The 53,725-nt window shown below is 74.0% G+C and carries 61 protein-coding genes (2 of these 61 cut by a window edge); 20 read left to right on the top strand and 41 right to left on the bottom strand.

Annotation, left to right across the window (positions count from 1 at the left end; translation table 11 throughout):
- The 3 genes in view from JQC91_RS05500 to cobU are tightly spaced (at most 58 nt apart) and all read right to left on the bottom strand, a layout consistent with a single transcriptional unit that may run on beyond the window.
- Positions 1-494: the 5' portion of a glutathione S-transferase gene (locus tag JQC91_RS05500; protein ID WP_203285813.1), read on the bottom strand. Its footprint begins 193 nt before the window's first position; 494 of the gene's 687 nt are visible here — the first part of the coding sequence; the start codon lies at positions 492-494; its stop codon lies off the left edge, out of view.
- Between the two features lie 58 nt (positions 495-552).
- Positions 553-1,110: a histidine phosphatase family protein gene (locus tag JQC91_RS05495; protein WP_203285812.1), complete on the bottom strand. Its 558-nt coding sequence runs from the start codon at positions 1,108-1,110 to the stop codon at positions 553-555.
- Positions 1,107-1,607 (bottom strand): bifunctional adenosylcobinamide kinase/adenosylcobinamide-phosphate guanylyltransferase, encoded by a 501-nt coding sequence (cobU, locus tag JQC91_RS05490; RefSeq protein WP_343069909.1) that lies wholly within the window; start codon positions 1,605-1,607, stop codon positions 1,107-1,109. Before cobU ends, JQC91_RS05495 begins: the two co-directional genes overlap by 4 nt.
- A gap of 132 nt (positions 1,608-1,739) precedes the next feature.
- Between cobU and JQC91_RS05485 the strand changes: the two genes are divergently transcribed.
- From JQC91_RS05485 to moeB, 5 genes are all read left to right on the top strand, one after another.
- Complete coding sequence (locus JQC91_RS05485; RefSeq protein ID WP_203285810.1) at positions 1,740-2,618, top strand: RNA polymerase factor sigma-32; 879 nt, start codon at positions 1,740-1,742, stop codon at positions 2,616-2,618.
- Positions 2,615-3,385: a ChaN family lipoprotein gene (locus JQC91_RS05480; protein ID WP_203285809.1), complete on the top strand. Its 771-nt coding sequence runs from the start codon at positions 2,615-2,617 to the stop codon at positions 3,383-3,385. Before JQC91_RS05485 ends, JQC91_RS05480 begins: the two co-directional genes overlap by 4 nt.
- 93 nt (positions 3,386-3,478) lie before the next feature.
- On the top strand, positions 3,479-4,675 hold the full coding sequence (coaBC, locus tag JQC91_RS05475; protein ID WP_203285808.1) for a bifunctional phosphopantothenoylcysteine decarboxylase/phosphopantothenate--cysteine ligase CoaBC: 1,197 nt from the start codon (positions 3,479-3,481) through the stop codon (positions 4,673-4,675).
- Positions 4,672-5,106 (top strand): dUTP diphosphatase, encoded by a 435-nt coding sequence (gene dut / locus JQC91_RS05470; RefSeq protein WP_203285807.1) that lies wholly within the window; start codon positions 4,672-4,674, stop codon positions 5,104-5,106. The genes coaBC and dut overlap by 4 nt, the downstream gene beginning before the upstream one ends.
- Positions 5,103-6,179 carry a molybdopterin-synthase adenylyltransferase MoeB gene (moeB, locus tag JQC91_RS05465; RefSeq protein ID WP_203285806.1) on the top strand — a complete coding sequence of 359 codons (1,077 nt, stop codon included), beginning with the start codon at positions 5,103-5,105 and terminating at the stop codon, positions 6,177-6,179. Before dut ends, moeB begins: the two co-directional genes overlap by 4 nt.
- Here the strand turns inward: moeB and JQC91_RS05460 are convergent.
- Positions 6,070-6,741: a ferric reductase-like transmembrane domain-containing protein gene (locus tag JQC91_RS05460; RefSeq protein WP_203285805.1), complete on the bottom strand. Its 672-nt coding sequence runs from the start codon at positions 6,739-6,741 to the stop codon at positions 6,070-6,072. The genes moeB and JQC91_RS05460 overlap by 110 nt on opposite strands.
- Before the next feature lie 134 nt (positions 6,742-6,875).
- Here JQC91_RS05460 and JQC91_RS05455 point away from each other — a divergent pair, with 134 nt between their 5' ends.
- From JQC91_RS05455 to JQC91_RS05430, 6 genes are all read left to right on the top strand, one after another.
- Positions 6,876-7,664: a transporter substrate-binding domain-containing protein gene (locus tag JQC91_RS05455; protein ID WP_203285804.1), complete on the top strand. Its 789-nt coding sequence runs from the start codon at positions 6,876-6,878 to the stop codon at positions 7,662-7,664.
- Between the two features lie 37 nt (positions 7,665-7,701).
- Positions 7,702-8,475 carry an amino acid ABC transporter permease gene (locus JQC91_RS05450; RefSeq protein ID WP_203285803.1) on the top strand — a complete coding sequence of 258 codons (774 nt, stop codon included), beginning with the start codon at positions 7,702-7,704 and terminating at the stop codon, positions 8,473-8,475.
- 119 nt (positions 8,476-8,594) lie between these two features.
- On the top strand, positions 8,595-10,616 hold the full coding sequence (locus tag JQC91_RS05445; RefSeq protein ID WP_203285802.1) for a PhoX family phosphatase: 2,022 nt from the start codon (positions 8,595-8,597) through the stop codon (positions 10,614-10,616).
- A gap of 171 nt (positions 10,617-10,787) precedes the next feature.
- Positions 10,788-11,336, top strand: coding sequence for a GbsR/MarR family transcriptional regulator (locus JQC91_RS05440; RefSeq protein WP_238941348.1), 549 nt, complete (start codon positions 10,788-10,790; stop codon positions 11,334-11,336).
- A 1-nt stretch (position 11,337) separates the two neighbouring features.
- The gene (locus tag JQC91_RS05435) at positions 11,338-12,879 is read left to right on the top strand and encodes a cytochrome ubiquinol oxidase subunit I (RefSeq protein WP_238941347.1); all 1,542 of its coding nucleotides are present in this window, start codon (positions 11,338-11,340) and stop codon (positions 12,877-12,879) included.
- A 58-nt stretch (positions 12,880-12,937) separates the two neighbouring features.
- Positions 12,938-13,954, top strand: a complete 1,017-nt coding sequence (locus tag JQC91_RS05430) for a cytochrome d ubiquinol oxidase subunit II (protein ID WP_203285800.1) — start codon at positions 12,938-12,940, stop codon at positions 13,952-13,954.
- A gap of 25 nt (positions 13,955-13,979) precedes the next feature.
- On the opposite strand, the gene JQC91_RS05425 is transcribed toward JQC91_RS05430, so the two are convergent.
- Positions 13,980-14,789, bottom strand: coding sequence for a division plane positioning ATPase MipZ (locus JQC91_RS05425; protein WP_203285799.1), 810 nt, complete (start codon positions 14,787-14,789; stop codon positions 13,980-13,982).
- Between the two features lie 140 nt (positions 14,790-14,929).
- Positions 14,930-16,555 (bottom strand): hypothetical protein, encoded by a 1,626-nt coding sequence (locus JQC91_RS05420; protein ID WP_203285798.1) that lies wholly within the window; start codon positions 16,553-16,555, stop codon positions 14,930-14,932.
- Positions 16,556-16,719: 164 nt separating this feature from the next.
- Between JQC91_RS05420 and JQC91_RS05415 the strand changes: the two genes are divergently transcribed.
- The gene (locus tag JQC91_RS05415) at positions 16,720-16,956 is read left to right on the top strand and encodes a hypothetical protein (protein ID WP_203285797.1); all 237 of its coding nucleotides are present in this window, start codon (positions 16,720-16,722) and stop codon (positions 16,954-16,956) included.
- 58 nt (positions 16,957-17,014) lie between these two features.
- Here JQC91_RS05415 and rpmE read toward each other — a convergent pair whose 3' ends face one another.
- Both rpmE and rplS read right to left on the bottom strand, forming a co-directional pair.
- Positions 17,015-17,236, bottom strand: a complete 222-nt coding sequence (gene rpmE, locus JQC91_RS05410; protein WP_203285796.1) for a 50S ribosomal protein L31 — start codon at positions 17,234-17,236, stop codon at positions 17,015-17,017.
- Positions 17,237-17,239: 3 nt separating this feature from the next.
- Entirely contained in the window at positions 17,240-17,626 is a 387-nt protein-coding gene (gene rplS, locus JQC91_RS05405) for a 50S ribosomal protein L19 (protein ID WP_203285795.1), read from the bottom strand.
- A gap of 168 nt (positions 17,627-17,794) precedes the next feature.
- Between rplS and JQC91_RS05400 the strand changes: the two genes are divergently transcribed.
- A complete protein-coding gene (locus tag JQC91_RS05400; RefSeq protein ID WP_203285794.1) occupies positions 17,795-18,772 on the top strand; it encodes an SRPBCC family protein in 978 nt (325 codons plus the stop codon).
- Here JQC91_RS05400 and trmD read toward each other — a convergent pair.
- Entirely contained in the window at positions 18,769-19,539 is a 771-nt protein-coding gene (trmD, locus tag JQC91_RS05395) for a tRNA (guanosine(37)-N1)-methyltransferase TrmD (protein WP_203285793.1), read from the bottom strand. The two genes, JQC91_RS05400 and trmD, sit on opposite strands and share 4 nt — an antisense overlap.
- A gap of 31 nt (positions 19,540-19,570) precedes the next feature.
- The gene (locus JQC91_RS05390; protein WP_203285792.1) at positions 19,571-20,317 is read right to left on the bottom strand and encodes a hypothetical protein; all 747 of its coding nucleotides are present in this window, start codon (positions 20,315-20,317) and stop codon (positions 19,571-19,573) included.
- A 148-nt stretch (positions 20,318-20,465) separates the two neighbouring features.
- Between JQC91_RS05390 and JQC91_RS05385 the strand changes: the two genes are divergently transcribed.
- The gene (locus JQC91_RS05385; protein ID WP_203285791.1) at positions 20,466-21,407 is read left to right on the top strand and encodes a hypothetical protein; all 942 of its coding nucleotides are present in this window, start codon (positions 20,466-20,468) and stop codon (positions 21,405-21,407) included.
- Here JQC91_RS05385 and rimM read toward each other — a convergent pair.
- The 10 genes from rimM to JQC91_RS05335 form a co-directional block, all read right to left on the bottom strand.
- A complete protein-coding gene (rimM, locus tag JQC91_RS05380) occupies positions 21,404-21,916 on the bottom strand; it encodes a ribosome maturation factor RimM (protein WP_203285790.1) in 513 nt (170 codons plus the stop codon). The genes JQC91_RS05385 and rimM overlap by 4 nt on opposite strands.
- Before the next feature lie 82 nt (positions 21,917-21,998).
- On the bottom strand, positions 21,999-22,421 hold the full coding sequence (gene rpsP, locus JQC91_RS05375) for a 30S ribosomal protein S16 (RefSeq protein ID WP_203285789.1): 423 nt from the start codon (positions 22,419-22,421) through the stop codon (positions 21,999-22,001).
- A gap of 12 nt (positions 22,422-22,433) precedes the next feature.
- The gene (locus tag JQC91_RS05370; RefSeq protein ID WP_203285788.1) at positions 22,434-22,733 is read right to left on the bottom strand and encodes a chorismate mutase; all 300 of its coding nucleotides are present in this window, start codon (positions 22,731-22,733) and stop codon (positions 22,434-22,436) included.
- A 127-nt stretch (positions 22,734-22,860) separates the two neighbouring features.
- Positions 22,861-23,502, bottom strand: coding sequence for a GNAT family N-acetyltransferase (locus tag JQC91_RS05365; RefSeq protein ID WP_203285787.1), 642 nt, complete (start codon positions 23,500-23,502; stop codon positions 22,861-22,863).
- The gene (locus tag JQC91_RS05360; RefSeq protein WP_203285786.1) at positions 23,499-24,008 is read right to left on the bottom strand and encodes a GNAT family N-acetyltransferase; all 510 of its coding nucleotides are present in this window, start codon (positions 24,006-24,008) and stop codon (positions 23,499-23,501) included. The genes JQC91_RS05365 and JQC91_RS05360 overlap by 4 nt, the downstream gene beginning before the upstream one ends.
- A complete protein-coding gene (locus JQC91_RS05355) occupies positions 24,005-24,523 on the bottom strand; it encodes a GNAT family N-acetyltransferase (RefSeq protein WP_203285785.1) in 519 nt (172 codons plus the stop codon). Before JQC91_RS05355 ends, JQC91_RS05360 begins: the two co-directional genes overlap by 4 nt.
- Positions 24,520-24,852 (bottom strand): NIPSNAP family protein, encoded by a 333-nt coding sequence (locus JQC91_RS05350; protein WP_203285784.1) that lies wholly within the window; start codon positions 24,850-24,852, stop codon positions 24,520-24,522. Before JQC91_RS05350 ends, JQC91_RS05355 begins: the two co-directional genes overlap by 4 nt.
- Positions 24,849-25,265, bottom strand: coding sequence for a hypothetical protein (locus JQC91_RS05345; protein ID WP_203285783.1), 417 nt, complete (start codon positions 25,263-25,265; stop codon positions 24,849-24,851). The genes JQC91_RS05350 and JQC91_RS05345 overlap by 4 nt, the downstream gene beginning before the upstream one ends.
- Complete coding sequence (gene ffh, locus JQC91_RS05340; RefSeq protein WP_203285782.1) at positions 25,262-26,731, bottom strand: signal recognition particle protein; 1,470 nt, start codon at positions 26,729-26,731, stop codon at positions 25,262-25,264. Before ffh ends, JQC91_RS05345 begins: the two co-directional genes overlap by 4 nt.
- A 148-nt stretch (positions 26,732-26,879) precedes the next feature.
- On the bottom strand, positions 26,880-28,172 hold the full coding sequence (locus JQC91_RS05335) for a pyridoxal-dependent decarboxylase (RefSeq protein WP_203285781.1): 1,293 nt from the start codon (positions 28,170-28,172) through the stop codon (positions 26,880-26,882).
- A gap of 36 nt (positions 28,173-28,208) precedes the next feature.
- Between JQC91_RS05335 and JQC91_RS05330 the strand changes: the two genes are divergently transcribed.
- Both JQC91_RS05330 and JQC91_RS05325 read left to right on the top strand, forming a co-directional pair.
- Complete coding sequence (locus tag JQC91_RS05330; protein ID WP_343069908.1) at positions 28,209-28,538, top strand: metalloregulator ArsR/SmtB family transcription factor; 330 nt, start codon at positions 28,209-28,211, stop codon at positions 28,536-28,538.
- Positions 28,525-29,658 (top strand): DNA alkylation repair protein, encoded by a 1,134-nt coding sequence (locus JQC91_RS05325; protein ID WP_203285780.1) that lies wholly within the window; start codon positions 28,525-28,527, stop codon positions 29,656-29,658. Before JQC91_RS05330 ends, JQC91_RS05325 begins: the two co-directional genes overlap by 14 nt.
- A 34-nt stretch (positions 29,659-29,692) precedes the next feature.
- Here JQC91_RS05325 and JQC91_RS05320 read toward each other — a convergent pair whose 3' ends face one another.
- Both JQC91_RS05320 and JQC91_RS05315 read right to left on the bottom strand, forming a co-directional pair.
- Complete coding sequence (locus JQC91_RS05320) at positions 29,693-30,034, bottom strand: hypothetical protein (protein WP_203285779.1); 342 nt, start codon at positions 30,032-30,034, stop codon at positions 29,693-29,695.
- Between the two features lie 111 nt (positions 30,035-30,145).
- Positions 30,146-30,721 carry an NAD(P)H-dependent oxidoreductase gene (locus tag JQC91_RS05315; RefSeq protein WP_203285778.1) on the bottom strand — a complete coding sequence of 192 codons (576 nt, stop codon included), beginning with the start codon at positions 30,719-30,721 and terminating at the stop codon, positions 30,146-30,148.
- Positions 30,722-30,850: 129 nt separating this feature from the next.
- Between JQC91_RS05315 and JQC91_RS05310 the strand changes: the two genes are divergently transcribed.
- Both JQC91_RS05310 and JQC91_RS05305 read left to right on the top strand, forming a co-directional pair.
- Positions 30,851-31,741, top strand: coding sequence for a LysR family transcriptional regulator (locus JQC91_RS05310; protein ID WP_203285777.1), 891 nt, complete (start codon positions 30,851-30,853; stop codon positions 31,739-31,741).
- A gap of 164 nt (positions 31,742-31,905) precedes the next feature.
- Complete coding sequence (locus JQC91_RS05305) at positions 31,906-32,100, top strand: hypothetical protein (RefSeq protein WP_203285776.1); 195 nt, start codon at positions 31,906-31,908, stop codon at positions 32,098-32,100.
- Between the two features lie 154 nt (positions 32,101-32,254).
- Here the strand turns inward: JQC91_RS05305 and JQC91_RS18210 are convergent, their stop codons facing one another.
- The 10 genes from JQC91_RS18210 to JQC91_RS05255 form a co-directional block, all read right to left on the bottom strand.
- Positions 32,255-32,920, bottom strand: coding sequence for a glutathione S-transferase family protein (locus JQC91_RS18210; RefSeq protein ID WP_203285775.1), 666 nt, complete (start codon positions 32,918-32,920; stop codon positions 32,255-32,257).
- A gap of 91 nt (positions 32,921-33,011) precedes the next feature.
- Positions 33,012-33,455, bottom strand: a complete 444-nt coding sequence (locus JQC91_RS05295; RefSeq protein WP_203285774.1) for an Rrf2 family transcriptional regulator — start codon at positions 33,453-33,455, stop codon at positions 33,012-33,014.
- A gap of 224 nt (positions 33,456-33,679) precedes the next feature.
- Positions 33,680-34,555 carry a metal ABC transporter substrate-binding protein gene (locus tag JQC91_RS05290; protein ID WP_203285773.1) on the bottom strand — a complete coding sequence of 292 codons (876 nt, stop codon included), beginning with the start codon at positions 34,553-34,555 and terminating at the stop codon, positions 33,680-33,682.
- A complete protein-coding gene (locus JQC91_RS05285; RefSeq protein ID WP_203285772.1) occupies positions 34,552-34,902 on the bottom strand; it encodes a hypothetical protein in 351 nt (116 codons plus the stop codon). Before JQC91_RS05285 ends, JQC91_RS05290 begins: the two co-directional genes overlap by 4 nt.
- Positions 34,893-35,648 carry a DUF4198 domain-containing protein gene (locus tag JQC91_RS05280; protein ID WP_203285771.1) on the bottom strand — a complete coding sequence of 252 codons (756 nt, stop codon included), beginning with the start codon at positions 35,646-35,648 and terminating at the stop codon, positions 34,893-34,895. Before JQC91_RS05280 ends, JQC91_RS05285 begins: the two co-directional genes overlap by 10 nt.
- 10 nt (positions 35,649-35,658) lie before the next feature.
- Positions 35,659-36,816, bottom strand: a complete 1,158-nt coding sequence (locus JQC91_RS05275; RefSeq protein WP_203285770.1) for an ABC transporter permease — start codon at positions 36,814-36,816, stop codon at positions 35,659-35,661.
- Positions 36,813-37,472, bottom strand: coding sequence for an ABC transporter ATP-binding protein (locus JQC91_RS05270; protein WP_203285769.1), 660 nt, complete (start codon positions 37,470-37,472; stop codon positions 36,813-36,815). Before JQC91_RS05270 ends, JQC91_RS05275 begins: the two co-directional genes overlap by 4 nt.
- The gene (locus JQC91_RS05265; RefSeq protein ID WP_203285768.1) at positions 37,469-38,095 is read right to left on the bottom strand and encodes a hypothetical protein; all 627 of its coding nucleotides are present in this window, start codon (positions 38,093-38,095) and stop codon (positions 37,469-37,471) included. Before JQC91_RS05265 ends, JQC91_RS05270 begins: the two co-directional genes overlap by 4 nt.
- Before the next feature lie 58 nt (positions 38,096-38,153).
- Positions 38,154-39,650, bottom strand: coding sequence for a M81 family metallopeptidase (locus JQC91_RS18205; protein ID WP_203285767.1), 1,497 nt, complete (start codon positions 39,648-39,650; stop codon positions 38,154-38,156).
- A complete protein-coding gene (locus JQC91_RS05255; protein WP_203285766.1) occupies positions 39,647-41,623 on the bottom strand; it encodes a CocE/NonD family hydrolase in 1,977 nt (658 codons plus the stop codon). The genes JQC91_RS18205 and JQC91_RS05255 overlap by 4 nt, the downstream gene beginning before the upstream one ends.
- A 70-nt stretch (positions 41,624-41,693) precedes the next feature.
- Here JQC91_RS05255 and JQC91_RS05250 point away from each other — a divergent pair, with 70 nt between their 5' ends.
- Positions 41,694-42,869: a pyridoxal phosphate-dependent aminotransferase gene (locus JQC91_RS05250; protein WP_203285760.1), complete on the top strand. Its 1,176-nt coding sequence runs from the start codon at positions 41,694-41,696 to the stop codon at positions 42,867-42,869.
- Here the strand turns inward: JQC91_RS05250 and JQC91_RS05245 are convergent.
- The 7 genes from JQC91_RS05245 to JQC91_RS17930 all read right to left on the bottom strand — a co-directional run bounded on the left by JQC91_RS05245 (position 42,857) and on the right by JQC91_RS17930 (position 50,603).
- Positions 42,857-43,618, bottom strand: a complete 762-nt coding sequence (locus tag JQC91_RS05245; RefSeq protein ID WP_238941346.1) for a class II aldolase/adducin family protein — start codon at positions 43,616-43,618, stop codon at positions 42,857-42,859. The genes JQC91_RS05250 and JQC91_RS05245 overlap by 13 nt on opposite strands.
- A gap of 1 nt (position 43,619) precedes the next feature.
- Positions 43,620-44,396: an enoyl-CoA hydratase-related protein gene (locus JQC91_RS05240; protein WP_203285758.1), complete on the bottom strand. Its 777-nt coding sequence runs from the start codon at positions 44,394-44,396 to the stop codon at positions 43,620-43,622.
- A complete protein-coding gene (locus JQC91_RS05235) occupies positions 44,393-46,339 on the bottom strand; it encodes an acetate--CoA ligase family protein (RefSeq protein WP_275296983.1) in 1,947 nt (648 codons plus the stop codon). Before JQC91_RS05235 ends, JQC91_RS05240 begins: the two co-directional genes overlap by 4 nt.
- A 73-nt stretch (positions 46,340-46,412) precedes the next feature.
- A complete protein-coding gene (locus JQC91_RS05230; protein WP_203285757.1) occupies positions 46,413-47,573 on the bottom strand; it encodes an acyl-CoA dehydrogenase family protein in 1,161 nt (386 codons plus the stop codon).
- On the bottom strand, positions 47,570-48,958 hold the full coding sequence (locus tag JQC91_RS05225) for a carnitine 3-dehydrogenase (protein ID WP_203285755.1): 1,389 nt from the start codon (positions 48,956-48,958) through the stop codon (positions 47,570-47,572). Before JQC91_RS05225 ends, JQC91_RS05230 begins: the two co-directional genes overlap by 4 nt.
- Entirely contained in the window at positions 48,955-49,698 is a 744-nt protein-coding gene (locus tag JQC91_RS17935; RefSeq protein WP_343069907.1) for an SDR family oxidoreductase, read from the bottom strand. Before JQC91_RS17935 ends, JQC91_RS05225 begins: the two co-directional genes overlap by 4 nt.
- Positions 49,695-50,603: a 3-keto-5-aminohexanoate cleavage protein gene (locus JQC91_RS17930; RefSeq protein ID WP_238941344.1), complete on the bottom strand. Its 909-nt coding sequence runs from the start codon at positions 50,601-50,603 to the stop codon at positions 49,695-49,697. The genes JQC91_RS17935 and JQC91_RS17930 overlap by 4 nt, the downstream gene beginning before the upstream one ends.
- A gap of 73 nt (positions 50,604-50,676) precedes the next feature.
- On the opposite strand from JQC91_RS17930, the gene JQC91_RS05215 reads away from it, so the two are divergent.
- Positions 50,677-51,567 carry a helix-turn-helix domain-containing protein gene (locus tag JQC91_RS05215; protein ID WP_203285753.1) on the top strand — a complete coding sequence of 297 codons (891 nt, stop codon included), beginning with the start codon at positions 50,677-50,679 and terminating at the stop codon, positions 51,565-51,567.
- Position 51,568: 1 nt separating this feature from the next.
- Here the strand turns inward: JQC91_RS05215 and JQC91_RS05210 are convergent, their stop codons facing one another.
- The gene (locus tag JQC91_RS05210; protein WP_203285747.1) at positions 51,569-53,161 is read right to left on the bottom strand and encodes an ABC transporter ATP-binding protein; all 1,593 of its coding nucleotides are present in this window, start codon (positions 53,159-53,161) and stop codon (positions 51,569-51,571) included.
- Between the two features lie 4 nt (positions 53,162-53,165).
- A protein-coding gene (locus JQC91_RS05205; protein ID WP_203285744.1) for an ABC transporter permease crosses the window boundary here: on the bottom strand, positions 53,166-53,725 show its 3' portion. The gene runs 379 nt beyond the window's last position; the window shows 560 of its 939 coding nt (coding positions 380-939); its start codon lies off the right edge, out of view; its stop codon occupies positions 53,166-53,168.

The following is a 53,725-nucleotide window of genomic DNA, read 5'->3' as shown; positions in this document are numbered from 1 at the left end:
GCGTCCACCGCGCCGTAGGGGCCGAAGAGCCACGGGCCGTCCCCGGCCATCGCGCGGGCGCGGGCCCAGAGGGCCTCCAGCGTGGCGAGGTCGGCGCGCACGGCGTCGTCGGGCGCGAAGCCGCGCCACGCGACGCGCAGGTTCATCGGGCAGGCGGAGCGGAGCGCCCCGAAGCCGGAATGCATCAGCGCCGCCATCGACCGGGCGAGGCCGCGCGCGGCCGGGTCCGCGGGCCAGTGGCCCGCCTCCGGGTGCGCCTCGGCCAGCCCCTCGGCGATGGCGAGCGTGTCGGACCAGACGGCGCCCTCCTCCGTGCGGGCGAGCGGCACGGTGCGGAAGCCGGGGGACCAGCGCTCCACCGTCGGGTGGAAGCCGGGGTCGTACATCTCGGCCAAGGTGACGCGGACGGGGATGTCGAAGGCGGCGAACATCAGCCAGCCGCGCAGGGACCACGAGGAGTAGGAGCGGTCGCCGATCAGGAGGTCGTAGGTCATGCCGCCCGGCTAGCGGGGCCGCGCGCCGGGGTCCAACGCCGATAGGTGATGGGCGCGATCAGGGGTGGCGATCCACCGCGACCGGGTGCAGCACGCCGTCCTCCACGTCGATCCGGGTCAGCGAGAGCGGGGCGACGGGCTGAGCGAGCACCTCGGCGGGCGCGTGGCCGGTGGCGCGGGCCCACTGGGTCAGGATCACGCCGAAATGCACGACGAGGATCAGGTCGCCCCCCCTCGACAGGCGCGCCACCGCCGCGCCCGCCCGCGCGGCCACGTCGTTCCACGACTCGCCGTTAGGCGGACGGACGTCGCCCGGCGTCTCGAAGAAGGCGCGGGAAAGGGGGCCGTCGAACGTGTCGAAGGCGCGGTCCTCCCAGTCGCCGTAATGGAACTCGCGCAGGGCGGGCTCGTCGGGGCGGCGGGGGCGGTCCCCGGCGATGGCGGCGGCGGTGGCGCGGGTGCGCGACAGATCCGAGGAGACGACCGGCGCATGGGGCAGCGCGGCGGAGAGGCGGCGCAGGCGCGCGGCGTCGGACAGGTCGGCGGGCCGGTCGGTGTGGCCGATCAGCGTCCGGGCATGGGTCGGGCCGTGGCGGACGAGCCAGAGCCGGGTCACGGCCCGCCCTTGAGCCATTGCGGCAGGCCCGCGGTCACGAGCGCCACGCGGTCGGCGCGCGCGGCGAGGCGCTGGTTCAGCAGGCCTTGGTCGCGCTGGAAGCGGCGGGCCATCGCGTTGGCGGGGACGACCCCGCCGCCGACGTCGTTCGAGACGATCGTCACCGGGCTGCGACAGGCGGTCGCGGCGGCGATCCAAGCGTCCGCGGCATCCTGCCACGCCCCGCCCGCGTCGCCGGTCACGTTGAGCAGCCACATCGTCGCGCAATCGAGGAGGACGGCGCCCCCGGGGCCTATGTCATCCAACGCATCGGCCAGCGCCTCGGGCACCTCGACGGTGCGCCAGTCGGGACCGCGCCGGGCCGCGTGGCGCGCGATCTTGGCCCGCATCTCGTCGTCCCAAGCCCGTGCGGTGGCGAGGTAGGTCCGTGTGTCGGATGACGCCTCGACCAACGCCTCGGCATAGGCCGACTTGCCCGAAGCGGAATGCCCCAACACCAAAGTGACGCCAATGTTCCGAGACACTTAGCCGATCTTTTTTGTGATCCATCGCCGCCCCCCGCCCGTAACGCAAGTCAGGACCCACCCGAGAAGAGGCGGGCCTACGACATGCACCCGGGAGGTTGGCCCATGGCTTTCGATTTCAACTCGGACACGTCCCTGTCAAGGCGCGCCATGAAGGCGGAGCTCTTGGACGCGGAGACGGAGCTGCGGCTGGCCTACGCGTGGCGCGACGAGCGCTGCGAGCAGAGCCTGCACCGCCTGATCACCGCCTACATGCGCCTCGCCATCAGCATGGCGGCGAAGTTCAAGCGCTACGGCGCGCCGATGAACGACCTGATCCAGGAGGCGGGGCTGGGCCTGATGAAGGCCGCCGACAAGTTCGACCCCGACCGAGGCGTGCGCTTCTCGACCTACGCGGTGTGGTGGATCAAGGCGTCGATCCAGGACTACGTGATGCGGAACTGGTCGATGGTGCGGACCGGATCGACCTCCAGCCAGAAGTCGCTCTTCTTCAACCTGCGCCGGGTGCAGGCGCGGCTGGAGCGCGAGGCTCTGAAGGAGGGCACGATCCTCGACCGCCAGACCATGCGCGAGATGATCGCCACCGAGGTCGGCGTGCCGCTGCACGACGTGGAGATGATGGAGGGCCGCCTGTCCGGCTCGGACTTCTCGCTCAACGCCACGCAATCCTCGGACGAGGACGGGCGCGAGTGGATCGACACGCTGGAGGACGACGCGGAGCAGGCCGACACCTTGGTCGAGGCGTCCCACGATACCGACCAGTTGCGGCAGTGGCTGGTGGTCGCGCTGGCGGGCCTGAACGACCGCGAGCAGTTCATCGTGCGCGAGCGCAAGCTGCGCGAGGAGCCGCGGACGCTGGAGTCGCTCGGCAACGAACTGAACCTCTCGAAGGAGCGCGTGCGCCAACTGGAGGCTGCCGCCTTCGCCAAGATGCGCAAGTCGCTGGAGGGGCAGTCGCGCGAGGTGCGGCACTTCCTCGTGTGAGACGGCTGATCGCCGCGGCGCTCGTCGCCGCAGGCCCCGCCACCGCCGATACCGCGCCCCTGCCCCCGGCGGGGGCGCAGGTCGTCTGGCTGGGCGAGGTCCACGACAACCCCGACCATCACCGCGTGCAGGCCGGGATCGTGGCCGCGCTCGACCCGTCGGCCCTCGTGCTGGAGATGCTGGAGCCGCGCCACGCCGCCGCCCCCGTCGACCGGGGCGACGTCGCCGCGATGGACGCGGCGTTCGAATGGTCGGCGCGGGGCTGGCCTGACTTGGCGATGTACGCCCCGATCCTCGCGCAGGGGGCGCCGCTCTACGGGGCCGCGCTGCCGCCGGACGAGGTGCGGCGCGCCGTCTCGGACGGGGCGCTCGCGGTGTTCGGGACAGGCGGCGCGCGGTTCGGGCTGGACCGCCCGTTGCCCCCGGAACAGCAGGCCGAGCGCGAGGCGGGACAGGCCGCCGCCCATTGCGAAGCGCTGCCCGAGGAGATGCTGCCGGGCTTCGTCGAGGCGCAGCGGCTGCGCGACGCGGCGCTCGCGGACGCGGCGCTGCGCGCGCTGGCGGAGACGGGCGGGCCGGTCGCGGTGATCGCGGGGACGGGGCACGTGCGGGCCGACTGGGGCGCGCCGTCGATGGTGGCGCTGGCGGCGCCGGAGGTGGCGCAGTGGACGCTCGGGCAGGGCGAGGGCGAGTTGGACGGGCCGTTCGATGCGGTGGCGGTGGCCGACGCGCCGGAGCGGGGCGATCCCTGCGCGGCGTTCCGGTGACGTCGTAGGGTGGGCGAAGGCCCCCGCGGCGGGGTGATGGACCAAGATCCGCGTGGGCTTTCGCCCACCCTACGGGCGCGCTAGCCCTCCCCCATGCACGGCAAGCGCATCCTCCTGATCGTCGGCGGCGGCATCGCGGCCTTCAAGGCGCTCGACCTGATCAGGCGGCTGCGCGACCGCGGCGCGACGGTGACCCCCGTGCTGACCCGCGCGGCGGAGGAGTTCGTCACGCCCCTCTCGGTGTCGGCTCTGGCCGCCTCCAAGGTCTACCGCGACCTGTTCGACCTGACCGACGAGGCGGAGATGGGTCATATCGAGCTGTCCCGCGCGGCGGACCTGCTGGTGGTCTGCCCGGCGACGGCGAATACGATGGCCAAGATGGCGGGCGGGCATGCGGACGACCTCGCCTCGACGCTGCTGATGGCGACGGACAAGCCCGTGGTGATCGTGCCCGCGATGAACGTCCGGATGTGGGAGCACGCCGCCATGCGGCGGAACCTCGCCACCCTGCGGGCCGACGGCATCCGCGTGATCGGCCCCGTCGAGGGGTCGATGGCCTGTGGCGAGTACGGGCCGGGGCGGATGGCCGAGGTGCCGGAGATCGTGGACGCGCTGGCGGGGATGCTGGCGGATGGGCCGCTGAAGGGGCGCCACGTGCTGGTGACCTCCGGGCCGACGCACGAGCCGATCGACCCCGTGCGCTACATCGCCAACCGCTCCTCGGGGGCGCAGGGGACGGCCATCGCCGCCGCGCTGCGCGACCTCGGCGCGCGGGTGACCTTCGTGACCGGCCCCGCGCGGGTTGCCCCGCCCGAGGGGGTGGATGTGGTCCGCGTCGAGACGGCGCGCGAGATGCTGGCGGCGGTGGAGGCCGCGCTGCCCGCCGACGTGGCCGTGATGGCCGCCGCCGTGGCGGACTGGCGGGTGGAGAACGCCTCCGCGTCGAAGATGAAGAAGGACGGGGGCGGAGCGCCCGCGCTGGCCTTCGCGGAGAACCCGGACATCCTCGCCACCGTGGCGAAGGGGGACCGGCGCCCGGCGCTCGTCGTGGGCTTCGCGGCCGAGACCGGCGACGAGAATGGCGACGTGGTGGCCCATGCGACGGCCAAGCGGGCGCGCAAGGGCTGCGACTGGATCGTGGCGAACGACGTGTCGCCCGCGACGGGCATCATGGGCGGGACCGAGAACGCGGTGACGGTGATCGACGCGGAGGGGGCGGAGGCGTGGCCGCGCCTGTCCAAGGACGAGACCGCGCGGCGGCTGGCGCGGCGCATCGCGGACGCGCTGTGAGGGTCGTCGTCGAGCGCGTGGACGGCTGCGACCTGCCGCTGCCGTCCTACGCGACGGAGGGCGCGGCGGGCGCCGACCTGCGCGCGTGGCTGCCGGACGGGCCGGTGACGCTGGCGCCCGGCGCACGGGCGCTGATCCCCACCGGCCTGCGCATCATGCTGCCGCCGGACACGGAGCTGCAGGTGCGCCCGCGCTCCGGCCTCGCCCTGCGCCACGGCGTCACGGTGGCGAACGCGCCCGGCACGATAGATGCCGACTACCGGGGCGAGCTGGGGGTGATCCTGATGAACGCGGGCGACGCGCCCTTCACCGTGGAGAGCGGGGACCGCATCGCGCAGGGCGTGCTCGCCCCCGTGGTGCGGGCCGCGTGGGCCGAGGGCGCGCTGGACGCGACCGCGCGGGGCGCGGGCGGGTTCGGGTCGACCGGATGAGCGTCCTCGTCTTCGCGATGGCCGCCGGGCTGTGGTTCCTCGGCAAGCGCATGGGCACGCCGCCGCAGGCGCGGTTCCTGATGCTGGCGCTGCTCTACGTGGCGGTCCTCTTCGTCACGGTCGCCCTGCCCGAGGGCAACCCGATCCGCGAGGGGCTCGGCGGTCCGGGGCAGTGGATCATCCTCGGGGTCGGCGTGGCGCTCGTGGTCGCCTATCGCCGCGTCTGGTCCCGCGTCCGCGACCGCGCGCGGGCCGTGGAGGCCGAGCGCGCACAGGTCGAGAGCCCGCAGGAGGGGCCGTTCTCCGAAGGGGAGCTGAACCGCTATGCCCGCCACATCGCCCTGCGCGAGATCGGCGGGCCGGGGCAGCGGCGGCTGAAGGAGGCGAAGGTGCTGGTTGTGGGCGCCGGGGGGCTCGGCTCGCCCGCGCTGCTCTATCTCGGGGCGGCGGGCGTCGGCACGATCGGGGTGATCGACGACGACGTGGTGTCGGCCTCCAATCTCCAGCGGCAGGTGATCCATCCGACCGACCGAAAGGGCGAGCCCAAGGTCCACTCGGCGGCCGAGACGCTGGGCGCGCTGAACCCCCATGTCGAGGTGCGGACCTACAACCGCCGGCTGGAGCCGGACATGGCGGCGGCGCTGGTCGAGGACTACGACCTCGTGCTCGACGGCTGCGACGACTGGGCGACGCGCGAGGCGGTGAACCGGGCCTGCGTGGCGACCGGCGTGCCGCTCGTCTCGGGCGCGATCACGCAGTGGGAGGGGCAGGTCACGCTCTACGACCCCGCGCGGGGCGCGCCCTGCCTGACCTGCCTGTTCCCCAAGGCGCCCGCGCCGGGCATGGCGCCGACCTGCGCCGAGGCGGGGGTGGTCGGCGCGCTGCCGGGCGTGATCGGGTCGGTGATGGCCTTGGAGGCGATCAAGGAGGTCGCGGGCGCGGGGCGCGGCCTGCGGGGTCGGCTCATGCTCTGGGACGGGCTCGATGCGGAGGTGCGGACGGTCGGGGTCGCGCGGCGGGCGGATTGCCCGGTCTGCGGCGCCGTCGCGGGAGGCGGCGGAGCAGCGGCCTGACCGCGAGCGCGGCGAGGATCAGGGCGGTCCAAGTGGCGACCTCGGCCAGCGGGCTGCGCGGCCAGTCGAGCACCCACCAGTGGGCGAGGGCGCCGGCCGCCCCCGCGTAGGTCAGGCGGTGCAGCCGCTTCCACCACCGGCCGAGGGCGCGCGCCGCCGCGTCGGTCGAGGTCGCGGCGAGGGCGGCCATGACCCCCACCGCCACCCAGCCGGGCCAGAACGCGGTCCGCGTAGCCTCGGCGAGCACCACGGCGAGGGATCCCGCGTCGAGGGCGTAGTAGGCCACGTGCAGCGCGGCGTAGGCGGCGGCCCCGAGGCCCAGTTGGCGGCGCGCGGCGAGCAGCGCGCGGCCCGCCCCCCGCGCGGCGGGGTGGCCCGCGCCGCGGCGGGCCAGCAGGATCGTCGCCGGGGTCACGGCCAGCGACGCGGTCAGCAGATAGACCGACCACATGCCGGACAGGTGCAGCATCTCCGGCAGGTAGCGCCCGCCCCGCACCAAGCCGTCGATCACCGCCCAGCCGGGGGCGAGCATCGCGAGCCAGAGGAGGAGGCGGGCGGCCATGCTCCTGCATCGCCGCGAAACCGGGCGCTTGGCCAGCCCCGCGCGGCCACGCCTGCGTGAGCGGCTCCCCGCGCTTGAACCGGCGCGCCGCGCGGGGCACCGTCGCCGCACCTGACCTCAACGGGACGTCCGCCATGCTCCGCACCCTGTTCGCCGCCGCGCTCCTCGCCACGCCCGCCCTCGCCGACGGCCACCTGCCCGACCTCGGGGGCCGCACCGTCGTCATCGCCACCGAGGACGCCTACCCGCCGATCCAGTTCAAGGACCCCGCCACCGGCGAGGCGATCGGCTGGGAGTACGATTTCATGGCCGAGGCCGCCCAGCGCCTGAACTTCGAGCCGGACTACGCCAAGACCTCATGGGACGGGATGATCGCCGCCGTCGGGCAGGGCGAGTACGACATGGGCATGACCGGCATCACCATCCGCGACGACCGGCGCGAGGCGGTGGACTTCTCCGCGCCCTACATGACCAGCCAGATGATGATGATCGTGCGCGGCGACGAGGAGCGCTTCGACGACGCGGCCTCCTTCGCCGCCGACCCCGACCTGCTGGCCGCCGCCCAGCCCGGCACGACGCCCTTCTACGTCACCGTCTACGAGATCCTCGACGGCGACGAGGCGAACCCCCGCATCTCGCTCTTCGAGACCTTCGGCGCCGGGCTGCAGGCGCTGCGCGCGGGCGACGTGGACCTCGCGCTGTCGGACTCGACGGCGGCCAACGGCTACGTCGCGGCCTCGGACGGCGGGCTGAAGATCGTGGGCGAGCCGCTGGGCACCGAGCAGTTCGGCTTCATCTTCCCCAAGGACGGCGACGCGGAGCTGGTCGCGGCGATGGACGCGGTGATCGCGGACATGGAGGCGGACGGGACGCTGGAGGCGCTCAACACCAAGTGGTTCCTCGAGTATTCGTTCGGCGAATGACCGAAGCCTTCGGCCGGACCCTTCGGCGAAGGGTCCGGTGACCGCGCCGCCAGACCGCGACTTCCCGTGGTGGCTCGTCGCCGTGGCGCTCCTGCTCGGGGGCGCCTACGTCGTGGTGGCCCTCGACGACGGGGCGCGGCAGGTGCTCTCGACGCTGCGGCGGGGCGTGTGGATCACGGTCCTCGTCACGGTCGTGTCCTTCGCCGGGGCCTGCCTGCTGGGCCTCGGGATCGCAGTCATGTCCCTCTCGGGATCGCTCGTCCTGCGCCAGGCCGCACGCTTCTACACCGAGATCGTGCGCGGCATCCCGATCCTCGTGCTGCTCCTCTACGTGGCCTTCGTGCTCGGCCCGATGCTCGTGGCGTTCTGGAACTGGCTCGGCCTGCCGGAGGCGCGGACGCGGGACTTCCCGCTGCTCTGGCGCGCGGTGATGGCGCTGGTGATCGCCTACTCCGCCTTCATCGCCGAGGTGTTCCGCGCGGGCCTGCAATCGGTCGACGCGGGCCAGATCGAGGCGGCCAAGGCGCTGGGCCTGCGCCCGTGGCACCGCTTCCGCCACGTGGTCTTCCCGCAGGCGATCCGCACGATCCTGCCGCCCTTGGGCAACGACTTCGTGGCGATGGTGAAGGACTCCAGCCTCGTCTCGGTCGTCGGCGTCCTCGACATCGCGCAGCTGGGCAAGGTCACGGCGGCGGGGAACTTCCGCTACTTCGAGACCTACAACGTCGTGGCGCTGCTCTACCTGACGATGACGATCCTGCTGTCGCTGGGGCTGCGGCGGCTGGAGCGGCGGATGGCCGCCCGCCGCTAGGGGCGCGGCGTGGCCTTCATGGTTCGTTTACCTTCCCTTCATCCCCTCGTCGCGGGCATCCGCGAGACCGCCTCCGGGCGGCTCGCCGGGAGATGCCGCCAGCAACGGGGGACCGACACATGGACCGCAGGGACTGCATCGAGACGACGGGCAACCGCGCGGAGGCTTTCGAGGCCTTCGACGACATCCCGACCAACCCGAACCTGGGCCGCACCATCGGCGACGTCATCAACGCGCGCTACGGGCGCCGCGACGTCCTGCGCGGCATGCTGGGCGTGGGCGCGACGACCGCGCTGTTCGGCACCTCGGCGATGGTCGCGCCGCGCCCGGCCGCCGCGGCGGAGGTCTCGCGCTACGCGTTCGACGAGCTGGGCTGGGGCAACGACACCCAGCACCACGTCGCGCCGGGCCACGTGGCGCAGGTGCTCCTGCGCTGGGGCGACCCGGTTCTGGCCGACGCGCCCGCGTTCGACGTCGCGAACCAGACGGCGGCGGCCCAACTGGGCCAGTTCGGCTACAACAACGACTACGTGGGCTTCGTGCCGCTGAACGAGGACGGCTCGCGCGGGCTGCTCTGCGTCAACCACGAGTACACCAACGAGGAGGTCATGTTCCCCGGCCTCGGGCGGCAGGACCGCGCCGACTTCGCGGGCATGACGAAGGAGATCGTCGACATCGAGATGGCCGCGCACGGCGGCACGGTGGTCGAGATCGCCAAGGCCGCCGACGGCACGTGGTCGGTGGTGCGCGACGGCGCGATGAACCGCCGGATCACGCCCTTGGACACGGAGATGACCTTCTCCGGTCCCGCCGCCGGGCACGAGCGCCTGCGGACCAACGACGACCCCGAGGGGATGTCCGTCATCGGCACGGTCAACAACTGCGCGGGCGGCATGACGCCGTGGGGCACGTGGCTGATGGCCGAGGAGAACTTCCACGGCTACTTCTGGACGGACGCCGTCGACGCCGAGGGCAAGGCCGTCCCCGACAGCGGCAATCCCGAGACCACCTCCTACGGGCGCTACGGCGTGCCGGGCCGCTGGTACGCGTGGGGCCGCGAATACGACCGCTGGAACGTCGACGCCGAGCCGCGGATGCCCAACAAGTTCGGCTGGGTGGTCGAGGTCGATCCGATGGACCCGACCTCCGTGCCGGTGAAGCACACCGCGCTGGGCCGCTTCCGCCACGAGGGGGCCGAGACGACGCTGGCGGCCGACGGGCGCGTGGTGGTCTACTCGGGCGACGACAACCGCTTCGACTACCAGTACAAGTTCGTCTCCGCGAACCCGGTCACGGGCGACAAGGCGCAGGACATGCAGCTGCTGTCCGAGGGGACGCTCTACGTCGCGCGCTTCGACGAGGACGGCACGGTGGCATGGCTGCCGCTCGTCCACGGGGAGGGGCCGCTCACGGCGGAGAACGGGTTCGCCGACCAAGGCGACGTGGTGATCGACGCGCGCCGCGCGGGCGACCTCCTGGGCGCCACGCCGATGGACCGCCCCGAGGACGCGCAGCCGCGCGGCGACGGGACGGCCTACATCATGCTGACCAACAACACCCGCCGCACCGCCGACGAGGTGAACGCCGCCAACCCGCGCGCCGAGAACGCCTTCGGCCACATCATCGAGATCAAGGAGGCGGACGGCGACCACGCGTCGGAGACGGGAACGTGGTCGATCCTCGTGCGCTGCGGCGACCCCGCCGTGACCGAGGTGGGGGCGCAGTGGAACCCCGAGACCTCGGCCTCGGGGTGGTTCGCGTCACCGGACAACTGCGCCTTCGACGCGGACGGGCGGCTGTGGATCAGCACGGACCAAGGCGGCAACTGGGGCAGGACGGGCAAGTCCGACGGCCTCTACGGGCTGGAGACCGAGGGCGCGGCGCGCGGCACGTCCAAGCTCTTCTTCCGCTGCCCCGTCGGCGGCGAACTCTGCGGCCCCTACTTCGCCAACGACGGGCACGACCTGTTTCTCGCCGTCCAGCACCCCGGCACGGACGGGACCACGGACCTCGTGGGGTTCGGGCGCGACTCGACCTTCGAGGATCCGGCGACGCGCTGGCCCGACTTCGACCCCGCGATGCCGCCGCGCCCCGCGGTGGTCGTCGTGACGCGGGAGGGCGGGGGCAAGATCGCCACCTGACCCCCGCGCGGGGCGCCGCCGTCCCCGTCTCGGCGCCCTCGGGCCCCGGCCGCGGCCGGGGCCCCTTTCGTCCGCGCCTGCGACGCCCCGCCGCGGCGGCCCCCCTTCCCGCGCCGGGACATGCCCCATATTTGCATTTCAGAAATTTCTGAAACGGATGCAGACATGCGGATGACGCCGACGCAGCAGGCCTTCGTGCTCCATTTCGGCGAGATGGGATCGCGCTGGGGGATCAACCGGACGGTGGGGCAGGTCTATGCCCTGCTGTTCCTGTCCTCCGCGCCGCTCAACGCGGAAGGCATCACCACCGCGCTGGGCATCAGCCGGTCGAACACGTCGATGGCGCTCAAGGAACTGCAGGCGTGGAACCTCGTTCGTCTCCGGCACCTGCCGGGCGACCGCCGCGACCACTTCACCACGCCGGACGACCTCTGGGAGATAGTCCGCACGCTCGTGGCGGAACGTCGCAAGCGCGAGATCGACCCGACCCTGACGGTGCTTCGCGAGTTGGAGATGCAGGGGCCGTCCGGCGACGACTACGCCGACGCCCGGATCGGCGAGCTGCGCGAGCTGATCGAGATGATGACGACGTTCCACGACGAGATGGAGCGTCTGGAGACCGAGCGGCTGGTGCAGCTGCTCACCATGGGACGCAAGCTGGGCGCGCTTCTGGACAAGGTTCCGGGAATGCGCCGCAAGACGACGGAGAAGGACGCCTGACATGCCCGACGCCGGCATCATGGACACCCTGCTGCTGAGCCGCATCCAGTTCGCGGCCAACATCAGCTTCCATATCCTGTTCCCCACGATCACCATCGCGCTGGGGTGGTTCCTGCTGTTCTTCAAGCTCCGCTACGAGTGGACCGCGCGCGCCGACCGCCGCGCGGGCGGCGAGGGCGTGGGCGACCTCAAGTGGATGGAGGCCTACCGCTTCTGGGTGAAGGTCTTCGCGCTCTCCTTCGCCATGGGCGTCGTGTCGGGCATCACCATGTCGTTCCAGTTCGGCACCAACTGGCCTGGCTTCATGGAGAGCGTGGGCAACATCGCCGGCCCGCTCCTGGCCTACGAGGTGATGACCGCCTTCTTCCTCGAGGCGGTGTTCATCGGGATCATGCTCTTCGGCTTCTCCCGCGTGCCCTCGTGGCTGCACACGCTGGCGACCTTCCTCGTGGCGTTCGGCACGACGCTGTCGACGTTCTGGATCATCGTACTGAACTCGTGGATGCATACGCCCCAGGGCTTCGAGATGGTGGACGGCGTGGCCTTCGCCACCGACTGGTGGGCGATCATCTTCAACCCGTCGATGCCCTACCGGCTGGCCCACATGCTGCTGGCCTCCGGCCTGACGGTGGCCTTCGTGATCGCGGGCGTGGCGGCCTTCCGCTACATCCGCGGCGACCGCAAGGAGACGGTGCGCACCCAGATCCGCGTGGGCCTGACCTTCGCGGCGCTGCTGATCCCCGTCCAGATCTTCATGGGCGACCTGCACGGGCTGAACACCATGGAGTACCAGCCCGCCAAGGTCGCCGCGATGGAGGGCAACTGGTCGGACACGGACGGCAACACGCCCCTCGTGCTGTTCGGCCTGCCGAACGAGGAGACGCGGACCAACGATTTCGCCATCGAGGTGCCGAACCTCGCGTCGATCATCCTCACCCACTCGGCCGACGGGGCCATCCCCGCGCTGGACGAGTTCGTGGCCGAGGACGGGACCGTGCTGCACCCGCCGGTGGACAAGGTGTTCTGGTCCTTCCGCATCATGGTCGGCACCGGCATGGCGATGCTGCTGATGTCGTGGGGCGCGCTCTTCTTCCTGTGGCGCAAGAAGCCCTGCCCCGAGACCGGCACCGAGCGGCGGTTCATGATCCGCCACCTGCCCAAGCCGATCCTGTGGGCGCTCGTGCCGATGACCTTCGCGGGCTGGGTCGCCACGCTGGCGGGCTGGTACACGACCGAGATCGGGCGCCAGCCGTGGCTGGTGCAGGGCGTGCTCTCGACCGAGGCCGCCGTGGCCGACGTGCCCGCGCCGATGGTCCTGTCGACGCTGCTGGGCTACCTCGCGATCTACGCGATCCTGCTCGTGGCCTACGTCTCGGTGATCGCCTACCTCGCCGCCAAGGCGCGCCACGACGAGCCGCTCGACAGCCTGACGCCCTCCTCGGGCGAGGCGGTGGTCGACGTCATCTCCCGCGAGGACCGCGGCCAGCGGCCCGGCTCCGACGGGTCGGGCGGGCGCGGCGGCGGGCTGCAGCCGGCGGAATGACCAACGCGCGCCGCGCCCCGCCGGGGCGCGGCGCCCCACTCGGACGGGACACACGGACATGGAACTCTTCGGCACCACCCCCGACACATGGCTGCCGCTGGTCTTCGCGGGGCTGATGGGCGTCTCGATCCTGCTCTACGTCATCCTCGACGGCTACGACCTCGGCGTGGGCATCCTCACGCCCTTCGCCGACGACGGCGAGGAGCGGGACATGATGGTCGCCTCCATCGGCCCGTTCTGGGACGCCAACGAGACGTGGCTGGTGCTGGCCGTGGGCCTGCTGCTCGTGGCCTTCCCGGCGGCGCACGGGCTGATCCTGTCGTCGCTCTACCTGCCGGTCTTCGTGCTGCTGGTGGGCTTGATCCTGCGCGGCGTGTCCTTCGAGTTCCGGGTCAAGGCCCGCGTCCAGCACCGGGAGGCGTGGAACAAGGCGTTCTTCGCTGGCTCCCTGATGGCGACGCTGGCCCAAGGGTGGATGCTCGGCATCTACGTCATGGGCTTGGAGGAGACGTGGGCCACGTGGGCCTTCGCCGCGCTCTGCGCCGTCTGCCTGACGCTGGGCTACGCCTTCATCGGGGCCTGCTGGCTGATCCTCAAGGCCGAGGGCAACCTGCAGGCCGAGGCGGTGCGCTGGGCCAAGTCCTGCATCTTCGGGCTGGCGGGCGGCATCGCCGCCGTGTCGCTCGCCTCGCCGCTCGTGAGCCCCCGCATCTGGGAGAAGTGGTTCTCCTTCCCCGAGGCGCTGTGGCTCGCGCCGCTCCCGCTGCTGTCGCTGGGCCTGCTCGTGCTGCTGTGGCGCGCCTTCGCCCACCTGCCCGCCGAGGGGGACCGCTGGGCGTGGGCGCCGTTCACCGCCGCCCTCGGCCTGTTCCTGCTGGCGTTCCTCGGGCTGGCCTACAGCTTCTACCCCTACGTCGTGCCCGAGCAGCTGACGATCTACGAGGCGGCGTCGGCGCCCGAGAGCCTGATGATCATCCTCGTGGGCGCGTGCTTCGTAATCCCGTCGATCATCGGCTACACGATCCTCGCCTACTGGGTGTTCCGTGGGAAGACCAAGGAACTGCGCTACCACTGACCGGGGCCGCCCCCGGCGGGGGCGGTCAGAACGCGATCTCCACCGACGGGAGGTTCAACGACCGGACCAGCTCGCGCACCTCGGCGCGGGCGGCGACGTTCGAGATGTTGAGGTTCTCGATCCCGATGTCGCGTAGGTCCAACAGGGTCATGCCCCGCGGGAAGAGCTCGCGGAAGATCACCCGCTCCGAGAAGCCCGGCGCCACGCGGAAGCCGATCCGCTTGGACAGCTTCTCCAGCGCGGCGCCCATCTTGCGCTTGTTGTGCATCTCCTGCGCCCCGAGGCGGTTGCGCAGCACGATCCAGTCCATCGCCCGCAGCCCCGCCTTCGCCCGCAGCTGCCGCGCGTGCCACACCATCTCGGAGTAGACGGACGGCCCCGTGATCCTGCCCGAGGCCGGGTCGATGCGCGCCAGCAGGTCGAAGTCCACGAAGCTGTCGTTGAGCGGCGTCACCAGCGTGTCGGCGAGGCTGTGCGCCACCTGCGACAGGCGCGTGTGCGAGCCGGGGCAGTCGATCACCACGAAGTCGGCCCGCGTCTCCAGTTCGGCCACCGCGCGGGTCAGGGCCACGTCGAACGGGTTGTCGCCGGGCGGCAGCGCGGCGCGGTCGATCTTGGGCAGGTCGGCGAGGACGGGCGTGGGCAGGGGCACGCCCTGCGCCTGCGCGAAGGCGCGGCGGTTCTCGACGTAGCGCCCGAGGCTGCGTTGGCGCAGGTCGAGGTCCAGCACGCCGACGCGCGCCCCCGACCGCACGAGGGCGGTGGCCACGTGCATGCAGGTGGTCGACTTGCCCGAGCCGCCCTTCTCGTTGCCGAACACGATGATGTGCGCCATGACCTGCCCGCCGTTCCCCTCGCCGCGCCGGGCCGGCGCGTCGCCGCGGGTTATAGGCGGCGGACCGCCGCCCGGCACGGGGCGCGCGCGCGATTGGCCGCGCACCGTGGTGCGCGCGCACCGCCCCGGCGCCCCGAACCTCAGCCGGGCGGGATCAGCTCGTCGAACCGATGGAGCAGGTCGGCATAGGCGGGGTCGTGGCTCCACTGGACCATGCCGTTCCGCAGCGTCTCGCGCGAGAGGCCGGGATGCGCCGCCAGCCAGCGCCGCCCCGCCGCGATCGCCTCCTCCTCGCGCCCGGCCAGCCAGAGGGCGCCGAACAGCATCCGGTTGGCCCACCGCGCGGCGGGCGCCGCCCGCAGCCCGCGCTCGATGGCGTCGACGGCCTCGTCCAAGCGCCGCATCGCGCGCAGCGCGCAGCCGCGCCCGAACTCCATGTTGAAGCGGAACGGGTCCAGCGGGCTGAGCGCCTCGGCGCGGTCGAACTGCGCCAGCGCCTCCTCGGGGCGCCCGAGATAGACGCCGGCCCAGCCGAGGCGCAGCCAGCCCCACGCAGTGTTGGGGTCGATCTCCAGCGCGCGCTGCGCCAGCGCCTCCGACGCGGCGAAGTCGCTGCGCGCCATCGCCGCCGCCGCCGACAGCGCGGTCAGCGCCTGCGGCCGGTCCTGCGCGCCCGCGAAGGCGGCCGCCGCCGCGCGGGTCGACGCGGCGCGCGCGCCCTCGACGTCGTCCGTCCAGACGTAGCAGCAGGCCTGCGCATGCGCCCACGCCTTCATCGCCAGCGCGGGCGCATAGGCCGGATCGACCGCCAGCGCCGCGTCGAAGGCCGCCAGCGCGCGGCGGTTCTCCTCCGGGTCGTGGATCCAGAAATGCGGCAGCCCCGTCAGCATCCGCTCGTAGGCGCTCGGGTCGCCGGTGCAGCGGCCCGCGCGCCGGATCTCGGCGGCCCGCAGGCCGGGCGACAGGTGCCCCGCCACGCGCGCGGCGATCCGGTCCTGCAGGTCCAGCAGATCGTCCAGCCGGTCGTCGAACCGCTCGGACCAGACGGTCCGCCCGTCGCCGCCCCGCACGAGCCGGACCTCGATCCGGACCCGGTCGCCCGCCCGGCGCACCGACCCCTCGACCACGTACTCGACGCCGAGGCGCCGCGCCGCCTCGGGCGCGTCGATCGCCTCGCCCCGCAGCGCCCATGCCGACTGCCGCGCGACGACGTGGAAGTCGTGGACCCGCCCCAGCGCGCCGGTGATCTCCTCGACGACGCCGTCCGCGAACATGTCCTCGGCCGGGACGCCCAGTTCCGCGAAGGGCATCACCGCCAGCGCCGGGCGCTCGCGCACCGCGCGCGGGGCGGCGGGCGCGGCGTCGCCCCGCTGCCGCGCCGCGCGCAGCCAGTCCTCGAACCCCTCCGAGGCGAGGTCGAACCCCTGCAGGAAGGGCGCGCCCCGCGTCCGGCGCACCTCCGACCCGCCGGGCTCCAGCCAGACGGCGTAGCGGTCGGCGCCCAGCACGTCCGGCGGCAGGGCGCGGCGCAGGGCCGACAGTTCCTGGCGCAGCGACGCGCGGGCCTGCGCCTCCGCCCGGTCGGACCAGAGCAGGTCCGCCGCCGCCGACCGCTCGGCGCGCTGACCCTCTTGGCAGGCGAGGAACGCCAGCAGGGCACGCCCGCGCTGCCCGATCCCGTCGATGGCCGCCCCGTCCCCGTCGAGGACGCGCAGCGGGCCGCTCAGGTGGAGCGTCAGGGGACGCGGGGGCGCGGGACGTGTCATGGCGCGACGATAGACGATCGGCGGCGTCCGGGCGATCGCGGCGGGCGCTTTTCACGCATTTCTAACGCGTCCCGCACGGGCGCGCGGCGGGGGAGGCACGCGGCGCTGACGGGGGGTCGGGAAGGCTGGGGGCCGCGATCCACCCCCTTCCGAGGAGCCTTCCCATGTCCATGACCCGCCTCCACGACCCCGTCGGCCCGCGGGCGCTCGCCGACCTCGCCGCCGCGCGTGCGACGCCCGGCCCGCTGGCCCGGCTCGCCGCGTGGCGGGCCCGCCGCCGGGACGCCGCCCTGCTCGCGGGCCTCTCGCGCGAGGCCGCGCGCGACGTCGGTCTGCCCGACTGGCGCACCCGCCGCTCGGCGGGCGAGGCCGGGCCGCCGCCCCGCGCCGACCGCGCCTGACCCCCGAACGAAGAAGGGCCGCCCCGGAGGGCGGCCCTTCGATCCGGAGGCGGACGGCTCAGAAGCCGAGGCCCGCGTACTTGTTCTTGAACTTCGACACGCGCCCGCCGGTGTCCATCAGGCGGGTGTTGCCGCCGGTCCACGCGGGGTGCACCGAGGGGTCGATGTCGAGCGAGATCGACGCGCCCTCCGACCCGTAGGTCGAGCGCATCTGCACCACGGTGCCGTCGACCAGCTTGACGTCGACGGTGTGGTAGTCGGGATGGATGTCCTTCTTCACGGCTCAGGCCTCCGTCTTCGCCGCGCGCGGCTTGTAGTTGGTCATCTCCTTGATGCGCGCGGACTTCCCGCGGCGCTCGCGGAGGTAGTAGAGCTTGGAGCGGCGCACGCGGCCCCGGCGCACGACCTCGATCGAGTCGATGTTCGTCGAGTGCAGCGGGAAGACCCGCTCGACGCCCTCGCCGAAGCTGATCTTGCGGACCGTGAACGAGCCGGCGATGCCCTCGCCGTTCTTGCGGCTGATGCAGACGCCCTCGTAGTTCTGCACGCGGGTGCGCGTGCCTTCCGTGACCTTGAAGCCGACGCGCACGGTGTCGCCGGCCTTGAAGTCGGGGATGTCCTTGGCGAGCTGGGCGACCTGCTCGGCCTCCAGCTGGGCGATGAGGTCCATGGGACCCTCCTTTCGATACGACGCGGTTGAACCCGCGGATGATGTCCACCGGTACGTCCGGCGGCTGTTGGTTGTGGTCCCCCGAGGGGGACGGCGCCGCATACGCGCATGGCGGGCGCCGCGCAAGCGGGGATGGACGCGGACGGGCGGGCGGGGCACCGTCCGGGCATGACCCGCGCCCTCGCCGCCCACCTCGCCGCCGCCGCCGCCGCGCTGGCCTTCGCATGGATGGTCTCGCGGGGGCCGCACCTGCGCACGGGGCTCCAGTTCGTGGCCCCCTTGGGCGTCCTCCTCCTCGTGCACGCGGCGGCGCTCTGGGCCGGGCGCGACCTCGCGCCGGGCTGGGCCGGCCGGGTGCTGGGCCGCGCGGTCGGCACCTCCGCCCTCATGGTGGCGGGCCTGCTCGGGGCGCATGCCGTCCTGCCCATGCCCGCCCATGCGGGCACCGCCGCCGAGGAGGCCGCCGCGCTCGTGTTCTTCGTGATCGTCTGCGGCACGATGATCGCGGTCGTCGTGGGCCTCGCCGCGCTGGTCCTGTGGCTGCTCTACAAGGGCGCGGCGGCGGCGGTCCGCGCCGCGCGCGGCGGGGGCGACGACGCCCGGGACGGCGCGACCTTCGCGCTCGTCCTCCTCGTGGTCGCGGGCGCCTCGCTGGAGGGGTTCGGCGGCTTCGTCCTCGACGGGGCGGGCCGCGCCGCCGCCGCCCGGACCGTGGCCGCGCCGCCCGAGGCCGTGTGGGCCGCGATGGGAACCGCCACCGCCCCGGCCGTCCCGCGCCCGGCGGTGCTCTCGCCCTTCCCGCAGCCCGTCGCCGTGCCCGTGGACGAGGGCGTGGACCTCGGATCCCGGCGCCACGTGCGGTTCACCGGGCGCGAGGGCACGGGCCTCCTGCGGATGCGCGTGACCCGCCGGGACGCCGCCCGCGCCGTGCTGACCGTGGAGCGCGACGGCTCGCCGCTGGCGGGGTGGATCGGGCTGCGCGCGATCACCTACGCGGTCGAGCCCGTCGCGGGCGGCACCCGGCTGTCGGTCGCGCTGGACTACGAGCGGCGGCTGGCCCCGGCCTGGGCCTTCGGGCCGATCATGCGCGGGGCCGGCTGGCTGGCGATGGACGTGCTGGCGCGGGACGTGGCGGCGCGGTCCTAGCCCTCCAGCAGGTCGGGACGCCGCGCCCGCGTCAGGGCCTCCGCCTGCGCCCGCCGCCAGTCCGCCACCTTGGCGTGGTCCCCCGACAGCAGCACCTCGGGGACCGCCATGCCCTCCCACTCGGCGGGCTTGGTGAACTGCGGATGCTCCAACAGCCCGCCCGTCTCCGGCGCGAAACTCTCCTCCGCGAGGCTCTCGGCGTTGCCCACCACGCCGGGCAGCAGGCGCACGGTCGCGTCCAGCACCGCCTGCGCCGCGATCTCGCCTCCGGTCAGGACGAAGTCCCCGAGCGAGACCTCCAGCACCCGGTGCCGGTCCAGCGCGCGCTGGTCCACGCCCTCGAACCGCCCGCAGAGCATCGTCACGCCCCCCTGCCCCGCCAGCCACCGCGCCATGCCCTGGTCGAAGGGCCGCCCGCGCGGGGACAGGTAGATCGTGGGCCACGGCCCCGCCGCCGCCTCCAAGGCGGGGCCGACCACGTCGGGCCGCAGCACCAGCCCCGCGCCGCCCCCGGCGGGGGTGTCGTCGACCTTGCGATGCTTGCCCAAGCCGAAGTCGCGCAGGGCCACGGTCTGCAACTGCCACACCCCCTTGCGCAGCGCGGTGCCGGTCAGGGAGTGGCCCAGCACGCCGGGGAACGCCTCGGGGAACAGGGTGACGACGCGGGCCGTCCACGCCGAGGCCAGCTCCGCCCCGCCCATCAGGTCGCGGGGCCGGGCCGAGGGGGTCGCGCGCAGGCGCCCGTGGGAGCGGGAGGGGTCGGTCATGGTGCCGCCCTACCCCGCCCGGCGCCCGAGGTCAGCAGGGACCGATCGGCGGGACAGCCGAGAGCGGGGCGGTGATCGCGTCGATGATCGTCCCCGTGATCGCGCCGTGCAGGACCGCGACGTCGATCAGGAACAGCAGGACCACGCCCACGTATGCCGCGTAGGCCCAGCCCACGAAGTCGCCCATCAGGACCGACATCGCCCAGTCCTGCCCCGTCACGAACCACCACGACGCCAGGGCGATCGTCCCGACCATCAGCGCCGAGACCAGCAGCAGGTGCTTGGCCGCCCGCCCCTTCACCATCCCGATCAGGAGCGCCGCCGCGAAGAGCAGCGCGTTCGTCCCCGCGAAGATGGCGAGGGACCGGACCAGCCCCTCGGACCGCTGGGACACCCGCTCGCGCACCCACGGCTCCGCCCGCGCCACGAGCGGGCGCGCCACGGGCGGCACGTCCGGGACCACGCAGGCGTCGCAGCCTTCCGCCACGTCGCGGACCCACGGCACGAGCCGGTCGCGCAGCCCGCCCTCGGCGGCCTCCGCGCGGGCGAGCGCGGCGGCGGCGGCGCGGGCGGCGGCCCCGGCCACGAGGCCGCCGTCCCCTCCCGCGGCCATCTCCGTCAGCCGGGCGCGGGCGTCGTCGGCCACCCGCGCCACGACCGCGTCCGCCGCCCGTCCTGCGAGGTCGCCGGGCGCGACCTGCACCCACGCGAAGAGCGCCCCGAACAGGAGCAGGCCGGCGAGCGTGACCACGAGGTTGATGCGATGCGCGAGGACCATGCCCCGACCGTGGAAACGCGGGCTTCCCGCATCAAGCGTCCGGGCCGAGGGCGGGCCGGACGCGTCGCCGCCGGGCAACAGCCGCCGCCCCGTCGCCACGCGCGGGGAGGGGCTGGACCTCCGCCGCCCGGCGGAGGACGCAGGATCCATGAGCGACCCCCACGACCACCCCTTGGCCGCCGCCCTGCCGGACCTCCTCGCCGAGATCGGCGCGGCGCCGGCGGCGTTCGCGGTCGAGCGGCTCCCGACCCCGAACCCGGAGGGCGGCGCCCGGCTCGTCCTGCGGCTGCGGCGTCCGGGGGGCGGGCTGATCTACAAGTGCGGCCCCACGGACGAGCCGCGCTGGGAGGCGGCGCAGGTGCGGGCGCTGCGGCGGGCCGGGCGGCGCCTGCGGGGCCATCCCACGGCGGCGGTGCCGGAGCTGCGCGCCGTCGATGCGGCGCGGCGGGCGGTGCTGATGACCGAGGCCGAGGGCGAGACCCTCGCGGTCGCCTTGGCCCGCGCGGCGGGGCCCGCGGACCGGACGGGCCTCCTGCGGCGGGCGGGCGCGTGGGCGGCGGCGCTGCACGGCGCGCCGCGCACCGGGGGGCCTCCGGCCCGCCCCGACCTCGGCCTCGTGGCGCAGCTCGGCGCGTGGGGCCGCACGCCCCCCGCCAGCTGGGCCGCGGCCGGGGCCGGGCCGGAGGCGGCGGCGCTGGCGGCTTGGGGCCACGCGCGCGCGGCGGCGTGGCGGGACGGCCCGGCGCGGATCGCCGAGGTCCACGGCGACCTCACGCCGCGCAACCTCGTGATGGGCGCGCGCCGGGTCACCGGGTTCGACTTCGGGCGGAAGCGGCGGCGGTCGGGGGCGTTCGACCTCGCCGCGCTGATCGTGCGCGCGGCGATGCCGCTCGGGGCGGGGCCAGGCGCGGCGGCCCTCGACGACGTCCGCGCGGCGGTGATGGCGGGCTACGGCGGCGCGCCCCCCGAGCTCGACGCCATGATCGCGTGGCGGCTCCTGCGGTTCGGGGACGGGGCGGGGCGGCACGGCGCGCGCCATCCGGAGATGGACCATGCGGTGCGCGCGGCCCGCGCCCTCGCCGCGCGCTAGGCCGGATCGTCCGGGAGCAGGCCGTCGGGCGGGTCGACCACGAGACGACCGGCCGAGAGGTCGACGGTCGGGACGATGGCGCGGGTGAACGGCACGAGGGCCGTGTCCCCGCCGGGGCGCGCCAGCTCCAAGAGGTCGCCGCCCCCGTGGTCGAGGACCGCCTTGACCCGCCCCAGCCGCGCGCCGCCGGTGTCGACGGCCTCCAGCCCGATCAGGTCGGCGTGGTAGTACTCGTCCTCCTCCGCCTCGGGCAGCGCGGCGCGCGGCACCCAGAGGCGCTGGCCGCGCAGCGCGTCGGCCGCCTCCTTGGAGGAGACGCCGGACAGGCGCACGGCATAGCCGCCCTTGACGGGCTTGAGCACGGTGAGGGTGCGGGTCGCGCCCGCGTCGTCCGTGAGGGGGCCGTAGTCGCCCAAGGCCGAGGGCTCGGCGCAGAACGACTTGACGCGCACGTCGCCGCGCACGCCGTGGCCGCCCATCACGGCGCCCAAGCAGACGTGGTCCTTCATTCACGTGCTCCGTACGAAACGTGAAGACTGCCCGGACGGGCCCGTACGAAACGTACAGGATCCCAGTCCGGGCGGCCGGGGATCACTCCTCGGCGGCGGTCTCTTCCGCAGGTGCAGCATCGGCCTCGGCGGGCGCGGCCTCGGCCTCCTTGGCGGCCTCGGCGGCGGCGGCGGCCTTGTCGGCCTTCTCCTGCGCGCGCTCCTGGGCCTTCTTGCCCGGCTCGCCCTTCTTCAGGTTCGCGCGCTCGGCCTTGGGACGCGCGCCGGCGGCCTCAAGGAAGCGGGCGACGCGGTCGGTGGGCTGCGCGCCTTGGTCGAGCCAGTGCTGCACGCGCTCCATGTCGAGCTTCACGCGCTCCTCGGAATCCTTCGGCAGCAGCGGGTTGTAGGTGCCCAGCTTCTCGATGAAGCGGCCGTCGCGGGGCTGTCGGCTATCGGCGGCGACGACGCGGTAGAACGGGCGCTTCTTGGAGCCGCCGCGGGCGAGCCGGATCTTCATGGCCATGGTGATTCTTCCTTAGTTCTCTTGGTGTTGCCGATGATGGCGGATGACTTCCTCGATCACGAAGCCGAGGAACTTCTTGGCGAAGGCGGGGTCGAGGCCCGCCTCCTGCGCGAGGCCTTCCAGCCGCGCGATCTGCTGCGCCTCCCGACCGGGGTCGGAGGGCGGCAAGTCGTGCTCCGCCTTGAGCCTTCCCACGGCCTGCGTGTGGGAGAAGCGCTCGGCGAGCGTGTAGACGAGGACCGCGTCGAGGCGGTCGATGGAGGCGCGGTGGTCCCGAAGGAGCGAGGCCGCGCGATGCTGAGCGTCGGTCACGTCAATGTCTCCGATCGTGGCGTCCGCAGGGGGGGCGCCCCCCGTGCGGACGGGACGCGCCGGGGGCTCTGCCCCCGGACCCCCGGGATATTTCCGGCAAGAGGAAGGGAAGAGGCCGCGATCCGGGTCATGCGAGGTCCTCCGGGCGGGGGTGGCGCCAGACCGTGAGCGCGCCGTCGTGCATCGTGCCGTCGGGCGCCGCGCCGAGGCGGCGGCAGAGCGCCTCGGACCGGGCGTTGCCGGTGGCGACGTAGCTGACCAGCGAGGGGAGGCGGAGCGTGCGCCACGCGTGGTCGCGGGCGGCGACGGCGACCTCGTGGGCGAGGCCGATCCCCTCCCAGTCCTCGCGCATGAGGAAGCCCAGCTCGTGCTCGCGGTCGCCCGGCTCTGTGCCGATCAGGACGAAGCCCGCGACGGCGCCCTCGGTGGCCACGGTCCACATGCCGTGGCCGCGCAGCAGCCAGACGGCGGTGGCTTGGCAGAAGTCGGCCCAGCATTCCGCGGGCTTGAGCGGGCCACCCGCCATCGCGCCGCGCTCCCCCTCCATGATCTCGCGCAGGGCGGGGAAGTCGGACTGGCGCGGCGCGCGCAGGACGGCGCGGGCGGTCCGCAGCATCGGGATGCGCCCCTGCAGCGCGGTGGCGAGCAGGTCGGCGCGGGGCGTGGTGGGGATCGCGGGGGGCAGCCCGTCGTCCGGCGCGGTGCGCGCGGGGGCGTTGGCGGCGTCGGAGGCGCGTCCGCGGAACAGGAGGGCGGCGAGGCCGGTCATGCGGCGACCTCCGCCGGGGCCGGGTGGCGCCAGACCTGCATCGGGCCGAACACCTCGTGCGCGATGTCGGCCTCGCGGGTGCAGCCGAGGCGCTGGGCCACGCGGGCCGAGCCGTCGTTGCCGTGGGCCACGAGGCTGATCGCGGTGGTCCAGCCGAGGGCGCCGTAGGCGTGGGCGCGGGCGGCGGCCCCGGCCTCGGTGGCGTAGCCCTGCCCCTCGTGGCCCTCGAAGAGGTCCCAGCCGATCTCGGGCTCGGGCCACGCGTCGGGATACCAGAGGCCGACCATGCCCACCGCCGTGCCGTCGCGCTCGACGATCCAGCGCCCGTAGCCGCGCAGGATCCAGTGGCCCGCCTCCTCGGCCAGCTTGCGCCACGCGCGCTCGGCCGTGAGCGGGCCGCCGACGAAGCGCGAGCGGTCGGAGGCGTAGAAGGCGGCCAGCGGGGCGTGGTCGCGGCCCTCGGGTGCGCGCAGGATCAGGCGCTCGGTGTGCAGCGTCGGGATCATGCCGCCGCCCCGTGGAGCCAGACGTTGCAGTCGGGGTTGTGCGGCGTCGCCTCGCCCGTGTCGGTCGCGCCGAGGCGGGCGGCGACCCTCTGGGACGCCACGTTCGTGCGGTCGATATGGCTGACGAGGCGGGTCCAGTCGGGGTGGGCGGTCGCCGCCCAGTCGAGGGCGGCGCGCGCGGCCTCGGTGGCGTATCCGTGCCCCTCGCCGGAGAAGAGCGACCAGCCGAGTTCGACGTCCCGCTCCCCCTCGGGCAGGTGGAAGCCGACGGAGCCCACCGCGCGCGCGCCGCCGGTGACGTCCAGCACCCACCAGCCGAAGCCGCGCAGCATCCAGTGGCCCGCGTCGTTGGTCAGCACCTTCCACGCGCGCTTGAGGTCCAGCGGCCCGCCGATGATCTCCGACCGCGCGCTGGCGTAGAAGTCGGCATAGGCCCCGGCGTCCCGCGCCTCGGGGGCGCGCAGGGTCAGGCGCTCCGTCGTGAGCGTGGGGATATGGGTGGTGATCGCGGTCACAGGCCGAGCTCGTCAGCGCCGGCCCCGTCGAGCACGGGCTTGGTGAAGGAGCGGTCGTAGCGGCGGATGCACTTCGTGCGCTGGGCGAACGCGTAGGCGCGCTGGCACTCGGCGTCGGCCCGCATCGCCTCGCGGTATCGCTCGTAGGCGGCGAGCGAGGGGAAGGAGAAGTGGCAGTAGGCCACGTCGTTCGGCCCCTCGTGCGGCAGGTGGTAGCCGTGATGGGTGCCGCCCATCGCTGGCACCTTGCCGAGCCAGAAGCGGGCGTAGCGCTCGAACTCGGCCAGCTTGTCGGGGTCGATCTCGTAGCGGACGGTGCAGGTGATCATGCGGCCCTCCCGAGGAGGCGGGCGAGCCAGCCGCGCTTGGCGGAGGGCGGCGCCCCGGTCGGGGCCGCGCGGGGGATGCCCTGCGCGAGGCCGAACCCGGCGAGCCGCACGTCGGCGGGCGTCAGGGCCGTCGCCGCCGCCGGGTCCGCGCGCGTCACGAAGGCGAGGTTGGCGACCTTGCCGCCGAAGGGCGCGTCGTCCAGCGTGTCGCCCGCGAAGCGCGGCGAGACGGCGACATGGGTGACGCGGCCCGAGGCCGTGTCGAGCGGGGACAGGAGCTCGGCGAGGAGCACCTCCTCCATGCCGTCCACGTCCACGCGGCGCAGGACGCGCATCTGCACCTCCGCCACGTCCGGCGCGCCGTCGAGTGGGGCGTCGAACCCCGAGAGCCGTATGAGGGCGGTGCGCGTCACTTCTTGCGGCCGAAGGGGTTCATCCCGCCGCCGAGGCCGGGCAGGCCGCCGCCGCGCTGGAGCTGGGCCGCCGCCGCCTGCATCGCCGCCGGGTCGGGGTTGGCCATGTCCATGCCGGGGCCGCCCTTGCCGGCCATCGCCTTCATCGCCTGCTTGAGCATCCCGCCCTTGCCCAGCTTCTTCATCACGTCGCCCATCTGGCGCTGCATCTTCAGGAGCTGGTTCAGCTCGCTGACCTCCAGCCCCGCGCCCTTGGCGATGCGCTTCTTGCGGGAGGCCTGAAGGATCTGGGGGTTGGCCCGCTCCTTCTTGGTCATCGAGTCGATGAGGGCGATCTGGCGGCGCAGGACGGAGTCGTCGAAGCCCGCCGCCTCCATCTGCTTGGCGGCCTTCCCCATGCCGGGCAGCATCCCCATCATGCCCTGCATCCCGCCCATGCGCTGCATCTGCTCGAGCTGCTGGCGGAGGTCGTTCATGTTGAAGAGGCCCTTGGAGAGCCGCTTCATCATGCGTTCCTGCTGCTCGGCCTCGAGCGTCTCCTGCGCGCGCTCGACGAGGGCCACGATGTCGCCCATGCCGAGGATGCGGCCCGCGATGCGCGAGGCGTCGAACTCCTCCAGCGCGTCGAGCTTCTCGCCCAGACCGACGTAGCGGATCGGCTTGCCGGTGACGGCGCGCATCGACAGGGCCGCGCCACCGCGCCCGTCGCCGTCCATCCGGGTGAGGACGACGCCGGTGACGCCGATCTTGGCGTCGAACTCCTCGGCGACCTCGACGGCCACTTGGCCGGTCAGGCCGTCGACCACGAGGATGGTCTCGCGCGGCTCGACGGCGGCATGGACCTGCGCCGCCTCGTCCATCAGCACCTGGTCGATCTGGAGGCGGCCGGCGGTGTCGAGGAAGTAGACGTCGTAGCCCCCCAACGCGGCCTGCTGACGCGCGCGCTTGGCGATGTCGACGGGGCGCTGGCCCGCGACGATGGGCAGGGTGTCGACGCCGATCTGGGTGCCGAGGATGGCCAGCTGCTCCATCGCCGCCGGACGGTTCACGTCGAGCGAGGCCATGAGGACCTTCTTGCCCTCGCGGTCCTTCAGGCGCTTGGCGATCTTGGCGGTGGTGGTCGTCTTGCCGCCGCCCTGCAGGCCGACCATCAGGATCGGCGCGGGCGGGTTGTCGATGCGCATCGGCGCGGGCGGCTCCTCGCCCGCCAGCGTGGCGACGAGCTCGTCGTGGACGATCTTGACGACCTGCTGGCCGGGGGTGACCGACTTGGTGACGGCGGCACCGGTGGCCTTGGCGGTCACGCGACGCACGAAGTCGCGCGTGACGGGGAGCGAGACGTCGGCCTCCAAGAGCGCCACGCGCACCTCGCGCATGGCGGTGCGGACGTCGTCCTCGGACAGGGCGCCCTGCTTGGTGAGGCGGTCGAAGACGCCGCCGAGGCGCTCAGACAGGGTCTCGAACATGCGCGTCTCCTTCTCTCGATGCGCCACCCATATGGGCGGCGCGGGGCCAAAGCGGTAGCGCCCCCGTGGGCGCAACGCGCTGACGGAGGGCGATCCCGGCACGGGTCCGGGACCGGAAGGCGGGCCTTCCGGGGGTCGGGGGCGGCGGTTACGCCCGTCGGGCGGACGGGTCAAGGGCGGCGACGACGAGGGCCACGAGGGCGTCGGCATGGGCCTCGCGCGTCCGCCAGTTCGAGACGGAGACGCGGAAGGCCGGGCGACCGTGCCACATCGTCGGACCGAACCACGCGGCGCCCGACCCTTGGACATGGGCGAGGATCGCGGCCGTCTCGGCGTCGTCGCGCCCGCGCGCGAGCACTTGGTTCAGCGGCGGAGGGGCGTTGAGCACCTCCAGCCCGAGCGCGGCCAGCCCGTCGGCGATGCGGCCCGCGAGGGCGCAGTGGCGGTCCACCATCGCGGCGATGCCGTCCCGTCCGAGGCTGCGCAGCGCGGCCCATGCGGGCACGCCCCGCGCGCGGCGCGAGAACTCGAGGCAGAGGTGCATCTGGTCGCCCGCCTGCCCCTCGGCATAGGCGGCGGCCGCGTTCATGGCGCGGGCCAGCCATTCCGGCTCGCGGACGATGGCCATGCCGCAGTCGTAGGGCACCTGCAGCCACTTGTGCGCGTCCACGGTCCACGAATCCGCGCCGTCCACGCCCTCGGTCAGGGCGCGGCGGGCGGAGGCGCGCGCCCAGAGGCCGAAGGCGCCGTCCACGTGGACCCACGCACCCGCCGCCCGCGCCGCCGGGATCACGGCGGCGAAGGGGTCGAAGCCGCCGGTGTTCACCTCGCCCGCCTGCAGCACGACGATGTCGCGGTCGGTGAAGGCGGGCAGGCGCGCGGGATCGACGGTGCCCGCCGGCGTGCAGGGCATGCGGACGAGGTTGTCCGTGCCGAAGCCGAGGATGCGCGCGGCCTTGAGGATGGTGACGTGCACGGTCTCGGGCACCACGAGGCGCAGGCGGGGCGCGCCGTCGAGGCCGCAGGCGGCGAAGTCCCAGCCCTGCCGCGCCAGCAGCGCGTGACGCGCCGCCGTCAGGCAGGAGAGGCCCCCGGCAGTGGCCGAGGTGCCGAAGGCCACCGCCGCCCCGCGCGGCAGGTCCAGGGCGTCCAGCACCCATGCGCCCGCCACCCGCTCCAGCGCGGCGGCGGCGGGCGAGCCGACATGGCCCACGGCGCACTGGTCGTGGTCGGTCACCCAGTGGTCGGCGTCGCGCGCGGCGGGCAGCGTGCCCCCGATGACGAAGCCGAAGTAGTCCGGCCCCGTGGACGCCACGGTGGCGGGCGCGGCCACCTCCCGCAGGAGGGCGGCCGTCTCGGCGTCCGGGCGGCCCGTGTCGGGCAGCGGCTCGTCGAGGCGGGACAGGGCGGCAACGGCCTCTGGGGCGGGGAAGACGGGCATGGTAGGGGTCCGTGGAGTCGAGGGATGACTATATAGGTGATCGACTATATGGAGGCGGTGTTCAAGGCCCTCGCCAGCCCCGTGCGGCTGCGCCTGCTGGAGTGGCTGTCGGACCCGCGCGCGCATTTCCCGCCGCAGCGCGACGGCGACCTCGTGGCGGACGGGGTCTGCGTGGGCTTCCTGACGGAGAAGGCGGGCCTCTCGCAGCCGACGGTGACGGTGCACATGAAGCAGCTGGAGGCGGCGGGGCTGGTGCGGTCCAAGCGGATCAAGGGCTGGACCTTCTACAAGCTGGTGCCCGAGCGACTGGCCGAGGGGTCGGCCGCGCTGGCCCGGCTGGCGGAGGCCGCCGATGCCGCGCGCTGAGGGAGGCGAGGCCGCGACGGGCGCGTTCAAGGAGCTGATCTCGGCGGACCTCGTGCGGCTGATCGGGCGGCACTTGGACGATCCGGCGGGGTTCGAGGCGGCGGTGGTGCCGCGGCTGCCGGCCTTGGAGATGAAGGCGCGGGTCGAGGCGATCCGCGACGCGCTGCTGGACCACTTGCCGGAGGAGCCGGAGGCGCGGCACGCAAGGCTCCGGGACATGCTGCATCCGGACGTGCGCGCCGACCTGAAGGGCGCGTCGGACGAGAGGGGCATCGCGGGGTGGGGCATCTGGCCGCTGAGCCTCGTGGTGGGCGAGCACGGCGGGGCGGCGTTCGAGGACGCGATGGAGACGCTGCGCCTGATGACGCAGCGGTCCACGGCGGAGTTCGCGATCCGGCCCCTAATCGACGCGGATCAAGACCGCGCACTCGGGATCATGGCGGGGTGGGTCGAGGATCCGTCGCACCATGTCCGGCGGCTGGTGTCCGAGGGGACGCGCCCGCGCCTGCCGTGGGGGATGCGGCTGCGCGGCCTCGTGGCGGACCCGTCGCCGGTGCTGCGGCTGCTGGCGCGCCTGCGAGACGATCCGTCGGACTACGTTCGGCGGTCGGTGGCGAACCACTTGGGCGACGTGGCCAAGGACCACCCCGCGCTGGCGGTGGAGGTCGCGCGGGACTGGATGCGGGACGCGCCACAGACGCGGGTCGCGCTGCTGCGCCACGCGCTGCGCCATCCGATCAAGGGGGGCGACGCGGACGCGCTGGCGCTGTTCGGATGGGGGCCGCCGAGGCTGGCGCCCGTGGCGGTGACGGTGGACCGCGCCGTGGTGCGGATGGGCGAGGAGATCGTGGTCGCGGCCGACCTGACCTCCACCGCCACGGGGCCGCAGGACCTCGCCGTCGACCTCGTGCTGCATCTGGTCAAGGCGAACGGGCGGACGGCGCCGAAGGTCTTCAAGGGGGCGGTCCTGCGCCTCGGGCCGGGGGAGACCGCGCGGTTCGCCCGCACGCACCGCTTCCGCGAGGTGACGACGCGGCGGGCCCATGGCGGGCGCCATGCGGTCGGGCTGCGGATCAACGGCGTGGACACGCCGACCGCGGCGTTCGACCTGATCGTCTGACCGGCCCCCGCCCGGAGGCGGGCGCGCGGCCGCGTCAGTTCAGGCGGGCGGGGTCGAACCCGGCATCCGGCGCGATCCCGCCGTCGACGGGGCCGTCCACGATCGCGTCTACCATGGCGGAGACGTCCTGCTCCACATCCGGCGCCTCCGCCGCGACCGCGGCGACCACCTCGTCAGCGGCGGTCAGGCGGCCCCCCACGGGCGCAAGCTCGGCGGGGGCGGCATCGGGCAGTTCCTCGCCAGCGGCGGCGTCCGGGGCCCCCATCCACTGGGCGGCCTGCGCGGCCCACGCGCTGCCCATGCGGGCAGACATCTCGGCCATCCACGCGGCGGGCAGGACGGCGCCGGCGGACATCTGGTTCAGGAACGGGGTCATGGCGAGTCTCCGGGGGCTGGGGGGGCTCCCGGGGAACGCAGCGCGGGGGAGGGTGCGTTCCGTGCCGATGCCGCGCCTGCGAAGAAATATCCTCGCAGGCGCGGCGAAGGGTCAGGCGGCGAGGGCGGCGATCCCGTCCTCGGCCCGCGCGGCGGCGGCGTCGGCGTCGGCCATCGCGCGGTCGTGGAGCACGAACTCGACCTCCGTGATGCCGATGAAGCCCAGCACGTGCTTCATGTAGGGCGTGGCGAAGTCGATCTCGGAGTTGGCCTCGGTGCCGCCGGAGGCGACGGCGACCACCGCGCGCTTGCCCTCCAGGAGGCCGACCGGCCCCTCGGGCGTGTAGCGGAAGGTCACGCCCGCCCGCGCCACGAGGTCGATCCACGCCTTGAGGCTGGCCGGGACGCCGAAGTTGTAGATGGGCACGCCGATCAGGATCGTGTCGGCGGCCTTCAGCTCGGCCACGAGCGTGTCAGACAGGACCAGCGCCTCGCGCTGCGCGGGGGTGCGCTCGCCCTCGGGGGTGAAGTTGGACCCGACCCACGTGCCCGAGATCTGCGGCAGGGCCTCGCCGCCGACGTCGCGGCGGACGACCGGGCCGTCGAGCTTGGCCTCGATCCGGTCGAGCAGGGCGCGGGTCGCGGAGCCCTCGACGCGGGCGGAGGAATCGATGCGGAGGATGGACATGGGAGCGTCTCCTGTTGGGTCCGCTCCGACTTGCTCCCTGCACGTCCGCGCGAAAACGCCGATCGCGCGACAGCCGTTGTGCGCCGGTGCGGAGGCACATAGCCTGTGCGCCGCTGCAGGGAGATGCGCATGGCCTTCAACGACTGGGACGAGGTGCGGACCGCCTATCAGGTGGCGCGGCTAGGGACGGTGTCCGGGGCCGCGTCGGCGCTGGGCGTCCACCACGCGACGGTGATCCGTCACATCGATTCACTTGAGGGGAAGCTCGGGACGAAGCTCTTCCAGCGGCACGCGCGCGGCTACACGCCGACCGAGGCCGGCCAGGACCTCTTCACCGTGGCGCGGGAGGCGGACGATCAGCTCGCGCAGCTCGCGAGCCGCATCAAGGGGCGGGGCGACTCGGTCACCGGCGAGCTGATCGTGACCTCGCTCGCGGTCCTCGCCCCGCTGCTGTCGCCCGCGCTCGCGGCCTTCTCGGAGGCGCATCCGGAGCTGACGATCAAGCTGCTCACCGACGAGCGGCTGTTCCGGCTGGAATACGGCGAGGCCCACGTGGCGATCCGCGCGGGCAACCCGCCGGACCAGCCCGACAACGTGGTGCAGCGGTTCTACAAGCAGGGCTTCGCGCTCTACGCGTCGAAGGAGTACATCCGGCGCCACGGACGGCCGGAGAGCCTCGAGGCGCCGGGCGCGCACCGGTTCATCGGCTCGGCGGAGGACACCCCCCGCGCGCCGTTCTTCCGGTGGCTCAACGAGAACCTGCCGGCCGAGAACATCACCTACCGGGTCAACCAGATCACCGCCGCGCGGCCCGCCGTCCTCGCCGGGGCGGGGATCGGGTTCTCGACCACGTGGGCCGAGGCCGAGTCGGACGAGGTAGAGATGGTGTTCCCCCCGCGCGAGGACTGGGCCTCGCCCTTGTGGCTCGTCACCCACGTGGACCTCCACCGGACGGCCAAGGTGCAGACCTTCGTGACCTTCCTCAAGGAGTGGGCGAAGCGCTGGCCGGTCCCGGACTGACCCGCGCGGGCCGCGGATCGCCATATTTGCAAGGGTGGAATTCCCCGAAACGACACCTTCGGCGGCGGCGCGCGTAACCCTCGATTTTCGCACTGGATTTTTCGGACTGTCAGATTTACCTTACACGTGGCCGAAGGGACTCGGCCAGTCGTGGGGGGTTATCCGTGGAACATGTGGTGCAGGACTGGACGTCCTACTTCGCCGCGATCCGTGCCTACAATCGGCAGGACGCCGAGGTGCGGCGGCGGGTGGTCGACGACTACTTCGACATCGCGTCGGCGGGGCTCGAGGGCGACAGCCGTCGCCGCCTGATTGCCTACGGCTACCGCGAGCGGAACCGGGCGGTGCGGTCCCTCTAGGGGCTCCTGCGGGGCCGCTCCCGACGAGCGACGCAGCCGATCAGCCGACAGGGGGGACGGACGCCTGTCCTAACGACCGCAGGCGGGGCCGCGGGCGGCGGACTCCGACCTTGTCCTCCGGCGCGCGGTCGTGCGCGCCCCGGCGGCCGAACGGTCAGCCGTCCGCCGCGAGCTTGTGCGGCGGCAGGCGGCTGGGATCGACGCGGTCGGGCACGGTCAGGCCCTTCCGGACGGCGGGACGCGCCACCATCCGGTCGATCCACGCCCGCAGGTTCGGGTGCGCCGCGCCATCCACGGCGCCGATCCGGTCCGCCAGCATGACCCAGCCGAACACGGCGATGTCGACGACCGAATAGCCCCAGTCCAGCAGCCAGTCCCGCCCGTCCAGCATGGCGTCGAGCACGCCGTGGAGGCGGGCGCCCTCCGCCTCGTAGCGCGCGATCCCGTAGGGCACGGTCTCGGGCGCGAGGTAGGAGAAGTGCATCCGCTGCCCGAACATCGGGCCGATGGAGGCGGCGGCGAAGGTCAGCTTCTGGATGCCGTCCCAGTAGGCCGTGGCCTCGTCCTTCGCCGGGAACAGCCTTCCGGCCTTGTCCGCGAGGTAGAGCAGGATCGCCGAGGACTCGTAGACCGTCGTCCCGGTCTCGCGATCGTGGAGGATCGGGATCTTCGCGTTGGGGTTCATCGCGACGATGGCGGGGTCGAACTGCGCGCCTTCGCGGATGTTCACGGTGTGCGCCTCGTAGGGCAGGCCCAGCTCCTCCAGCGCGATGGCGACCTTGTAGCCGTTGGGCGTGGTGTGGGTGTAGAGGTCGAGCACGGGCGGTTCCTGACGGGGCTGGCCTTATGTGTGCATTTTGTTTGCACACTAAAGGGCCTGCGTCAATGCGCCCCGCGGCGGTCGTGACCCGTCACGGGTCGGGCGTGCGATCCGCCGAGGGGCCCGCCACGCCCGCCATCAGATCCGCGAGCGTCGTCCGCCCGAGATCGGCGAGCATCGCGTCCTGCGCGCGTGCCGCGTGGCCCGCGAGGACGGCATGGACCTTGGGCCCGACGGGGCAGTCGTCGCTGGGCGCGCAGCGCGGCTTGCCGAACAGGTCGCCCTCCTCGACGGCGCGGTAGACGTCGGCCAGCGTGACCGTCTCCGGCGCGCGATTGAGCAGGTTGCCCCCGCCTTGGCCCATGACGGACCGCGTGATGCCCGCCCGGTGCAGGCTCGACATCAGCTTGCGGATCACGGTCGGGTTCGTGCTCGCCCGCGCGGCGACCTCGTCGGACTTCACGGGCTCGCCCCCCTTCAGCCCCATGACCGTGAGGACGTGGCAGGCGACCGCGAAGCGGGACGAGGCGGGCATGGCGGTCTCCGTCTGGACGGACGGATGATACGCCCCGCGCGGAGCGCGCGCCAACGGCTCGTTCGCGGTCGCCCCCGCTCCGGCCCCCTCCCCCGCACGTGACGGCCCGATGCGGACGGGACGCGTGGCGCGGAAGGTGCCGATGAACGCGATCTTCGGCCGAGCGGGCCGTCGCAGACGTCAGCGCGGTCGCCCGGCCCGCCGAGGCGGGGTCGCGCGGCCGTCTAGCGCACCGCGTCCGACAGCGCGGCCTGCAGGTCCGTCAGGCCCGCCTGCATCGCCGCGGCGAAGTCCCCCTGGACGGGCGGAACGGCGAGGGAAGGCACCACGGCCTGCGCGAGGCCGAGGGCGGCGACGGCCGCGCGCGCGGCGTCCGGAGGCTCGGCCTCCCAGACGAGGACGCGCGCGCCGGTCTCCGCGGCGAGGGCGCCCAAGGCGGCGAGCTGGTCGGCATCGGGCACGGCGCCGGCCGCCCAGTCGAGGGCCGAGACGTCGAGGCCGTAGGCCGCGCCGAGATACTCGTAGCGCGGGTGCGAGACGATCACCGGGACCGGCTCGCCGTCCACGAGGCCGTCCCATGCGGCGTCGAGGGCGGAGAGGTCGGACAGGAGCGCGGCGAGGGCGCCCTCGACGTCGGCACCGGGGACCGCGCGCGCGAGGGCGGGGGCCAGCGCCTCGGCTTGGCGGGACGCGAGGCCGAGGTCGAGCCACGTGTGGGTGGCGACCCCCTCGTGGCTGTGGCTGCCCTCGGCGCCGTGGCTGTGGGTGATGGTGTCGGTGGCGATCAGGTCGCCCTCCAGCCCGCGCCCCGTGTCGACCGTGCGCGCGCGAGGCAGCGCGGCGCGGGTGGTCCAGTCCGACAGGCCCGAGCCGTTCAGCACGATCAGGTCGGCGGCTTGGATCTCGACGATCTCGGCCAGGCCCGGACGCCACGAGGCCGGGTCGCGGCCCTCGGGCACGGCGAGGCGCACCTCGGCGGCGTCCCCCGCGAGGCGTCCGGCGAAGTAGGCGACGGGATAGCTGTCGGCGACGATGACGGGGCGGTTCTGCGCGGCGGCGGGCGCGGCGAGCAGGAGGGCGGCGAGGGTGGCGCGGATCACGAGCCCCCCTCCCCCAGGTCGGCGGGGGTCAGCAGCCAGTAGCCCTCGTGGTCGTCGTCCGTCCGCACCGTGATCGACAGCCCCCCCGCGGCGGCGGCGCGGTCGAGCGGGAAGCGCGCGGCGCCGTCCTCCAGCGGATAGGTGGCGAGGACGGTGCCCGCGGCGTCCTCCACGACCACCTCGCCCAAGGCGGGGATGCGGCCGGTGGAGAACTTGGCCTCGACCACGACCTCCTCGCCGGCCTCCGCGTCCTGCACGGACGCGAAGACGTTGACCCGGTGCGCCCACGCCGGCCCCGCGAGGGCCAGCGCGAGCAGCGCCGCGAGCGCCGTGCGGATCACTGCCATTCCTCGAACCGGACCCAGATCACGGCGCCCAGCTCGACCGCCTTCGCCTCGCCGTCCTGCTCCATGGTCTCGGGCGCGGTGTTGAGCGCGGCGAAGCCCCACCAGCCGGGGTTCGGCGCGGCGTAGGTGAACACGCCGTCCGCGTCGGCCTTGATCGTCTGCGTGATCATCAGCTCCGAGGGCGCGGTGGCCGCCTGCCCCTCGTTGTAGAACTCGACCTCGACCTCGGCGTAGGGGACCGGCTCGCCCTCCAGCTTGACGATGCCTTGGAACACGTTGCCCGCCCACAGGCCGAAGGGCTTCGTCAGGGGCTCGATCTCGGTGCGCAGGCCGAGCTCCGCGTCCCAGCCCTCGTCGTCGCCATAGGCGGGAACGACGACCTTGGTGAAGTGCTGGATGAAGGCGTCCTCGGCGGGCTCCCAGTAGGGGACGGGCGTCATCGCGAAGATATGGGCGCCGGGGCGCTCGACGTCGTAGGTGAGCGTGAAGCCGGGCGCGTCCATGACGGTGGCTTCCGACAGGTCGCCGAGCAGGTCCGTCGTCTCCCCCGCATGGGTCACCGTGAAGGCCTCCGGGCGCTCGAGGATCATGCCGTCCTCCTCGAAGGGGTGCGAGAAGGAGACCGTCAGGTCGACCGACCGCCCGTCCTCCTGGGACAGCATCGCGTCGGAGGGGATGATCATGCCGTAGTGGGCCGCGGCCGGGGCGGCGGCGAGCAGGGCGGCGATCAGGGCGAGACGGGACATGGAGGCTCCTTCAGGATCCGAGTGCGATGAGGCGCGCGGCCACGGTGTCGGCGTTGCGCATCAGGATGATGACGATGGGTGACGCGAGGGCAAGTGCGGCAAGAAGCACCAGCCCGACCTCGGCGAGCGCGAGCCGCGCGATGGTGCCCTTCCCCGCGCCGAGCGCGAAGGCCGTGCGCATCTCGGGCGCGCGCAGGCGCCACGTCAGGAACAGCGCGAGGCCGAGCGCGAGGGCGGCGGCCAAGCCCACCACCACGGTCACCGCGTCCACGAGCGACGCGATCCGCAGCAGGCGCGCGACCAGCGCGTCGACCACGTCGCGCGGCACGACGGCCTGCACCGGCCCCTCCGCGTCGAGGTAGCGGCCGCGCAGGATCGTCGCGGACCGCTCGTCGTAGGGCGCGACGAGGACGGCGGTGACCGGGTAGGTGGCGGGGTCGCCGTGGAAGTGGAAGCTGTCGATGTTCTCCGGCGTGATCCGCGCGAACTGCACCGCGCGGGCGGCCGCGGCGGAGAGGTCCTCGCCCTCCGCGACGATGTCGTCGTGGCCGTGCCCGATCCCCGCGATCACCCACGCGGTCTTGATGTCCACGAACGCCGCCTCGTCGTCCGGCGTCCCCGTCGGGGCCAGCACCCCCACGACGTCCATCTCCAAGGGGTAGGCCCCGTCGAGGTCGAACAGGTTCTCCGGGTCGGACAGCACCGTGTCCCCCGGCCCCGCCCCCAGCCGCGCCGCCGCGGCGGACCCCAGCACCGCCTCGCCCAGGAGCGCGAAGCCCCGCCCCTCGGCCACGTCCAGCGCGCGCAGGTCGAAGTAGTCGAGCGTGGTGCCCACGATCCGCGCGCCGCCGGTGGTGAAGGCCGTGTGCAGCGGCACGGGGATGCCGAGGCCGGAGTCCCACACCGCCTCAGAGGCGGCCATGGTCGTGGGCTCGGGCAGGTCGTCGGTGAAGTAGGCGCCCGCCATAACGAGGTCGAGGCGGCTGCCCCGGGTGCCCAGGAGGAGCGGCGTGGCGTTCGCGCGGGCGGTCAGCTGCGCCTCGCCTTGGGCCAGCAGCGTGCGCGTCAGGACCGGAACCGCCAGCACCAGCGCGGCGGCCACCACCAGCACAAGCGTGCGCGCCCAGTGGAAGCGCAGGTTGGCCGCGGCGAGGAACAGCGCGCTCATGCCGCCGCCCGCAGGTCGGCGAAGTCCACCACCCGGTCGAAGCGGGGCAGCAGCTCGTGGTCGTGCGTCACGCAGAGCAGCGCGGCCCCGGTCTCGGCGGCCTGCGCGAAGAGCAGGTCGAGCGCGGCCTCCTTGTTGGCCGGGTCGAGGTTGCCCGTCGCCTCGTCGGCGAGGATGACCTTGGGCCGGGTCACGAGGGCGCGCGCGATGGCCACGCGCTGCCGCTCCCCTTGGCTGAGCTGGTGGGGCCGCCGCCGCGTCTTGGCGCCCAGCCCGAACCGGTCCAGCAGCTCGCGCGCCCGCAGCCGCGCGGCGCGGTCCAGCCGCAGGCCGGTGCCGACGCGGTAGGGGTAGAGGACGTTCTCCTCGGCGGGCAGGTAGTCAACGAGCGCGAACTCCTGGAACACGAAGCCGATGGAGGAGGCCCGCAGGCGCCGCCGCTCCCGGTCCGACAGGCCGCCCACCGCGGTGCCGTCCAAGGTGACGCGCCCCCCGTCCGGCACCGCGATGCCGGAGACGAGGTTGAGCAGCGTGGTCTTTCCCGACCCCGACGGCCCGACGACGGCCACCGTCTCGCCCGCGCCGACCGAGAGCGACGGCACGTGCAGCGCGAACCCGCCCGGATAGGCGAAGCGAAGGTCGTCGATCGCGATCATTCGGACGGCGTGCCGTCCGCGTCGCCCCCGGGCTCCGTCACGAGGGTGCCCGCGTCGGTCCGGTCGACGTCGGTCAACGCGAACCCCGTGAGGCGCCACGCCCCGTCCGACGGCTCGATGAGCAGGTCGGCCCCGTAGGCGTTGCCGCGCATGTGCGTGTGCTCGTCGTGCCCGACCTGCCCGAGCACCGCCCAGCGGATGTCGGCGCGCACCGCGTCGCCGTCCTCGACGCCCCAGTCCCCGGACAGGAGCCGGATCTCGTGGACGACCTGGTCGGGCAGCCCGCCCGACGCGAGCGCGCCGGCCTGCTCGAGGTACAGCGCCTCCAAGGCCGCCCCCGCCGCGACGCCCGACAGCCCGTCGTAGATCGCGGCCTCCTCGGTCTCGGCGAAGGCCGCGTAGATGTCCGCGAGGATCACGGGCAGCACCTGGTGCGCCTCGCGGGTGAGGCCGGCGGCGTCCACCGGCTCGGCGAGGCCGGGGGCGGGCAGCGGGCCGCGCGCGCTCGCCCCCGTCAGGGCGAGGGCCGCGGCGACCGCGACCACCGCAAGCGCGGCGGCGATCCCGATCCAGACCGCGACGGGCCGGGCGCGAGGGGAGGTGGGGAGGATCGATGCCGACATGCCCGGCACGATAGGGGTCTGCCCGGCGGATACAACGGCATTCGCCGGGCGTCGTCCGTCATCGCTCCGGCGCGCGCCGCAGTCCGGGCCGCAGGTGGCGGAACGGCAGGGTCGAGGGGTCCGCCGGCAGGCGGCCCGGCGCGTCGGCCTCCACGATGGCCCGGGCGATCGGCCCGAAGTCGGCGCGGTAGTGCACGGAGGACTTCAGCGCCACGACGGCGAGTTCCGCCGGGTCGATCCCGTGATGCAGGAAGAACCCCCGATCGAGCGCTTGGCTGGGGATCTCCGTCACCACCACGCGCAGGTCGCATCCCGGGTCGCGCACCCGCAGGACCGCGCTCCGGCCGACGGCGGCGTGACCCCCGCCATACATCTCGCCGACGTAGCGGATCGGCGCGTCCGAAACGGACCCGACCTCCACGGCGAGGTCGAGCGGGGCGTCGCCGGGCCACGGGGCCGCGGCGCCCAGCCGGAGGTCGAACGCCGCGCCGACCCCTTCGGCGGCGGCGCGGCTCGCGGCGTCGGGCGCATGGACGAGCCCCGCCACCGCATCGCGCGCGCCTTGGGCGATCAGGGCGCGGATGACGCCCATGGTGTCCGACGTGCCGCCGCCGCCGGGATTGTCGGCGACGTCCGCGATCACGACCGGCCCGCCCGGCCCGACCGATGCCAGCGCCCGCCTCACCGCCTCGGCGGCGGGCAGCGGCGGGTCGGCGGCGAAGCGTGGCTCCGCGGCGGCGAGCCGCGCGGCGAAGTCCTCCGCGAGGTCGTCCGCCCTCGCTTGGTCGGGCGCGTAGGCCAGCACGGCGGGACCGGTCCATTCGGTGTCGCCCGCGGGGAACCCCAGCGCGATCTCGACCGCCTCCGCCCCGCTGTCGACCCCCGCCGCCGCCGCGTAGAGGTCCGCCGCCGGGGCGCGATCGGTCGACTGCGCCGCCATCGGCAGCAGCGCCCCGCCGTGCCGCAGCGCGCAGGCGGGACGGGGCGCCCCCGCCGCCATCGCGCGCAGCGGCGCGAGGCAGCGCGCGCCGGTCGCCGCCATGTCGAGATGCGGGTAGGTCCGGTAGATCGCGATGCGGTCGGCCAGCGCCGCCGTCTCGGGCGACACGTTCGCGTGGAGGTCCAGCGAGACGACGACCGGCAGGTCGGGTCCCACGGCATCGCGCACCCGCCGCAGGAGCAGGGCCTCGCCGTCCCGCTCCCCCTCCACGATCATCGCGCCGTGGAGGTCGAGGTAGAGGCCGTCCACCCGCCCCGCCTCCGCCAAGAGGCGCAGCATCCGCCCGGAGATCCGGTCGAAGGCGTCCCACGTCACCTCGCCGGCCGGCTCGGCCGCCGCCCAGAGGAGCGGGACCACGTCGACGCCCGCGGCCCGCGCCGCCCGGAGGAACCCGGCGAGCGGGACGTTGAGCCCGTCCATCGCGTCCCGGAGCGCCGCGCCTTCGGTCAGCGCGGGCCAGCTGTCGGCCCGCGCGAACGCGTCGAACCCGGTGGGGCGCGGCGCGAAGCTGTTGGTCTCGTGCTGGAAGCCCGCCGCCGCGAGGCGCACCGTCACATCCCGTCCCGGGGGATCGTGCGGTCCCACGCGACGTCGTGCACGACCTCGTCGCCCGCGTAGCTCGTCGTGCGCCCGGTCACCCTGAAGGCGGTGGCCGTGGCCGTCTGGCGGACCTCCGCGACGACCCGCACGCGCCAGTCGTCGCGCTCGAGGAAGCCGTCATGCGTCATCACCGCCTCGGCCGAGAGCGGGTCGTCGGGGTGGATGCGGTAGATCCGCTCGGACACGAGCCCTTGGACCGTGCCGATGTCGTCGAGGCGCGTGACCCCGGCCGGCCCCATGATGCCGCCGTCGATGAAGGTGCGGTGCGTGACCGTGCCGGTCGCGCGGTCGGTGGAGACGGACCGGTCGAGCGCGCCCTCGCGCATCCGGGTGACGTTCGGGGCCGGGCGCGGGGGCGGCGCGGCCGGCGGCGCGATCTCCGTCAGGTCCGTCCGCTCCGGCAGGCTCAGCATGCCGCGGTGCAGCGTCAGCGTCGCGCGGCCTGGCACCGGCCAGAGGACCGGCCAGTAGGCCGAGCCGACGTGGAGGACGAGCCGGTGGCCGGGCGCGAGGCGCGTGCCGGTCGCGTGGAGGTCGACGGTCACGTCGACCGGATCCCCGGGGACGAGCGGCTCGGGCGCGTGGACCGCGTCCTCGGTCCAGTTCCGCTGCGCGAGGTTGGCGAAGCCGCGCGAGATCAGGGTCTGCCCGCCATCCGGGGCCTCGGCGTAGAGCAGGGCGGCGACCATGGCCTGCGACCCGTCGGAGGACAGGCGCAGGCTGAGCGACGGTCGGCCCAGGAGGTCGAGCGCGTCGTCCAGCGGTGCGCTGCGGAAGGTGGCCGCGCCGCCCTCCTCCTCGCGCCCGTCCGCCGGCAGGTCGCCGGGGATGGCGAAGGAGCACATGTCGCCGCCCGCGCGCCCGAAGTCCTGCGGCGAGCGGACCGCCCGCGGCGCGGTCATCGCGCCCGCGCCGAGCGTGCCGTCGCCCAGCGGCAGCGCGAGGCCGCCGGGCGCCGTCCACGCGTCGAGCGCGACCCACGTCCCGTCCTGCCGCGTCCGCGTCCCCGTGGGGCGCGCCGGGCGCTGGAGGTAGAAGCGATGGGGGCCTTCGGGCGAGCCGTCCCGCTTCAAGTGGCGATCCCAGAAGGCGATCATCTCGCCCACGAAGTCGAGCGCCGGGCCCGGCGTCCCGTCGTGGGGATAGAGATGCGCCCACGGCCCCATCGTGACGCGGGCGGGGGCGGCGTGGCGCTCCACGAGGCGGAACGGGGTGTCGCGGTAGAGGTCGGCCCAGCCGCCGTAGTAGTGGATCGGCACCTCGATCGCGCCGCGGTCCTCGGAGACGGAGCCGCGCCGCCACCAGCCGTCGCGGCGCTGGTGCTCCAGCCAGTCGGCGGGCCAGAGGGTCATCGCGTCGAGCCGCCGGAGCCAGAGGTCGCGCCAGCGGTCCCCCACGATGGCGGGGTCGGGCGGGAGGGCGTTGAGGTACTGCATGATCGCGCCCCACCAGAAGCTGTCGGTGGCGAGGCAGCCGCCGTAGAAGTGGATGTCCTCCAGCCAGCGGTCGTCGGTGCCCATGACGGGGGCGATGGCGCGGAGCGCCGGGGGGCGGCGGGCCGCGACCTGCAGGGAATTGTAGGCGCCCCACGACTTGCCGAACATGCCGACGTTGCCGTCGCACCACGGCTGCGCCGCGATCCACGCGATCACGTCCACGCCGTCCTGCGTCTCCTGCTCGGAATACTCGTCGCCCGCCGTGCCCTCGCTGTCGCCGTAGCCCCGGATGTCGACGCGCAGGCTCGCGTAACCCGCGTCGGCGAAGTGCGGGTGCATGGACTCGTCGCGCAGGCGCGTGCCGTCGCGGCGGCGGTAGGGGATGTACTCGAGGATCGCGGGCACCGGCGCGTCGCGGTCCGGCTGCCAGAGGCGCGCGGCGAGCCGCGTGCCGTCGGGGAGGGGGATCCAGATCGTTTCGGTGTCGCGCATGGAGGCCTCGCCGGTTGCGGGGCGAGCGTTTCAGGCGCAGGCCGGTCCGGCAAGCGGGATGGGGGACAGGATGCGATACGCGCCGGTGACGGAGGCGCTCGCCGATCTGGGCGGGGCGAAATGGGCGGTCCACGCGCGGGGCCGCGCGATGGCGGCCGCCGGGCGGGACGTGATCGAGCTGACCATCGGGGAGCCGGACGTGCCGCCGCCCGCCGTTCTGGTCGAGGCGATGGCGGAGGCGGCGCGGACCGGGCGGACGGCCTATTCCTCGGGGCGCGGGGAGGCGGGGCTGCTGGACGCGCTGGCGGACCGGTACTCCGCTCGGATGGGCCGAGCGATTGGCCCGGACCAGTTCCTCTGCGTGCCGGGGACGCAGACGGCGCTCTACGTGGCGATGCAGGGGCTGGTCGGCGCGGGGGACGAGGTGCTCGTCGCCGATCCGCTCTACGCGACCTACGAGGGGGTGATCCGCGCGGCGGGGGCCGCGATGGTGCCCGTGCCGCTGGACCCGGCGGCGGGGTTCCGGCTCGATCCGGCCGCCTTCGCGGCGCGGGTGACGGCGCGGACGCGGGCGATCCTTCTGAACTCGCCGCACAACCCGACGGGGACGGTGGCGACGCGCGACGAGGTCCGCGCGATCGGCACGGTGGCGGCGGCGCACGATCTGTGGATCGTGTCCGACGAGGTCTACGAGGAACTGATCTTCGACGGGCCCTTCGCCTCGCCCTTCGCGGAGCCCGCGCTGGCGGAGCGCACGGTCGTCGTCTCGTCCATCTCAAAGAGCCATGCCGCGCCCGGCCTCCGGAGCGGCTGGATCGCCGCCCCCGCCGAGGCGGCGGCGCGCCTGCTGCCGGTCGCGGAGACGATGCTGTTCGGCAACCAGCCGTTCATCGCGGACGCCACCGCCCTCGCGGTGGCCGGACCGTCCGCCGTGGCGGGGGAGATGCGCCGGGCCTACGCGGCGCGGGCCGACCTGCTGGCGGGACGGCTCGCGGGAGGCTCGCTCCGGGTCCACCGCCCCGAGGCCGGAATGTTCGCGCTGGTGGACGTCGGGGGGACGGGGATGGACGGCGACGCCTACGCGGCGGACCTGCTCGACGCGCAGGGGGTGTCCGTGATGCCCGGATCGGCCTTCGGGTCGGTGCTGCGCGACTGGGTGCGGGTGGCGCTGACGGTGCCGGACGCGGCCCTCGGGGCCGCCTGCGACCGCATGACGGCCCACGCCGCCGCGCTTCAGTCGGCGTAGTCCGACCCCTCGGCACCGAGGATGGCGCGGATCTCGGACAGGAAGCGGTCGGCCTGGCCGGGGTAGTCCTCGGTCTCGCGGGCGACCTGCTCGGCCACGGCGTCGGAGAGGCGGCGGATGGGCCGGCCGGTTTGGAGCGCCATCACGTAGGTGCGGCAGGCCCGTTCCAGATACCACATGCGGTTCCAGCAGTCGGCCACCGTGTCGCCCAGCGTCAGGACGCCGTGCGACCCCATCACCATCGTCTTGTGCCTCGGGTCCGCCAGCAGCGCGGCGCAGCGCGCGCCCTCGGCCTCGAAGGCCATGCCGCCGTAGCCCTCGTCGATCACCACGCGGTCGTGGAAGATCGCGGTGTTCTGGTCGATCGCGGGCAGGCGGCTGTCCTGCAGCGACGCCAGCACGGTGGCGTAGGGCGGGTGCAGGTGCATCACGCAGCGCGCGTGCGGCACGGCCCGGTGGATCGCGCCGTGCAGGCCCCACGCGGTGGGGTCGGGCGCGTCGGGCCGGTCCATCGTGGCCGGGTCGTCCGCGTCGATCAGCAGGAGGTCCGAGGCGCGCACGCGGGCGAAGTGGCGCTGGTTCGGGTTCATCAGGAAGCGCCGGCCCGCGGCGTCGACGGCGAGGCTGAAGTGGTTGGCCACCGCCTCGTGCAGCTCCTCGCGGGCGGCCCAGCGCAGCGTGGCGGCGAGGTCGCGGCGGGCCTCGGCGATCTCGGCCTCGGTCATGTCGGCGGCAAGCGTGTCCTTCATGTCATCGTCCCTTCCACACGGGGTCGCGCTTCTCGGCGAAGGCGCGCGCCCCTTCGCGCTGGTCCTCGGAGGCGTAGAGCCGGTCGACGGTCCGCACCTGCCGCCGGGTGACGCGGTTCAGCATGTCGCCGAAGCGCTCCGCCTCGGCCTCGCGCACGATCTCCTTGATCGCAGCGTAGACGAGGGGCGGGCCGCTGGCGAGGTGGTCGGCCAAGGCGCGGGCGGTGGGGAGCAGGGCCTCGGGCGCGGTCACCTCGCGCAGCAGGCCCCAGCGGTGAGCCTCGGCGGCGTCGAACCAGCGGCCCGTGAGCAGCAGGTCCATCGCGACGTGGTAGGGGATGCGCTTGGGCAGCGCGATGGAGGCGGCGTCGGCCACGGTGCCGGAGCGGATCTCCGGCAGGGCGAAGGTCGCGGTCTCGGACGCGACGATCAGGTCGCACGACAACGCCAGTTCGAGGCCGCCCCCGCAGCAGATGCCCTGCACGGCGGCGATGACGGGCTTCTCCATGAACGGCAGCTGCTGCAGCCCGCCGAACCCGCCCACGCCGTAGTCGCCGTCCACCGCGTCGCCGCCCGCGGCGGCCTTGAGGTCCCAGCCGGGGCAGAAGAACTTCGCGCCCCCGGTGCGGAGCAGGACGACGCGGCAGGCGTCGTCGTCGCGCACGCGCCGGAACGCCTCGCCCAGCTCGCGCGAGGTGGCGAGGTCGATCGCGTTGGCGGGGGGGCGGTCGAGCACGACCTCGCGGACGGGGCCGGTGCCTTCGATGGTGACGCTCATGGGGCCTCCCGCAGCAGGACGTCGACGGCCACGGCGCGCGCGGGGCCGGCCATCAGGGGGTTGATCTCGAGTTCCTCCCACGCGGGGCGGGCGAGGAACAGGTCGCAGAGCGCGTGGATGGCGGCGATGGCGGCGGGGCGGTCCGCCGGGGGCGCCCCGCGATAGCCGCGCAGCAGGGCGTCGACGCGGCAACCGGCGAGGGCGGCGCCGATCTCGTCGGGCGTCGCGGGAAGGATCAGGGTGGCGGTGTCGCCGATCAGTTCGGTCCGCGTCCCGCCCCAGCCGAGGGTGAGGGTCGCGCCGAGGATCGCGTCGCGGCGCAGGCCCACGAGCATCTCGACCCCCTCGGCCATCTCCTCGGCGAGGTAGCCGGTCCCATCCATCGGCGCGGCGGCGGCGAGGTCGCGGACGTGGAGGCGGACGGCCCCGGCCTCGGTCTTGTGGGCGTGGCCGAGGGCCTTGAGAGCGAAGGGAGCGGCGAGGGGGCGGGCACGGTCGGCGAGGGTGGCGAGGTCGGGGGCGGTGACGCCCCTCGGGACGGGGACGGCGTCCGCGACGGCCCGCTTAGCAGCATCCTCGGGGACGAGGCGGGTCGCGCGGGGCGGCTGCGGCGGGACGGGCCGCCACGGGCCAGGCGTGCCCGCGCGGGCGTGGGCGGCCATGACCGACAGCGCGGTCTCCAGCCCGGACAAGGGGCAGAGGCCCCGGTCCATGAGCGACGCGGCGCGGGCCTCGGACATGGCCTCGGGGATGGAGGCCACGGGGATCAGCGGCAGGTCCGCCCCGTCCGCGATGGCGTCGAGCGCGGGCTCGAAGCCGCTGGCCTCCGTGCGGTCGGGCGGGTCGATGACCACCAGCGCGGCGTCGTAGCCCCGCGCCATCGTGCGGAAGGTGCGGGCCATGCGGGCGCGGTCGCCCCAGACGAAGGTGTGGTAGTCCAGCGGGTTGGCGGGACGGACCATCGGCCCCAGCTCGTCCGCCAAGGCGGCGGCGGTCGCGGCGTCCGGCGGAGGCAGGTCGAGGCCGAGATCCTGCGCGAGGTCGGCGGCCAGCCCCGCCTCCCCGCCGGAGCAGGCCATGACGGCGACGCGCCGGGGCCGGACGGGGCCGAGGGCGTGGGCGACCTTGAGGGCTTCGAGGAACTCGGAGGGGCTGCGCACCTGCACCGCGCCGATCCTGCGCAGGAAGGCCGCCGTCGCGGTCCCGTCGCCGGTCAGCGCGGCGGTGTGGGAGACCGCCGCCGCCCGCCCCCCTTCGCTGCGCCCGCCGGCGAGGACCACGACGCCGCGCCCGGTCGCCTGCGCGCGCTCGCACAGATCGGCGAGGGCGGGGTCCATGCCTTCCAGATGGAGCCCCAGCGCCGTGACCCGCGGGTCGTCCAGCATAGCGTGGCCGAGGTCGGCCACCCCCACCTGCGCCGCGTTCCCGAGGCAGGCGAGGCGCCCCAGCGGCAGGGCGCGCGCCTGCATGGTGAGGTTGATCCCGAGGTTGGAGGACTGGACGATCAGCCCCACGCCCCGCGCCACGGGCATCCCCCCGTGCTCGTCCGGCCAGACCGCCGCGCCGTCGAGGTAGTTCAGCAGCCCGTAGCAGTTCGGCCCGAGGATCGGCATGCCGCCCGCCGCCGCGACGAGCGCGTCTTGGCGGGCCACGTCCCCCGTCTCGGCCCAGCCCGAGGCGAACACCACCGCCCCGCCCGCGCCCATCGCGGTGAGGTCGGCCACGAGCGGGACGGTCGCGTCGCGGTTCACGCCGAGGAAGACGGCGTCCGGCGCGGCGGGGAGGTCGGCGAGGGCGGGGACGCACGGGACGCCGCCCATCTCCCGCCGCGTCGGATGGACGGGCCAGACGGTCATGCCGGCAGCGGTGGCCTTGGCGACGACGGCCTCGGCCCACCGCCCCCCAAGGACCGCGAGCGTCCGGGGCGCCAGAAGACGCGACAACCCCTTCGATGTTCCGGAAATGCTCCGGGGGTCCGGGGGCAGTGCTCCCGCCCGTCCGACCACGCGCGCCCCCTCAGGCACCGAGGGGCCGGAAGATCTCCCGCCCGACGATGTGACGCTGGATCTCGCTCGTCCCGTCCCAGATGCGCTCGACCCGCGCGTCGCGCCAGAACCGCTCCAGCGGCAGGTCGTCCATGAGGCCCATCCCGCCGTGGACCTGCAGCGCGGCGTCCGTGACCCGCGCCAGCATCTCGGAGGCGTAGAGCTTCGCGCTCGCGATCTCGCGGTTGGCGGGCAGCCCCTCGTCCAGCCGCCACGCCGCCGCGAGGGTCAGCCAGTCGGCGGCGTCGATCTCGGTGATCATGTCCGCGATCTGGAAGCTGACGCCTTGGAACCGCGCGATGGGCTGGCCGAACTGCCTGCGCTGCGCGGCGTGGTCCACGGCGAGGTCGAAGGCCCGGCGCGCCCGGCCCACGGCCATCGCGGCGACGGTGATGCGCGTGGCGTAGAGCCATTCGTTCATCACCGCGAAGCCGCCGTCGACCTCGCCCAGCACGGCCCCGGCGGGCAGTCGGCAGTCGTCGAAGGTGAGGATCGAGTTGGGGTAGCCCCGGTGGCTGACCGAGTTGTAGCCGGGCCGCTCCTCGAAGCCGGGATGGCCGCGGTCCACGAGGAAGCAGGTGATGCGCTTCTTCGGCCCGGCGGGCGTGTCGTCCTCGCCGGTGGCCACGAAGACGATGAAGAAGTCGGCATGCGCCGCGCCCGAGATGAAGTGCTTGGAGCCGTTGACGATCCAGTCCGAGCCGTCGCGCACGGCGCTGCACTTCATGCCGCGCACGTCGGAGCCTGCGTCGGGCTCGGTCATGGCCAGCGCGTCGAGCCGCTCGCCGCGCACGGCGGGCAGGAGGTAGCGCTCCCGCTGCTCGCCCTCGCAGGCCATGAGGATGTTCTGGGGGCGTCCGAAGAAGTGCGTCAGCGCCATCGACCCGCGCCCGAGTTCGCGCTCCAGCAAGGCGAACTCGAGGTGCGACAGGCCCGCGCCGCCCACCTCCTCGGGGAAGTTGGCGGCCCAGAACCCGAGGGACCGCGTCTTGTCCATGATGGCGCGGGCGAGGTCGTCGGGCACCGTCCCGGTCCGCTCCACCTCCGCCTCGTGGGGGTAGATCTCGCGCTCCACGAAGTCGCGGACCGTGTCGACGATCATCTGCTGCTCGGGGGTGAGGGCGAAGTTCATGGGGCCTCCAGCAGGTCGGCGATGGCCCGCGCCACGTGATCGGGCGGGGGGGCGGAGCGGCGGGTGGCGAGATCGACATGGAGGAGGAGCTGCTCGCCCTCGGCCAGGAGCGTGCCGTCGGCGCGCGTCATCTCGTGGGCGAGCCGCAGCTTCTTGCCGCCGCCCTCCACGACGCGCGTGTCGACGGTGAAGCGCTCGCCCGCGTGGGTCTCGTGGCGGTAGGAGATGCGCGTCTCGACGGTGAACCACGTGAGGCCGGTGGCGTCCGTCTCCTCGGGCGGGGTGCCGATGGCGCGCAGCACGCCCTCGGAGGCGTCGGACATGACCTGCCCATAGCGGCCTTCGTTCATGTGGCCGTTGTAGTCGGTCCAGTCGACGGGGACGGTGCGGTCCTGCGTGCGCAGCACGCGCCCCGCGGGGACGGGCGGCATCAGCGCCGCCTCGTGCGCGGCGATCACCGCGCCCGCCGCGCGGCCCCGCGCCTTCAGCCCCCGGAGGATGCCCACGAGGTTGTCGTCGCGCTCGCGCTCCAACTCGCGGATCGTGCGGTCCCCGGACTGGGCGTCGGACTGGACGGCGATCGTCTCGATCAGGTCCGGCGTCAGGTCCGGCACGTCCGTCAGCTTGGTCCACGGCCATGCCAGCGCGGGGCCGAACTGGCCGATGAAGTGGGCCATCCCCGCCTCGCCGCCCGCGATGCGGTAGGTCTCGAACAGGCCCATCTGCGCCCAGCGGAGGCCGAAGCCCATGCGGATCGCCTCGTCGATCTCGGAGGTCGTGGCCTGCCCGTCGCGGACCATCCACAGCGCCTCGCGCCAGACGGCCTCGAGGAAGCGGTCGGCGATGTGGGCGGGAAGCTCGGCGCGGACGCGGAGGGGGTACATGCCCACGCCGCGCAGCTTGGCCTCGGCGTCGTCCAGCGCGGACGGGTCGGTGCCCGCATGGCCGACGAGTTCGACGAGGGGCAGCAGGTAGACCGGGTTGAACGGGTGGGCGACGACGATGCGCGACGGGTCGGGCGCCCCCTCGGACAGCTCGGTCGGCGTGAAGCCGGAGGTGGAGGAGCCGATGGGGGCGTCCGTCGCATGCTGCACCGCAGCGAGGACGCGGTGCTTGAGGTCGAGGCGCTCGGGCACGCTCTCCTGCACCCAATCGGCGCCCGCCACCGCGTCCTCCAGCCGCTCATGGAAGGTCAGCGCCCCCTCCGGCGGCAGGGCCACGTCGTAGAGCATGGGCAGCGCGCGCCGCGCCCCGTCGAGCACCGCGCCGATCTTGCGCGCCGCCTCGGGGTCGGGGTCGTGCACCGCCACTTCCCACCCGTTGAGCAGGAAGCGCGCGGCCCAGCCGCCGCCGATCACGCCGCCACCGATCACCGCCGCCTTCATGTCACCCGCTCCGTGTTGCCGTCGACCGCGAGGGCCTGTCCGCTGATCGTCCGCGCCGCGTCCGAGGCGAGGAAGGCCGCCGTGGCGGCGATGTCCTCCGCCGTGACCCAGCGGCGCATCGACGTCCCCTCGGCGTAGAGGGCGCGGATCGCCTCGGGGTCCGCGCCCCGCGCCGCCGCCTCCATCGCCACGACGCGCTCCATCCGCTCGCCCTCCACCGCGCCGGGGCAGATCGCGTTCACCCGGATGCCGTGGGGGCCGAGTTCGGCGGCGAGGGTCTTCGTCAGGCCGAGCACGCCCCACTTCGCGGCCACGTAGGGCGACCGCGAGGGGATGCCCCATTGGCCCGCCGTGGAGGAGGTGAGGAGGATGCAGCCCGACCCCTGCCCCTTCATCGCGCGGGCGGCCCACCGGCAGGCGAGGAACGCGCCGCCGAGGTTCACGTCGAGGCAGGCGCGCCAGTCGCCGTAGGCCATGTCCTCGATCGGGGCTGCCGGCCCGCCGGTGCCCGCGTTGGCGCAGAGGACGTCGACTCCGCCGAGGTGGTCATGGGCACGGGCGAGGAAGCCATCCATCGACGCCTCGTCCGCCACGTCGGCCTCCACGCCCAGCACGCCGTCCGGCGCGTCGCCGGGGGCGAGGTCGCAATAAGCGACCCGCGCGCCGTCCGCCGCGAAGCGCCGGACCAGCGCCGCCCCGATCCCCGCGCCGCCCGCCGTGACGACGACGCGCCGTGTCACGACGGCGCCCGCTTGGTCAGGCCCAGCTTGTCGCGCACCTGCGCGGGCGTCATCACACGGGCGCCCATCCGCTCGACGATCTCGACGGCCCGCTCGACCAGTTGCGCGTTCGTCGCCAGCACGCCGCGGTCGAGCATCAGGTTGTCCTCCAGCCCCACCCGCACGTGCCCTCCCGCCAGCACGGCGGCGGCGGCATAGGCCATCTGGTCCCGGCCCAGCGAGAAGGCGGAGAAGGTCCAGTCGTCCGGCACGGCGTTCACCATCGCCATGAAGGTGTTGAGGTCGTTCGGCGCCCCCCACGGGACCCCCATGCAGAGCTGCACGAGGGCGGGGGCGTCGAGGATGCCGTCGGCCACCAGTTGCTTGGCGTACCAGAGGTGGCCGGTGTCGAACGCCTCGATCTCGGGCTTCACCCCGAGGTCGGTCATCATGCGCCCCATCGCCCGCAGCATGCCGGGCGTGTTCGTCATCACGTAGTCGGCCTCGGCGAAGTTCATGGTGCCGCAGTCGAGGGTGCAGATCTCGGGCAGGCATTCGGCCACGTGGGCCACCCGCTCCTCCGCGCCGACCATGTCGGTGCCCTCCGCGACCGGCAGCGGCGCGTCGGTGCCGCCGAACACGATGTCGCCGCCCATGCCCGCGGTAAGGTTCAGCACCACGTCCACCTCCGCGTCGCGGATGCGGTCGGTGACCTCGCGGTAGAGGCGCAGATCGCGCGACGGCGCGCCGGTCTCCGGGTCGCGGACGTGGCAGTGCACGATGGCGGCGCCCGCGCGGGCGGCCGCGATGGCGCTGTGGGCGATCTGCTCGGGCGAGCGCGGGACGTGCGGGCTGCGGTCCTGCGTCGAGCCGGAGCCGGTGACGGCGCAGGTGACAAAGACCTCGCGGGACATCTGGAGCGGCATCGGGACCTCCTGTGGCGCGGGCGGAGGATAGGCCGCTTGCATCGCGGCGCGCCGTGCCGAAACTGCCGTGATCATGCAGCCTCGTCCCGAAATCGTCGGCCTCTGCCTATATCCGCGGTTCTCGAACCACTGCCTCGCCAATGCGCTGGAGCCGCTACGGGCGGCGAACGACCTGTCGGGGCGGACGCTCTACCGCTGGCACCTGCTGACGCCGGACGGGCGGGCGGTGGCGTCGTCTTCGGGGCTGCCGGTCTCGCCGGAGGGGCGGCTGGCCGACGCGCCGGGGGGCGACCTTCTGATGCTGGTGCCGAGCTACGGGCACGTCGCGCTGGGGGCCTACGGCGCCGACCTGCGGCGGGCGGCGGTGCGCTACGGCGCGGTCGCGGGGCTGGACGCAGGCGCGTGGCTGATGGCGCAGGCGGGGCTGCTGAAGGGGCGGGCGGCGACGATCCACACGGACCTGCGGCGGGACTTCGCGGAGGCGTTCCCGGAGGTCGAGCTGCGCCCGGAGCGGTGGATCGAGGACGGGCCGCGCCTGACGGCCGGGGGCGCGACGACGGCGTTCGACTTGGTGCTCCACCTGATCCGGCGCCGCCACGGGGCGGCGCTGGCGCAGGCGGTGGCGGCGCTGTTCATGGCGGGGCCGCAGGCGGGGCCGTCCGACCGGAGGGTGGCGCGAGCGCTGGCCGTGATGGAGGCGAACGTCGAGGCGCCCCTGCCCTTGGGCGAGGTGGCGCAGCGGGCGGGCGCGACGCCGCGCGCGCTGGCGCGGCGGTTCGCCCGGACGCTCGGGGAGACGCCCGGCGCGGTCTACTTGCGCCTGCGGCTGGAGGCGGGGCGGCGGGCGCTGGAGGCGGGGGCCTCGGTGGCGGACTCGGCGCAGCGGGCGGGCTACGCGGACGCCAGCGCCTTCGCCCGCGCGATGCGCCGCACGCTGGGGGCGCCGCCGTCGGCGTTCCGGTAGGTCAGGCCCCCTCGGTCTGGCGGGTCAGCCAGTCGGGATCCATCTCGGGCACGGAGGCCAGCAGCAGCTCGGTGTACTCGGGGTGCGGGGGCGACAGGATCTCGGATTTCGGCCCCTGCTCCACGACGCGGCCTTGGTTCATGACGACGATCTCGTCGGCGATGGCCTCCACGGTGGCGATGTCGTGGGTGATGAAGAGGTAGGCGATGCCGAACTCCTTCTGGAGCCGCATCAGCAGCTTCAGGATGCCCTCCTGCACGATCTGGTCGAGCGCGCTCGTGACCTCGTCGCAGATGATGAGGTCCGGCTCGGCGGCCAAGGCGCGGGCGATGCAGACGCGCTGCTTCTGGCCGCCCGACAGCTCGCCCGGCAGGCGGTCGGCGTAGTCGGGCGGAAGTTCGATCATCTCCAGCAGGTCGGCCACGCGGGCGCGGCGCTCGGCCCCGGACAGGCCGTGGTAGAAGGACAGGGGCCGACCGATGATCTCGCCGATGGTCTGCTTCGGGTTCATGGCCGTGTCGGCCATCTGGTAGATCATCTGCAGGCGGCGCTTCTGCTCCTTGGAGCGGGCCTTGAGCGTGGGGGGCAGGGCCTCGCCGTCGAACTCGACGGTGCCGGAGGTCGGCGGCAGGAGGCCGGTGACGACCCGGGCGGCGGTGGACTTGCCGGACCCGGACTCGCCCACCACCGCGACGGTGCGCCCCTTCGGCACGGCGATGGAGACGTCGTGCAGCACCTTCGCGGTGCCGTAGGCCGCGTCGACGCCCTTGATCGCCAGCTGCACCGCGCCGCCCGTGACCTCGGGCTTGCGGATGGACCGCACGGCCCAGAGCGACCGGGTGTAGTCCTCGCGGGGGGCGTCGAGCATGGCCCGGGTCTCGGCCTCCTCCACCTCGTCGCCGTAGCGCAGGACCTTGATCCGGTCCGCCATCTGGGCGACGACGGCGAGGTCGTGGGTGATGTAGATCGCCGCCGTGTCGAACCGCTCCACGGCGTCGCGCATGGCCTTGAGCACGCCGACCTGGGTGGTGACGTCGAGCGCGGTCGTGGGCTCGTCGAAGACGATCAGGTCGGGGCGCCCGGCCATCGCCATCGCGGTCATCACGCGCTGGAGCTGACCGCCCGAGACCTGGTGCGGGTAGCGGAAGCCGATCTCGCCGGGGTCCGGCAGGCGCAGCGCCTCGTAGAGCGCCACCGCGTCCTCGCGGGCCGACGCGCCCCCGTGGGCGCCGTGCGCCACGGCGGCCTCGACGGTCTGGTCGATGAGCCTGTGGGCGGGGTTGAACGCGGCGGCGGCGGATTGCGCGACATAGGCCATGCGCCCGCCCCACAGGCCGCGCAGCGTGGCGTCGGAGGCCGCGCGCAGGTCGATGCCGTCGAAGGTGATCGCCCCGCCCGAGATGCGGCAGCCGGGGCGGGCGTAGCCCATCGCCGCCAGGCCGAGGGTCGACTTGCCCGCGCCGGATTCGCCGATCAGCCCCAGCACCTCGCCGCGGTGCAGCGTGAGGTCGACGCCGTGCACGATCTCGGTCCACGCCTCGCCGGTGCGGCCCTCGACGCGGACGTCCTTCATCTCCAGCAGGGGGGAGGCCATCGCTCTACTCCTTCAGGCCGGAGGCACGGTGCAGGAGCCAGTCGACGACGAAGTTCACCGCGACGGTCAGCAGCGCGATGGCGCCGGCGGGCACGAACGGCGTCAGGCCCATGCGGAGGTCGTAGGGCGCGAACTGGATCATCGAGGCGCCGTCGCGGACCATGGAGCCCCAGTCGGCGAGGGGGGGCTGGATGCCGAGGCCGAGGAAGCTGAGCGCCGCGATGGTCAGGAACACGAAGGAGAAGCGCAGGCCGAACTCCGCCACCAGCGGCGGCGCGATGTTGGGCAGGATCTCGCGGCGCATGATCCAGCCGAGGCCCTCGCCGCGCAGGCGGGCGGCCTCGACGTAGTCCATGACGACCACGCCCATGCCGACCGCGCGGGTCAGGCGGAAGACGCGCGTGCTGTCGAGGACGGCGATGATGAGGATGAGCGAGAGGACCGAGGAGCCGAAGATCGACAGGAGCATCAGCGCGAAGATCAGCGCGGGGATGGCCATCAGGACGTCGACGACGCGGGAGAGGATCTGGTCCGTCCAGCCTTGGGCGATCACCGCCCAGAGGC

The organism is Jannaschia sp. Os4, assembly GCF_016820245.1.
In the GTDB taxonomy this organism is placed as follows: domain Bacteria; phylum Pseudomonadota; class Alphaproteobacteria; order Rhodobacterales; family Rhodobacteraceae; genus Jannaschia.
The sequence above is the reverse complement of the archived record's forward strand: the minus strand, read 5'-3'. Positions and strand labels throughout refer to the sequence as shown.

Excerpts from the sequence above, each read along its gene's own strand:
- JQC91_RS05485 (WP_203285810.1), top strand. The coding sequence starts at position 1,740 with ATGGCTTTCGATTTCAACTCGGACACGTCCCTGTCAAGGCGCGCCATG.
- coaBC (WP_203285808.1), top strand. The coding sequence starts at position 3,479 with ATGCACGGCAAGCGCATCCTCCTGATCGTCGGCGGCGGCATCGCGGCC.
- moeB (WP_203285806.1), top strand. The coding sequence starts at position 5,103 with ATGAGCGTCCTCGTCTTCGCGATGGCCGCCGGGCTGTGGTTCCTCGGC.
- JQC91_RS05460 (WP_203285805.1), bottom strand. The coding sequence starts at position 6,741 with ATGGCCGCCCGCCTCCTCCTCTGGCTCGCGATGCTCGCCCCCGGCTGG.
- JQC91_RS05455 (WP_203285804.1), top strand. The coding sequence starts at position 6,876 with ATGCTCCGCACCCTGTTCGCCGCCGCGCTCCTCGCCACGCCCGCCCTC.
- JQC91_RS05445 (WP_203285802.1), top strand. The coding sequence starts at position 8,595 with ATGGACCGCAGGGACTGCATCGAGACGACGGGCAACCGCGCGGAGGCT.
- JQC91_RS05440 (WP_238941348.1), top strand. The coding sequence starts at position 10,788 with ATGACGCCGACGCAGCAGGCCTTCGTGCTCCATTTCGGCGAGATGGGA.
- JQC91_RS05435 (WP_238941347.1), top strand. The coding sequence starts at position 11,338 with ATGCCCGACGCCGGCATCATGGACACCCTGCTGCTGAGCCGCATCCAG.
- JQC91_RS05430 (WP_203285800.1), top strand. The coding sequence starts at position 12,938 with ATGGAACTCTTCGGCACCACCCCCGACACATGGCTGCCGCTGGTCTTC.
- JQC91_RS05425 (WP_203285799.1), bottom strand. The coding sequence starts at position 14,789 with ATGGCGCACATCATCGTGTTCGGCAACGAGAAGGGCGGCTCGGGCAAG.
- JQC91_RS05420 (WP_203285798.1), bottom strand. The coding sequence starts at position 16,555 with ATGACACGTCCCGCGCCCCCGCGTCCCCTGACGCTCCACCTGAGCGGC.
- JQC91_RS05415 (WP_203285797.1), top strand. The coding sequence starts at position 16,720 with ATGTCCATGACCCGCCTCCACGACCCCGTCGGCCCGCGGGCGCTCGCC.
- rplS (WP_203285795.1), bottom strand. The coding sequence starts at position 17,626 with ATGGACCTCATCGCCCAGCTGGAGGCCGAGCAGGTCGCCCAGCTCGCC.
- JQC91_RS05400 (WP_203285794.1), top strand. The coding sequence starts at position 17,795 with ATGACCCGCGCCCTCGCCGCCCACCTCGCCGCCGCCGCCGCCGCGCTG.
- trmD (WP_203285793.1), bottom strand. The coding sequence starts at position 19,539 with ATGACCGACCCCTCCCGCTCCCACGGGCGCCTGCGCGCGACCCCCTCG.
- JQC91_RS05390 (WP_203285792.1), bottom strand. The coding sequence starts at position 20,317 with ATGGTCCTCGCGCATCGCATCAACCTCGTGGTCACGCTCGCCGGCCTG.
- JQC91_RS05385 (WP_203285791.1), top strand. The coding sequence starts at position 20,466 with ATGAGCGACCCCCACGACCACCCCTTGGCCGCCGCCCTGCCGGACCTC.
- rimM (WP_203285790.1), bottom strand. The coding sequence starts at position 21,916 with ATGAAGGACCACGTCTGCTTGGGCGCCGTGATGGGCGGCCACGGCGTG.
- rpsP (WP_203285789.1), bottom strand. The coding sequence starts at position 22,421 with ATGGCCATGAAGATCCGGCTCGCCCGCGGCGGCTCCAAGAAGCGCCCG.
- JQC91_RS05365 (WP_203285787.1), bottom strand. The coding sequence starts at position 23,502 with ATGACCGGCCTCGCCGCCCTCCTGTTCCGCGGACGCGCCTCCGACGCC.
- JQC91_RS05360 (WP_203285786.1), bottom strand. The coding sequence starts at position 24,008 with ATGATCCCGACGCTGCACACCGAGCGCCTGATCCTGCGCGCACCCGAG.
- JQC91_RS05350 (WP_203285784.1), bottom strand. The coding sequence starts at position 24,852 with ATGATCACCTGCACCGTCCGCTACGAGATCGACCCCGACAAGCTGGCC.
- ffh (WP_203285782.1), bottom strand. The coding sequence starts at position 26,731 with ATGTTCGAGACCCTGTCTGAGCGCCTCGGCGGCGTCTTCGACCGCCTC.
- JQC91_RS05335 (WP_203285781.1), bottom strand. The coding sequence starts at position 28,172 with ATGCCCGTCTTCCCCGCCCCAGAGGCCGTTGCCGCCCTGTCCCGCCTC.
- JQC91_RS05325 (WP_203285780.1), top strand. The coding sequence starts at position 28,525 with ATGCCGCGCGCTGAGGGAGGCGAGGCCGCGACGGGCGCGTTCAAGGAG.
- JQC91_RS05320 (WP_203285779.1), bottom strand. The coding sequence starts at position 30,034 with ATGACCCCGTTCCTGAACCAGATGTCCGCCGGCGCCGTCCTGCCCGCC.
- JQC91_RS05315 (WP_203285778.1), bottom strand. The coding sequence starts at position 30,721 with ATGTCCATCCTCCGCATCGATTCCTCCGCCCGCGTCGAGGGCTCCGCG.
- JQC91_RS05310 (WP_203285777.1), top strand. The coding sequence starts at position 30,851 with ATGGCCTTCAACGACTGGGACGAGGTGCGGACCGCCTATCAGGTGGCG.
- JQC91_RS05295 (WP_203285774.1), bottom strand. The coding sequence starts at position 33,455 with ATGCCCGCCTCGTCCCGCTTCGCGGTCGCCTGCCACGTCCTCACGGTC.
- JQC91_RS05285 (WP_203285772.1), bottom strand. The coding sequence starts at position 34,902 with ATGGCAGTGATCCGCACGGCGCTCGCGGCGCTGCTCGCGCTGGCCCTC.
- JQC91_RS05280 (WP_203285771.1), bottom strand. The coding sequence starts at position 35,648 with ATGTCCCGTCTCGCCCTGATCGCCGCCCTGCTCGCCGCCGCCCCGGCC.
- JQC91_RS05275 (WP_203285770.1), bottom strand. The coding sequence starts at position 36,816 with ATGAGCGCGCTGTTCCTCGCCGCGGCCAACCTGCGCTTCCACTGGGCG.
- JQC91_RS05270 (WP_203285769.1), bottom strand. The coding sequence starts at position 37,472 with ATGATCGCGATCGACGACCTTCGCTTCGCCTATCCGGGCGGGTTCGCG.
- JQC91_RS05265 (WP_203285768.1), bottom strand. The coding sequence starts at position 38,095 with ATGTCGGCATCGATCCTCCCCACCTCCCCTCGCGCCCGGCCCGTCGCG.
- JQC91_RS05255 (WP_203285766.1), bottom strand. The coding sequence starts at position 41,623 with ATGCGCGACACCGAAACGATCTGGATCCCCCTCCCCGACGGCACGCGG.
- JQC91_RS05250 (WP_203285760.1), top strand. The coding sequence starts at position 41,694 with ATGCGATACGCGCCGGTGACGGAGGCGCTCGCCGATCTGGGCGGGGCG.
- JQC91_RS05245 (WP_238941346.1), bottom strand. The coding sequence starts at position 43,618 with ATGAAGGACACGCTTGCCGCCGACATGACCGAGGCCGAGATCGCCGAG.
- JQC91_RS05240 (WP_203285758.1), bottom strand. The coding sequence starts at position 44,396 with ATGAGCGTCACCATCGAAGGCACCGGCCCCGTCCGCGAGGTCGTGCTC.
- JQC91_RS05230 (WP_203285757.1), bottom strand. The coding sequence starts at position 47,573 with ATGAACTTCGCCCTCACCCCCGAGCAGCAGATGATCGTCGACACGGTC.
- JQC91_RS05225 (WP_203285755.1), bottom strand. The coding sequence starts at position 48,958 with ATGAAGGCGGCGGTGATCGGTGGCGGCGTGATCGGCGGCGGCTGGGCC.
- JQC91_RS17930 (WP_238941344.1), bottom strand. The coding sequence starts at position 50,603 with ATGCCGCTCCAGATGTCCCGCGAGGTCTTTGTCACCTGCGCCGTCACC.
- JQC91_RS05215 (WP_203285753.1), top strand. The coding sequence starts at position 50,677 with ATGCAGCCTCGTCCCGAAATCGTCGGCCTCTGCCTATATCCGCGGTTC.
- JQC91_RS05210 (WP_203285747.1), bottom strand. The coding sequence starts at position 53,161 with ATGGCCTCCCCCCTGCTGGAGATGAAGGACGTCCGCGTCGAGGGCCGC.